Below are 57,671 nucleotides of genomic sequence, written 5' to 3'. Positions count from 1 at the left end.
TGGAGCGTCCACTTCCTCTACGGCTGGTACGGCAGCGGCCCGCTGGTCAAGGAGACCACATTCTCCGTGCCCGATGGTGCGACGCTGGCCGGCGTGGCGGAGAAGCTGGAGGCCGAAGGCATCGTCGCCTCGGCCAGCACGTTCCGCCTGCGGGCGCGTCTGCTGGGCGGGAGCGAGCCACTGAAGGCGGGTGAGTACTCGATCCCGGCGCATGCCAGCGGCTCGGCCGTGCTGGCGATCCTGCAGGGCGAGGGCGGCGAGGTACGGCGCATGGTCACCGTGCCCGAAGGCATGCCTTCGATCATGGTGCAGGAGCGCCTCGCCAAGGTCACGCTGCTGACTGGCGCGGTGCCGACGCTGGCGGAAGGCTCGGTCCTCCCGGATACCTACGCTTTCCAGCGCGGCGAGAGCCGCACCGCGGTCGCCATGCGCATGCAGCAGGCGATGGCGCGCGTGCTGGAGAAGCTCTGGGCCGAGCGCGCGAGCGATACCGTGGCGCGCAGCCCGGAAGAAGCCGTGATCCTCGCCTCGATCGTCGAGAAGGAGACGGGCAAGCCGTCCGAGCGGCGGATGGTGGCGGGGCTCTATTCCAACCGGTTGCGGCAGGGGATGATGCTCCAGGCCGATCCGACGATCATCTACCCGATCACCAAGGGCAAGCCGCTGGGGCGCCGCATCCGCCAGTCGGAGATCCAGGCGGTCAACGCCTACAATACCTACACGATGGTCGGCCTGCCCAAGGCGCCGATCACCAATCCGGGCAAGGCCTCGATCGAGGCAGTGCTGCACCCGGCAAAGACTAACGTGCTCTTCATGGTGGCCGACGGGAAGGGCGGCCACGTGTTCTCCGCGACGCTGCAAGAGCACAATGCCAACGTCGCCCGCTGGTTCGCGCTGCGCCGTGCGCGCGGGGAGCTATAGGGCGCGATGATGCGGGCGCCGCTGGTCGTGACGGCGGTGCTGCCCGCAGCGCTTCAGGGCAGGGCCGAGGGCCTGCGCCGCGCGCACTATCCGGCGGAGCGCAATCAGGTGCCGGCGCACGTCACGCTGCTGCGCGCGCTGCCGCCTTCGCTGGAGGCCGAGGCGCGCGGCCTGCTGGCGAGCCTTGCCGCCGAGATGCCGCCGGTACCGGCGACACTTGCCGGGGTTATGGACCTCGGAACGGGGACCGCCCTTGCCATCGACAGCCCCGCCATGCTCGACTTGCGCGCGCTGATCGCGGAACGCTTTCACGGCATGCTGACGCTGCAGGATCAAGGCGAACCGCGCCTCCACGTGACCGTGCAGAACAAGGTCCTGCGGGCGGAGGCCAAGGCGCTGCAAGCGGCGCTTGCCGTCACGTTCCGCGCGGAACGTTTCACCTTCGCAGGCCTTGCGATGCACCGCTGGCTGGGCGGGCCATGGGAGGATGCAGGCCGCTGGGCCTTCCGCGGCCGGGCGCGCTGAAATGACCCTGCAAAAGGCCTATTTCCCCGGTTGACCCCGCGCCAAGCCGCGCCTAATAGGCGCCCTCACGCCGCCCGGCCAGCCTGCCTGACCCCGCGCGGCAATCCCTTCGGGGCGGAGTAGCTCAGCCGGTTAGAGCAGCGGAATCATAATCCGCGTGTCGGGGGTTCGAGTCCCTCCTCCGCTACCATCCATATACGGCCGCATGGTTCTGCATGGCGCCGCAGACGTCCGGTCGATCGGCAGGAATGCTTGAGAATCCAGCGGATTTGGATGAGTTACCCGTCTGCAACGCACTGCATTCGTCCGCATGCAGCCAGCGGGCCATGGGGGTATTCTGGGGGTACTTTTCGCTACCCTCGTCCTTGTACGATACCCCCAACTCCAGAGCCCGGAAGTTTGTGCAATTATCGCGCAAAATCAGATGCCTGATCCGAGCGGACTTTGTCGGCATAGCGGCAGGCAGCGTTCGAAAAGTCCTTGTCTCCTGCGCTAATGTGGGTCCCGCAGTGGGAACCACTCAGCTGTAGCAAGCTCCAAATGCAATTCGACCTCCGGCCCATATTTGTAGTCATGCGAGGGCGCTTTCGACAACCATGGCATCCGACGACCAGATCAAGCCATTCAGCAGTTGCGGCGTGAAGACCCGTTCATGCTACGCCGTGGCGCTATCTGAAATTGCCGAAACGGCATAGGTGTGAGATGCAGCCTGCCCCCGGCAATTGGTAGGATGGCGAAGCAATGGCGAGGATTCTCAAGGCCATCATGGGCGGTGGCGCCGCAACGCTTGCAGCAGCCGCAGGGCTGGCTGCGTTCACCGCATGGAACGGCAAGCGCGCCGAAGAGCTGGTGCCACCCGATGGGCAGTTCGCCGATGTGAAGGGCGCTCGTCTGCACTACCTCGCCGTTGGGGAAGGACCACCGATCGTGCTGGTACACGGTCTTGGCGGCCAGCTGCGCAACTTCACGTATGCCTTGAGCGAACTTCTCTCGCCGCACCATCGGCTCATCCTGGTCGATCGGCCGGGATCGGGATATTCGACCTACCTTGATGACGGCCAGCGTGGTCTTGCTGCGCAGGCGAGGATGATTGTCGAGCTGATGGACCAGCTCGGGCTGGATCGGCCATTGGTGGTCGGACATTCGCTTGGTGGTGCGATTGCTCTGGCGATGGCGCTTGATAATCCCGGCAAGATTGGCGGCCTTGCGCTGCTCGCACCGCTCACCCAGCCCATTGAGACTATCCCGCAAGTGTTCAAGGCGCTTGATCTCAAGTCGCCCATTGCACGCTCGGTGCTGGCCTGGACGCTGGCAGCGCCCGGAGGGCGCCTCGGCGCAGATGCGGCGAATGCCCAGGTTTTCGGCCCCGAACCTTTCCCTGTCGATTTCGAAACGCGGGGCGGCGCGGCGCTGACCCTGCGCCCCGAGGCATTCGTCGCGGCTTGCGGCGATGTCGAGGCGGCGCGCGGAGAGATGGCGGGCATTGCCGCACGCTATGGCGAGCTGTCGATCCCGGTCGGGGTCATGTTCGCGAAAGGCGACCTCCTGCTGGATCCTTCCGTACACGGCCAGCCGACCGTTGCCGCGATTGAGGGTGCCGAACTCAAGCTGATCGAAGGTGGGCATATGTTTCCGCTCACACAGCCCCTGATCACTGCTGACTGGATCATGGAACGCGCCAAGACCTGACTTTGCATCACCCCAGGAACACCGGGGAGTGCGAAGTACATGTTGCCGATGTAAATTGCAGTAGCCGGCTCGACGCGGCCTATGCCGTTTTCAGGGCTGGTGTTGAAAGAGTGCTCGCCGACATTGCATGAAAAAGGCCCCCATTGCGCGCCTTTCGCCGTGCAACGGGAGCCATTCTTTGGCAGTTCTCAGTCAAGCTTGAGCCGCTTGGCTTGCTTTTCGAGCGTCTCTATTCCTTGCCGGAACGCTTCAGGTCATAAGCGCCGAGGCCGGGCTTGAAGGTCTTCTCGTCGATGAACTGCCGGGTGGCTTCCTTGCGGCCTTCGTTGTCGAACGAGTTGGCCGCCTCCTGGGTGCGGATCAGGTAGTCCTGTGCGTTGTCGTAGGTCATTTCGCGCACGCGGCTGATTGCCCACTTGGTGGCCCGCAGGGCCTGCGGGTTCTTGCCAAGCAGCACATTGGCGATTTCCGTAACGCGCGCCTTGAGCTGGTCCGCCGGCACCGCCTCGTTGACTAGGCCCCATTCGGCAGCCTTCTTCCCGTCGACGTTCTCCCCCATCATGCCGTGGTACATGGCGTTCCGGAAACCGGTGAGCTCTGCAATGACCTTGCTCGCGCCGCCACCGGGCAGAATGCCCCAGTTGATCTCCGAAAGCCCGAATTGGGCATCCTCTGCCGCGACCGCCAGATCGCAGGCAAAGAGCGGACCGTAGGCACCGCCGAAGCACCAGCCATTGATCATCGCGATGGTCGGCTTTTCGAACCAGCGAAGGCGCTCCCACCAGCTGTAGGCTTCCCGCTGGGCGCCCCGGATCGCACCGAGACCCTTCTCCTCGTTCTCGCGGAAGTATTCCTTCAGGTCCATGCCAGCGGACCATGACGTGCCTTCGCCGGTCAGCACCAGGACGCCGACATCGTCGCGGAATTCCAGATCTTCGATCACGCGCTTCATCTGGCGGTTGAGCTTGGGGCCCATGCAGTTCCGCTTCCCGGGACGCGCAAACGAAACCCATGCAATGCGATTTTCGACAACGCAGGTCACGGTATCTGCTTCGGCACGTTCCGACATGGCATTCCCTTTCATTTCTGTGTACGATGTTTATGATAAATCTAGGAAAAAATGCTATTAAACATAGCAATAAAGGTGCAGATGAAGCCCTCTCAAGCCATACTTGCCAGTCACGTGGGACTTACCGGATTACCGGGCTACGCGCTGCGCCGCGCGGCCAATGCCATGATGGCCGATCTCGCGGGACGCCTGGCCGACCTTGATCTGCGCATCTCGGACTCGGCGGTATTGCAGGTCGTCGGCGAAAAGACCGGCATGACATCAAGCGAAATCGGGACGATCCTCGAAATCCAGCGGGCCAACATGGTGCCGATCCTGGATCGGCTCGATGCCGCCGGATTGATTCGACGCGAGCCGATCGACCGCAAATCGCAGGCCATCGTGCTCACCGCGCGCGGGCGCGACATGCTGGCGGAAATTCGCTGCGTGGTGCAGAAGTTCGAGGACGACCTGATGGCACGCATTCCCGCGCGCCACCGGCCCCATTTTCTCCCGGCACTCCGCGCCCTGATGGACTGAGAAGCGTCCGAGCAGTTTGGATATGGCGACAGCATCGACCGGTCAGATCGGGAAGTGGCCAGGCTGGGTCTCGATCGTGACCCAGCGGGTTTCCGTGAAGCTGTCGATGCCCTGCTTGCTGCCGAAGCGGCCATAGCCCGAAGCACCGACGCCGCCGAAGGGCATCTGTGCTTCATCGTGAACCGTCGGCCCGTTGATGTGGCAGATGCCCGAGTGGATGCGCCGGGCAATGGTCAGGCCCTTGGCGATGTCCTTCGTGAACACGGCGGCAGACAGGCCGTACTGGGTGTCGTTGGCGAGTTCGACCGCATGATTGGCATCACGCGCCCGGATCACCGCCACCACCGGACCAAAGCTCTCGTCGCGGTAGAGGTTCATGGCGGACGTCACCCCGTCGACGACGGTTGCAGACATCACCACGCTGGTGCCCTTGCCGCCAGCGATCACGCGGGCACCCTTGGCTACGGCATCGTCGATCAGGCTGTTGACATGATCGATGGTCTTCCGATCGACCACGGCGCCAAGCGGCGTATTGCCTTCGCGCGGATCGCCGGCAAGCAGCGTTGCCGCCTTTGCCGCAAAGCGCTCTGCAAAGGCATCGGCCACCGCGTCGACCACGATGATCTGCTCCGTGCTCATGCAGATCTGGCCCTGGTTCATGAAGGCGCCGAACGCGGCCGCCTTCACCGCCTCGTCGAGATCGGCATCGTCGAGGACCAGCAGCGGTGCCTTGCCCCCCCATTTCGAGCGTGAACCGCTTGAGGCTCTCGACAGCAGTATGGCCGATTGCCTTCCCGGTTGCGGTCGATGCCGTGAACGAGACTTTGGCGATCAAGGGATGGGCCGCAAGCGCCTGCTGGTCACGACGGAACAGGGCCGCCTAGACGTTTCGCCCGGGCAGATCCTGCTGTTGCATCGGGGCATGCGTTTCCGCGTCGAGCTGCCAGACGGCGCCGCGCGCGGATACGTTTGCGAAAACCACGGGGCGTTGTTCCGACTTCCTGATCTCGGCCCGATCGGCGCGAATGAGGGGGCGCTGGAGACCCTGCCCAGATCATCGCTTGCCTCGATTACGGCGACCGAGAAGCCAGCCGCTCGGATTGAATGGAGGGCGCGTAGCCCGGCGAGACCGGCGCCTGCGATCAGAATATCAACAGCGGTGTGTATCTGGTTTTCGGGCGTCTACAATCAGATACCGATGCGGCGAAAAAAGTATCAACATATACGTTGATATTGCTCTTTCAGGGTTTGGTTCAGGGCCAGATTCCTGGGCGTTTCTGGTTAATTCAACACTTATGTTGACTAACGCGTCCTTGACCGATAGCCATGCTCCCCGCAGATCAGACCAATCGAGGATGTCGGCGATGCAATTTGAGGCCCGGAACGACGAAAGAGCTGAACGGCATCGCGACTGTCACCTTGAACCGGCCGCGCACCGGCAATGCTATCACGGTTCAGCTTCGCGACGAGTTTGATCGGGTGATAGTCAATCTCGATCATGACGAGAAGGCGCGTCTGCTCGTGATTAAGGCCGACGGTGCCTATTTTGGAACCGGTTATGCTCTCAAGGAATTCTGCGACAGCGCGATCAACGCGGTGCATCGCCGCCCGCAACGCCGCCCGCATCGCCGCCATCCATTCTTGTGGCGGCGCGATTTTCAGCTTTCACGCGAGCGGTGGATGCGCTTGTTTCGCCTGCGCCAGTGCACATTCGCTGTCGTTCATCGACGCTGCGCAGCGGGCTTTATGACAGGGCAGGTGCTTTATGTGGCCGGAGGGCCGCGCGGATGAAGGCTGCAACTGGAACTTCCGCGAGTGATCGCGTAGTCGGCGGTGCATGATGAAAGATGGCAAGCCGATGATGGCACACTCCGAAAGTGGTATTGGCAAGCGGCGCACGGCGGCGCGCGAGGATTCCAGCGTCTCGCATCAGCAACGCCGCAAGGAAATCAGCGAGGCGGCGATCCGGGTGTTCAACCGGATGGGCTTCCAGCGGGCGAGCATGACTGCCGTCGCAGCCGAACTCAATATCGACCGCGCTTCGCTCTATTACTACATTTCGTCGAAGGAGGAGCTGTTCGACGAGATCGTCCGCACCGTGGTCGAGCGCAACGTGGCACTGGCGCTGAAAATCCAGGCAAGCGACATGCGCCCGCGGCGCAAGCTCAGCGACCTGATCATCGCGCTCATGTCGTCCTACGGCGAGCACTATCCGCTGATGTATATCTACATCCGCGAAAACCTCAGCAATGTCAGCGACAAGCGCTCCGAATGGTCGCTCTACATGCGCGATCTCAACCGGCAGATGTCCGATGCGGTGATCGCGATCATCGAGCAGGGTTATGCCGACAAGTCGTTCCGCAATGTCGGTTCGCCCAAGGTTGTGGCCTATGGCGTGCTTGGCATCGTCGGGTGGACGCACCGCTGGTTCCGACCCGCGGAAAGCGATGTCAGCGCCGAGGAAATCGGCAAGATCTACGCAGAGATGGTGCTGGCTGGGCTGGAATCGCCCTATTGACGGCTACCGGCGTCCTGCACGGCAAGACGGCGGTCGTCACCGGCGCCGGGCAGGGGATCGGCCGGGCCAGTGCCGAACGCTTTTCGCGCGAGGGAGCGCGTGTGCTGGCGGTCGATATCAATGCGGCTGCCCTCGCATCGCTTGAAGCGGCCTGCGGGTGCGAACCATTTGCCTTTGATCTGACGGATGGCACAGCGATCGGAACCTTCGCGCGGGCGGCGGGCGCGGTGGACATCACGTTCCTCTGCGCGGGGACTGTGCCGTATGGCACAGTGCTCGATTGCAGCGATGCGGATTGGGAACACGCGTTCGACCTCAATGTCACTGCCATGTTCCGCATGATCCGCGCGCTGCTCCCGGCAATGATCGCGCAGGGAGGCGGGGCGATCATCACGATGTCCTCGGTCGCCAGTTCGGTGCGCGGGGTGCCGGACCGGTTTGCCTATGCCGCAACCAAGGCGGCGATCATCGGCATGACCAAGGCGCTGGCGGCAGACCACGCCGCACAAGGCATCCGCGCCAACGCGATCTGCCCCGGCACGATCGAGACACCAGCGCTCGAAGCGCGGATGCAGGCAATCGGTAACTATGCAGCGACCCGCGCGGCCTTTGCCGCGCGCCAGCCGCTCGGCCGGTTCGGCCAGGCTGACGAGATCGCCAGCCTTGCGCTCTATCTGGCGAGCGATGCGGCCCGTTTCACCACCGGGCAGTGCCACATAATCGACGGCGGCTGGTCGAATTGATGGCGTTCATGCTTGCATAATACCCACCAGTATGGTTTCTATCCAATGAGAATCTTGAGAGAGCTGCGGGGGCTTGTCCCGCTGGGGTGAGCGCTTTGGGCGATGTCGGTTCCTTCCTGGCGGGTGTGAAAGTCCTCGATCTTTCGCACTACATTTCAGGGCCGATCGCGAGCCAGATTCTGGCGGACATGGGTGCCGAAGTGGTGAAGATCGAGCCGCCAGCGGGCGACGGGATGCGCGATCTGGGGCCGCGTGATGCCGCTGGCGAGCCGGTGTTCTATGCCAGCCTCAACGCAGGCAAATCGCTGCGTCAGCTTGATCTCAAGTCCGCATCCGGGCGCAGTGCGCTGGAGGGCCTGCTGGCCGATGCCGATGTGCTGATCGAGGGCTTCCGCCCCGGTGTCATGGCGCGGCTCGGGTTTGATTACGCCGTGCTGGCGGCGCGCCATCCGGGGCTGATCTATTGCTCGATCAGCGGGTACGGCACCGAGGGACCGCTGGCCGAAGCGGCGGGCCATGATGGCAACTATCTGGCGCAAAGCGGCATTCTGGACCGCAATGGCCGCGACGCGCCGGTGTTCTTCGACCCGCCGATAGCGGACACCGCGGGCGCGCTCTATGCGGCGATTGCCATCCTCGGTGCGCTCAACGCGCGGCAGCGGACGGGTGAGGGGGCGCATATCGAGCTTGGCCTTGCCGATACGCTGATGCCGCTGCAGGCGATGCAAGTGGCCGAATGGGGTGCCAACTGCACCGTGCCAAAGCGGGGATCGACCTACCTCAACGGAGCGGCGGCCTACTACAACATCTACCCGACAGCTGATGGGCGCCATGTGATGCTGGGGCCGGTCGAGCCCCGCTTCTGGCGCAACTTCTGCGCGGCGGCAGATCGGCCGGACTGGACAGCGCGGCAGGGTGATCCGCTGCCCCAGACGAACCTGATTGCAGACGTCACCGCGTTCTTTGCCGGCCGCACCCTGAGCGAGATCGAGGCACAGTTCGCCAGTGCGGATTGCTGCCTTTCGCCCGTTCTCGATCTCGGCGAAGCACTTTCATCAGAGCAGGTGCGTGCACGCGGCCTCGTCCAGCGCCGCGATGGCGCACTGCAGACCTTGTTCCCCGCCACCTTCAACGGCCAGCGCACCGCCCTGCGTGCGCCGCTGCGCCGGGAACCGGATGCATGACGCGCGAACTGGATGTGGTTGTGGTCGGCGCCGGGTTCGCCGGGCTCTATGCGCTGCACAAGCTGCGCGGGCTGGGGTTTGCCGTCCACGCATTCGAGGCCGCTGACGATGTTGGTGGGGTGTGGCACTGGAACCGCTATCCCGGCGCGCGCTGCGATGTTGAAAGCCTGCAATACAGCTATTCGTTCGATGATCCGCTCCAGCAGGAATGGGTCTGGTCGGAGCGCTATGCGCAGCAGGGCGAGATCCTTGCCTACCTCGACCATGTGGCCGACCGGTTCACCTTGCGACCGCTGATTGCGTTCGGAACGCGGGTCACCTCGGCGCATTTCGATCCGGCGGCGGACCGCTGGCATGTGCATACGGATCGCGGCGATACGGTCACCGCGCGCTTCTGCGTCATGGCAAGCGGATCGCTCTCAGCCTCGCGCCTCCCGGATATTCCGGGGATCGAGACGTTCGCAGGGCAGGTCCTGCACACCGGGGCATGGCCGCGTGACGGCGTGGACTTTGCCGGCAAGTCCGTCGCAGTCATCGGCACGGGATCGTCGGGCGTGCAGGCCATTCCGCAGATCGCCCGCTCGGCAGAGCGGCTGGTCGTCCTCCAGCGCACGCCCAACTTCGTGGTGCCAGCGCGCAACCAGCCGCTGAGCGATGAGAAACAGGGCGCATGGAAGGCAGCCTACGGCGAATACCGGGCGAAGGCGCGGCAGGTCGGCACGCTCTATGATTTCAGCCAGACCCCGGCGCTGTCCGTCAGTGCCGAGGCGCGCGAGGCGGAATATCGCAGCCGGTGGGAGCTGGGCGGGGTCAACTTCGTCCATGCCTTCAGCGATATCATGACCGATCCGGCAGCCAACCAGACCGCCGCAGACTTTGTCCATGCCCGCATCCGCGAACTGGTTGCTGATCCGGAGACAGCGGAAATGCTGTGCCCGCGCGGCTATCCGCTGGGGGCCAAGCGCATCTGCGTCGGCTCGGACTACTACGAGACCTTCAACCGGCCCCACGTCACGCTGATCGATCTGCAGGCGAGGCCCGTCACGGCGATCGGCGGGTATGCCATCCACCTTGCCGACGCCGCGCTGCCGGTCGATGTGATCGTCTGCGCCACGGGCTATGACGCGCTGACCGGTGCCTTGGCGCAGATCGACATTCGCGGCCGCAGTGGCGCGGCGCTGAGCGCCAGATGGGCCGATGGTCCGCGCAATTATCTCGGCCTGATGACGGCGGATTTCCCCAACATGTTCATCGTGACCGGCCCCGGCAGCCCCTCGGTGCTGGTCAATATGGTCGTCGGCATCGAACAGCACATCGATTGGATCGCGGCGTGCATCGCGCATCTGGACCGCGCCGGTGCCACGCGGATCGAGCCTGAACCCGAGGCCGAAGCGGCGTGGGTCCAGCAGGTCAACGATGCAGCGGCTGAGACGCTCTTCGTGCAGGCGAACTCCTGGTATCTCGGGGCCAATATTCCCGGAAAACCCCGTGTTTTCATGCCCTTTGTTGGCGGCATCGGCCGCTACCGGGCGATTTGCGACGAAGTTGCGGCCAGCGGCTACGCCGGCTTTCGGATAACGAGTGGAGACTGACATGGCTTTACACCCCCAGTTGCAGGCGATCCTCGACGCCTCAGCCGGCATGCCGCCGATGGAGAGCGTCGCGCCGGCCGTGCTGCGCGCCAGTTACGAGGCGCTGACCGCCAAGGCACCGCGCCCGGATGTGGCCCATGTCGAAGACCGCATGATCCCCGGCCCGCGCGGCGAAATCCGCGTGCGCATCTATCGGCCCGATCTGGCAGACGGCCACGCGGTGATCACCTACTTCCACGGCAGCGCCTTCGTGATCTGCAGCATCGATACGCACGACGTGCTGTGCCGCCACCTTTGCCTGCAATCAGGTGCGGTCGTGGTCTCGGTCGACTACGGCCTCGCGCCCGAAGCCCCGTTCCCTGCCGGACCGGACGACAGCTTCGCGGCCACGCGTTGGGTGGCCGAACACGCCGCCAGCTTTGGCGGCGATCCGGCGCGTATTATCGTGGCGGGCGACAGCGCGGGGGCGACGATGGCAATCGTGACCGCGCTGCGCGCGCGCGATGCGGGCGGCCCCGCGATTGCCGCGCAGTTCCTGATCTACCCGGTGACCGACTATCCCGACGCACTGCCCGTTTCCTATGTCGAGCGCGGCGAGGACTGCGGGCTGACCGCCAATGCCATGCGCTGGGGCTGGGACCTCTATATCACCAACCCGGCCGACCGCGCGCATCCCCATGCCTCGCCGCTGCGCGCACCGGACCTCGCCGGTCTGCCGCCCGCCTATGTCATCACCGCCGAATACGATCTGCTGCGCGATGAGGGCAAAGCCTTTGCCGAGCGGCTGACCGCCGCCGGGGTGGATACCACGCTGGTCCATTATGACGACATGAACCACGGTTTCATGGGCATGGCCGGTTCGCTGGACCGCGCGGATGAAGCCATGGCGGCGGCCGGTGCCTGGCTGGCGGTGCAGGCATGAGCCGCCATTTCGCCATTGTCGGCGCAGGCGCGGGCGGGCTCTGCGCGGCGCGCTATCTGACCGCGCAGGGCATCGAGGTGACCCTGTTCGAGGCAGGATCGCAGGTCGGCGGGCTGTGGGTCTACAACAACGACAGCGGGATGAGCCCGGCCTACAAGTCGCTGCACATCAATTCCGAAGCCAAGGTCAGCAATCTGGCTGATTTTCCGTTTCCCGATGGTGCGCCGCTCTATCCCGATCATGCGGAAATGAGCCGCTATTTCGCGCGCTATGCCGATCATTTCGATCTGGCCCGCCGCATCCGCTTCAAGGCGCGCGTGAAGCAGATCACGCCGGTGGAGGGCACGTTCCGCATCGAACTGGAAGACGGAACCACCGAGACCTTCGACGGGGTCGTGGTCGCAAGCGGCCACCAGAGCGTGCCGCGCCACCCGCCACAGATTGATGGCTTTACCGGGCACTACGCCCACGCCCATGCCTACCGCGTGCCGGATCCCTATGCCGACCAGCGCGTGCTGGTGATCGGGCCGGGCAACAGCGGGGTCGATATCGCGGCCGATATCTGCACGGTTACCGCACATACGGTCCTCTCCGCCCGCTCGCCGGTGCTGATCATGCCGCGCATGATGTTCGGAGTACCCAATTCGCGCACGCTGCTGAAGCTGGAGCGGCCGTTCCTGCCGTGGAAGGTGCGCGTCTGGATCCGCACCACGCTGACGCGGATGTTCCATGGCCGCATGGAACAGTGGGGCTTCCGCACGCCGAAGACGCGGACGCACCCGATCAGCCATCCCACGCTGATTTCGCAGATTGCCTGGGGCAGGATCACGGTGAAACCGGGGATCACGGCGGTCAGCGGCAAGACCGTGCGGTTCAGCGATGGCAGCGAGGACCAGTTCGATGCGATCATCGCTGCAACGGGGTACACCACCGCCATTCCGTTTCTGCCGGAAGCCATCTCGCCGGTCGAGGAAGCGACGACCCATGTCGCGCTCTACAACCGCGTGGCGCATCCTAGCGTGCCGGGGCTGTTCTTCATCGGCTACTTCGATGTGACCGGGGGCAGCAATATCCGCATGATGGACGATCAGGCCGCCTATATCGCCGCCATGGCATCCGGCGCGATCCGGCGGCCGAGCGAGCAGGACATGCTCGCGGCGATCGAGACCGAACGCGCCTGGGCGCAGACCCAGTTTCCCGATAGCCCGCGCTATGGGCTGGAACTCGATCCGCGCCGCTATCGCAAGCGGCTGGCTCTGGACTATGCCGCCAATGGCGTTAAGCGACCGGTTTGAGATGGCTGAATTCGCGACGATCCGGGATGAAGTGACAGCGCTGAAGCGCGAACGCACGGTCGAGGCGGCGGCGCAGCTGTTTTACGACCGTGGCTACGAGAAAACGACGCTCGAGGCTGTCGCGGAGTCCATGGGCGTCACCAAGCCGTTCATCTACAACCATTTCAAATCGAAGGCCGAACTGCTCGCCGATATCTGCACACGCGGGGTCAGCGCCTCGCTCGTCGCGATGGAGGCCGCGCTGGCGGCGAACGTGTCGCCGACCGAAAAGCTCAGGATGCTCTCGCGCGGCTTCCTCACCGCCGTGCTCAGCAACCAGCGCTATATCGCGATCCTCACGCGCGAGGAAAAGAGCCTGGAGCCCGCCGATTTCGAGCGGCTCAGTGTGCTTCGGCGGGATTTTGACCGCAAATTGGTGGCGCTGCTGCAAGCCGGGGTCGATGCGGGCGAGTTCCATCTGAACGACCCCGATGTCGCGGCGCTGTCGATCGGCGGGCTCGTGAGCTGGGCCTATGTCTGGTACCGCCCGCATGGCCGCCTTTCACTGGAAGCGCTGGCCGATGAGGTTGCAAGCCTGATCCTCGCGATGGCCGGCGTGGTTGTGCCAGCCGGTCAGCGCTGATCTTTCTCTTACAAAGTAGGCGGGAGCAGCCCGCTGCGCAGGCGCGGTTCGGCAATCTTCAAGATACGGCGGCTGCGCTCTTCGAAATCAGTGGCGCGGATATCGGCGATGCCATGTTCGGTGACGATCACATCCACATCGCTCTGCAAGGAGGTGACATAGCCGCTGGCGATGCGGGGAACGATGCGGCTCACGTCGCCGCGCTCATTGGCTGAAGGCAAGGCGAGGATCGCGAGGCCGCCGGCCGAACGGCGCGCGGCGCGGAAATAGTCCGGCTGGCCGCTGGACGCCCCGACATAGCGGTCGCCAAGAAACTCGGCGTTGACCTGTCCGCGCAGGTCTACCTCGATGCCGGAATTGATCGCCATGAACGGGGAACCGGGGATCGGCACAACCAGGCGTTCGGGCAGCGCGAAACCAAGCAGATCGCTGCGGCCCAGCCAATCGTAAAGCGCGCCGCTGCCCACGGCGAGCGAGGCGAGGCAGGCATCCGGCGCACTGGTGTCGATGGCTCCGGCATCGACCAATGCCGGGAACCAGTCCCCCACCATGCCCGAGCGGAGCTTGAGCCCGCGCCGGTCGCGCAGCGCATGGGTAATCGCATCGGAAAGCTTGCCGATGCCGATCTGCACGGTTGCGCCATCGGGCACGAGTTTGGCCACTTCGCGCGCGATGCGGGTCTGCACTTCGCCCGCAGGCTCGGGCTGCACTTGCGGCAGCGGACAATCGCTTTCCCGCGCGATCACGATCTGGCTGCGATGGACGCGGCAGGAATTGCGGGTGATGGGAACGCGCGCATTGACCTCGACCACCACGACCCGTGCCAGATGTACTGCTTCCCACACATAGTCTGCGGCAAAGCCGAGGCTGTGATAGCCATCGGCGTCGGCGGGGGAGACCTGCAGCAGTACCACATCCACCGGCAAGGTGCGCGCGGCCAGCGCGGCGCTCAGCTGCGACATCGCAAAGGGGATGATCTTCGCGCGCCCATGCCGGGTCAGCGCACCCATCGTGCCCAGCCCGCAATAGGTCGTGATCCGCAGCGCGTCAGGCACGGTGCCCGTCCATGCCGGGTTCAGCGAGAAACCGCAGAAGACCGACACGTCAGCGATGTGTGCCGCTGCGGCAAACATGTCCTCGATCAGCCCGATCGGCTCGCTTGTCGCCTGACCCACGACCACGCGGTCGCCGGGGCGCAGGACTTCGGCAAGCAAGGATGCGGACAAGCGGCTCTCCTGCGGTCTAGCTGGAAGCGGACTGGACTTGCAGATGCGCGGGCAACTGGCCTGCGATGGTCAGCGTCATGCTGCCGGTGCCCTCGCTGGTTTCCCCGTTCAGGCTGGCCGCGATGGAGACGGGCTGGATGCGGTGCCAGTGGACCTTCTCGGTGCCGTCCGGCAGGATCACCTTGGCCGGGTGCGAGACGTCCCACACATCGGTTTCGAGCCAGGTTTCGCCGCGCCACGCGCCAAGCCCGCGCCCGTCGTTGAAGCCGCCGCTGTAGCCAATGCCCTGCATCGCGATGGAGGCGCCTTGCGCATCGAGTTCCAGCCGCAGTTCCCCGGCACCTTCCAACTGGGCCACGACAGCCGCGCGGCGGAAGCGGCGCGTGCCTTCGTGCAGATCAACCTCAAGCGCGATATGAGTCACATCGTGCGCCGTCTCGGTCTCGCGCAAGGTGAGCACGCCGGTGGTGTAGGGCGTATCGTCACCGCGACCGGAGAACAGCAGGCTGCCGCTCATCGCTGTGGTCGAGAAGAACAGGAAGGCCATGACGTGGCCCTTCTCGGAGAGCGGCAGCTTGGGGCCGGTGACCGGTTCCGGCACACCCATGCCGCGCCGCACGCCCCACGAATGGTCACGACAGGACCACCACTTGTCGATCTCGATGCGCTGGCCGTCAACCTCCAGATAGCCGCTGGCCACGCCGATCTGGTCGAAGCGGCGGTAGTCCTCGACCGTGCGGCTCTGCAGGCGGGTGTAGTGGGGATGCTCCTCGTGCGCGGGCTCCACGCCGTCCCAGCGGATGCGGCCGTGGAGCACGCCCTCGCTGGGCTCGATCACGATGTCGAGCGTCTGCAGGGCCTCGATGGGCGTGATGCGGATCGGACCGCAGACGGTCTCGACGCTGCCATTGAGCGAGCGCGACACACGCAGGTTGTACTGCTTGCCATCGACTATCATCACCGCCCCGGCATCGAGCACGTTCATGTTGCGATAGGCGCCCATCGTGATCTGGATCGCGACCCGTCCGTCACCCGAATAGATCGCGAACCAGTAGCGGTCGAAGAACCGGGGGTCGCTGGTCCAGACGTGATCGAATGTGGTCGGCAACTGGTGCCAGAGCGTATCGTCGAGCGCGGTGAGCATGGGTTTACGGTCTCAAGGTGGGCGTGGGGGCAGGCGAAGGGGCGGTCGGCACATAGCGCATGGGCACGCGCGAGGCGCGGGCGATCATGTGGTCCTGAATGGCTCTGTGCAGTTCGGCGGCGAGGTCCGCCGTGCAGGCGGCCTCCGCGAACAGGGCGCGCAGCACCCCGTTGCGCACGGTCTGGGCGGCGCTGTCATCGCCGTCCGGATCGCGGGCGCTCACAGCGGCGTCGATGCGCCCGGCCAGCTCCGGCGGCACCGCGCCGCGCAGTTTGTGCAGCAGGTCCTGCGTCGCCGCGTTGTCCCAGCGCAGGAAGCCCGGCACGGCGGGCAGGGCCTCGGTCACCATGCGCAGGTTCGCGATCAGGTTGTCCAGAATGGTGCGCGCGAAAGGCTCGGCCACGGCGGGCGCGACGACGGTTTCGAGAATGCGGCACGTGCCGAGCAGCTGCTCTTCGACCGATGGCCTCATGCCGCGCGCTCCATCATCTGCAGCATGGGGCGAAACAGCCACGAAGGGGTCTGGAACACGCGGTTGTAGCGGCCCGAGACGAACTCGTTCACCGCCGTCAGCTGGATGACCGAAAGCTTCCAGCACGAGAACACGTTCCACCAGGTGAGCGCCGCGTCATCCACTGCGCGGCCGGTCAGGCGGGTATAGGCCTCGACGATCTGCGCCCGTTCCCAGTGGCCGGGGATCTGGTGCTCGCGCCGCCGCACGGGATTGGTGATCCAGCCGAGGTCTTCGAGCGGATCGCCCAGATGCGCGGTTTCCCAATCGAGCTTGGCGGTGATCCGCGTCCCTTCGATCAGCGCGTTGCCCGGCTTGAAATCGCCGTGGACGAGGACAATGGCTTGGGCCAGCGGGGCCGTGCGGCGCATCCACGCTAGCACGTAGTCCAGCTCCGGATGGGGTTCGATCTGCACACGGCGATACTCCGCCTCCCATTCATCGAGCGCGATCTCGGCTGGCGAGCCTTCCGGCACGCCCAGGCTTGGCCCAAGGCCGCGCGCCTGCCAATCGGCGGCCTGAATATCGACAAGCAACTGCAGGAAGGCGTGGGCAAGCTCCAGCCGCTCTTCCAGCGGCCGCGCGCCATTCAGCACCATGTAGTCGCAGCTGCCTGCAACGCGCTCCATCACCAGCGAGGGCGCGCCAAGGAACTGCCCATCGGGATCCATCCAGAACACTGCCGGTGCTGCCACAGCGCTGCCTTCAAGCGCCTTCAGCACATCGAATTCACGGCGGCGCTCGGTCTTGAGCAGCGTGCCGCTGGCATCGCGCATCAGCATGAGGCGGTGGGCGTGGGGTCCTTGGACATCGGTCCAGCTGGCGTCGAACGACCAGTTCTCGCGGCTGAGGCCGCCAGCGGAGCGGGTGAGCCCGGTGAAGGCGATATCGCGGGCCGACGGGATGGCATGCCGCACAAGCTGCGCCAGCCCATCGGCCACCTGCCTTGCAGTCGTGTCCGTCTCAGGAGCGTCCGATGCCATGGGTTCAATAGATCGCCAGCGGGGTGATCGGGCTGCCGGTGCCGCCGACGATCGGCAGCGGCGCGGCCACGAACAGGAACTCGGGCACGCCAAGCGCGGCGAAGTCCTGCAGCACCAGCCCCTCAAGCAGCGGGATGCCATAATCGCGGATGAGGCGCTGGTGGACGGGGAAGGTCGTGCCTGCGGGAAACGGCATTGCCTCGATCGCATAGTTGTCCGCGCCGACGAGCGCGACGCCGGCCTCGGCCAGCCACAGCGCGGCCGCGACGTCGATGCCCGGTTCCTCGTTGAAATCGACAGTATGTGCAGGCTTGCCTGCCTGATTTTCCAGCCAACCGGTGCGGACCAGCACGGCATCGCCGCTCGCGGGCTCCACCCCGGCGCGGCTGGCCGCGGCCTTCAGTTCATCCACGCCGATCGAATAGCCGAACGGCAGCGGCGCATCGTGCAGCGCCGCCACATCCAGCAGCAGCCCGCGCGTGACGATGGGCGGCAGCTTTTCGACGCCGCATTTCTTCGCGCCGTGCGTGCTGATGGTGCCCGAGCCGGGGTGGCCATTGTAGAGCTGGTCCTCGGTCCACACGTGGCAGAGCGCATCGATGTGCGTGCCGATGTGGAGCGGCATGACCACGCTGTCGTCGGCAAACTGGAAGCCGTTGGCAACGCGTGCGCCTGCCGCATAATCCCCGCCGTCGCGGTCCATGAAATGGAGGAGACCGGTGCGGTTGCTCGGGACCGGGGTCTTCTTCGACAGCGGCTGCGCAAGGCTGACGACCCGGCCCTGCCGGACAAGGCCGGTGGCCGCCAGCACTTGCCGCGTGCCGACGAGATTGAGCGCGCCGACTTCGTCGGCCTCGCCCCAGCGGCCCCAGGCATCACGCGACATGGGCTGTGTCCTTCATGGTCAATGCGGCAGCTTCTGCCTTGAGCGGCTGGCGCTGCAGCTTTCCGGTAGAGGTGGCGGGAAGATCGCGGCGGAACACGATCCGGTCGGGCACCTTGTAGGTGGAGGCAAGCGCGCGGGCGTGCGCGATGATTTCCGCTTCGGTTACGGGCTGGGCTGAAACCACGAATGCCACGATGATCTCGCCGCGCGCGGCGTCGGGCGCGCCGACCACGGAGACTTGCGCAACAGCCGGATGCTGCAGCAGCACGTCCTCGACTTCGGCGGGGGAGACATTGATCCCGGCGCGCTTGATCATCTCGGTCGCGCGGCCAAGGAAGACGAGGTCTCCGGTCTCGCTCAGCTGGCCAAGATCGCCGGTGCGGTACCACCCGTCGTCCGTGAAGGCCGCCGCGTTGTGGCTGGCGCTCTGGCCGCCATAGCCCGCCATCAGATAGCCGGTCACCTCGATCAGCCCGGGCTGGCCGGGCGCGGCCTCAACGCCGGTGTCGGCGTCGATGAAGCGCAGGCTGACACCGGGCAGCGGCGGGCCCTGGCAGGCAGCGCGGCGCTCCAGCGGCCAATCCCACGGCGTGACGCAGCAGTTGCCGCAGGTCTCGCTCGATCCGTAGACGTTGCAGATATGCGCCGCGCCCAGCGCCGCGGCCGCCGCGATCACATCTTGCGGGCTGCCGATGGTGAGCCCGGTCCTGAGGCTTGCGGTGCGGGCCGGGGCAAAGTCCGGGTGCGCGACCAGGGCGGTGGTCATGGTCGGCAAAGTGTAGATCGCCGTGCACTGGTGCTGCTCGATCAGCGCCAGCGCGCCGCCCGGCTCGAACCGGTCCTGCAGGATGATCGCCGCGCCGTGGCTCATGGCGGCGGGGAGCGCATTGGCCGAGCCATAGGCCCAGAACAGCGGGACCGGGACAAACACCCGGTCGTCCGGCCCGAGGCCCATGCGCTCGCCGATGTTGAAACCGTTTTCGATCAGCGCGCCGTGCGCGAGACGGACGGCCTTGGGTTTGCTGGTCGAGCCCGAGGTGTAGAGGATGAGCGCGTCGTCCGCCGGATCCGGCCCATCGCCGGGCGGCAGAGCGGACTTGGCGGTGCAGAACCCACCAAAGGTGCGCCATCCCGCGCCGGGCGCGGTGGGGGCCATGGCAACAAGCAGGCGCAGCGCGGGCAGGCGCGCGCTGACCCATTCCTCCTGCTCGAAAGCCTCCGGCACCAGCGTGTGGAGCGCCGCGAAGAAATCTTCCTTGCCGGACGATGGCATCGCGAACAGCACCGAGACACCGCCGTCGTTCAGAATGAACTCCAGTTCGGCCGGCTTGGACCACGTGCTGATCGGCACGGCGACTGCGCCCGCCGCGCTCGCGCCGAAAAAGATTTCCAGCCATTCGATCCGGTTCGACAGGAGCACACCGACTCGGTCGCCGCGCTGAACGCCTGCGGCCTTGAGTGCGTTCGTCACCGCAAGCGCGCGCTGCGCCAGCGCGGCATAAGTGACCGTCACGTCGCCATCGATGACCGCGCACCGCTGCGGCGCTGTGGCCGCCAGTTCGCGCAGGAGCTCCGGGAAAGTACGGCTGAGCGGCGGTTGCATGTCAGCCCGCGCGCGCCATGGCAAAGCCGCGATAGCCATCGGCTGCAATGTCGTTGCAGATGCCGGTGTAGACGCCCAGCCCGCCGACATAGGGCAGCATCACGCGCGGCTTGCCGGGGATGTTGGCGCCCATATACCAGCTGTTGGCCTGCACATGCAGCGTCGCCTCGGCCACCTCGCGCACGTGGTTCACCCAGTCTTCTTCGGCCTTGGGCTCGGCCTCGATGGTCGTGGCGGCGTTGCGGGCCATGTAGGTCAGGCAATCGCCGACCCATTCGACATGCTGCTCGATCGCCATGACCACATTGGTCAGGATCGAGGGGCTGCCGGGGCCGGTGATCGTGAACAGGTTGGGAAAACCCGCGACCATCAGGCCAAGATAGGTCTTGGGCCCGTCCTGCCACTTCTCGGCCAGCGAGACGCCGCCGCGCCCGCGAATGTCGATGCGGGTGAGCGCGCCGGTCACCGCATCATAGCCGGTTGCAAACACGATGCTGTCCACCGCGTAGTGGCCGCCGGAGGTTTCGATCCCCGCCTGAGTGATGCGGGTGATCGGGGTTTCGCGCGCATCGACCAGCGTCACGTTTTCGCGGTTGAACGTGGCGTAATAGTCGGTGTCGACGCAGATGCGCTTGGTGCCGATGGCATGGTCGGTGGGGGTGAGCTTCGCTGCGATGGCCGGGTCTTTCACGATCTCCCGGATTTTGCCGCGCACATAGTCCGCCGCGAGATCGTTGGCGGCCCGGTCCTTGAACAGGTCGTTGAAGGCATGAGTGAAATTGGCACCGCCGCGCGCCCAGCGCGCATCGAACTCGCGCTGGCGTTCCTCCTCGCTCACCTCAAACGCGCCGCGCTGGCCATATTCGTAGAGCGCGCCTGATTTGGTCGCCTTGGCCTTGGCCCGCAGCTGCGCTGCATCGCGCTTCCAGGCATCCTGCACGTGATCAGGCAGCGGGTGGTTCCAGGCCGGAATGCTGAAATTGGGCGTGCGCTGGAATACGAACAGGCGCTTGGCCTGCTGCGCGACCATCGGCGTGACCTGGATGCCCGAGGACCCCGTACCGATCACGGCAACGGTCTGGCCGGTGAAATCGACCGGCTCGTGCGGCCAGTGACCGGTGTGATACCAGGTGCCGGCAAAGTCATCGAGGCCCGCAAAGTCGGGCTTGCGCGGGGCGGAGAGCGCGCCTGAGGCCATGATGCAGAAGCGCGCGGTGACGGCCTCGCCGGCTTCCGTCTCGACGCGCCAGAGGTTTGCAGGCTCGTTGTAGTGCGCCGAGGCAACACGGGTGTTGAACCGGATGTCACGGCGCAGGTCGAACCGGTCGGCCACGTGCTCGATATAACGCAGGATCTCGGCCTGCGCGGGATAGCGCTCGGTCCAGACCCATTCGCGCTGCAGCGCCTCGTCGAACGAGTACGAATATTCGAGGCTGTAAACGTCGCAGCGCGCGCCGGGATAGCGGTTCCAGAACCATGTGCCGCCGACCCCGCTGCCCGCTTCGAAGGCAAGGACCGAAAGGCCGAGGCTGCGCAGCTTGTGGATCATGTAGAGCCCGGCAAAGCCCGCGCCCACCACGACGGCATCGTAGTCTGCCTTGATCGCGGCGCTGGCAGGCTCGGACATCAGTGAGATCCCTTTCATCAATTCTTCCGGCGCTGCTTGGGCCGCATTTTGCGCTCGACACAAGGTCGAATCAACACATATGTTGAAACATAGAAAACCCGTTGGATTAAATCAATACCAACTGGTAAGGTGATGGGCATGGATGATCTGAAAGACAAGGTGGCGCTGGTGACCGGGGCGGGTGCGGGCATTGGCCGGGCCATTGCGCTGCGGTTGGCGATGAACGGCGCGAATGTCGGCCTGTTCGATACGAATGCCGCAAGTGCCGCCGCCACGGCCGAGGTGATCACCGCACTTGGGCAGCGGGCCGTGGTCGCCGCCGGTGACGTCTCAAACCGCGCCGACGTGATTGACGGGCTTGAGGCAATCGTGAGCGAACTGGGTCCGGTCGATGTCCTTGTGAACAACGCCGGGATCCTGCGCACGGCTGCGTTCCTCGATGTGAGCGAGGAGGAGTGGCGGCGCATGTTCGCGATCAATCTCGACGGGGTGTTTCATTGCTCGCAGGCGGTGCTGCCCGCCATGGTGGCGCGCCGCAGCGGCGCCATCGTCAACGTCTCGTCGTGGACCGGCAAGAAAGGCGTGCCCAACCACGCGGCCTATGGCGCCACCAAGGCCGCGATCATCAACCTCACGCAAAGCCTTGCGGGCGAATTTGGCAGTTCGGGCATCCGCATCAACGCGGTGTGCCCGGGCATCATCGTCGATACCGAAATGCGCGCGGAAGCCGAGGAAATGAACCGCGCGCAGGGTCTGCCGGATGTCGCCACACGGGTTCAGGCGATCCCGCTGCGCCGCGCCGGAACCCCCGGTGAAATTGCCGAACTCGTCGCCTTCCTGGCTTCGGACCGCGCCGCCTACATGACCGGACAGGCGATCAACGTCACCGGTGGACACTGGATGAACTAAGGAACCCATGATGATCCTGATCAGCGCCACACCCAGCCCGTTTGCGCGCAAGGTGCGCATCGCCCTCATGGAAAAGGGCGTGCCCTTCACCCTGCAAAACGAGGTGCCCTGGCACGCCGACACCCAGACATCGCGCTACAACCCGCTGGAGCAGCTGCCGGTGCTGATCCCCGATGATGCGGACCCGGTGTTCGAATCCTCGCACATCATGGAATGGATCGAGTGGCGTTATCCCACGCCGCCGATGCTGCCCGATGCGCCCGAGGCGGCGTTGGAGGCCAAGCAGGTGCAGGTGATCGCCGAAGGCGTGCTCGATGCGACCGTGCTGCTGTTCTGGGAAATGCAGCGGCCCCAGCCCAGCGCGGAATGGGCCCAGCGGCAGTTGCGCAAGGTCAAGGGCGGGCTGACCGAACTCAATCGCCGGGTGGGCGCGCGCGACTACATTGTCGGAGACCGCTTCGGGCTGGCCGACATCGCGGTGATCGCGCTGCTCGGCAATCAGGATATCGTGATCGAGACCGGCATGATCCCGCTCTGGCAGGCCTACGCGCCGGACATGGCGCCCTGGCACGAGCTTTACCCCAATCTCGCGCGGTTCGAGGCCTTCCACCGCGACCGCCCCTCGGTGCGCGCGACGGCTCCGGTGATGTTCGCGCTGAAGGAGAAGATCGTCTGAACTAGTCCTCGAAGATCGCCACCGCCCTCGTCCACCCGGCCGAGGCGGCGCGGATCTTCATCGGGAAGCAGGCGATGGTGAAGCCGGTGGGGGGCAGCACTTCGAGATTGTGCAGCTTTTCGAGGTGGCAGTAGCCGATATCGCGGCCTGCCTTGTGGCCTTCCCAAATGAGCCCCGCGTTGCCTGTCGCCTCATAGGCCTCGCGCGTGTGGACGAACGGCGCGTCCCAGCTCCAGCCGTCGGTGCCGGTCAGCCGCACGCCGCGTTCGAGCAGGTACATCGTGGCATCGTAGCCCATGCCGCAGCCCGCTGTGACATAGTCGTCCTGCCCGTAGCGCTTGCCCGCAGCCGTGTTGACCACGACGATTTCGAGCGGCGACAGCGTGTGGCCGATGCGCGCCAGTTCGGCCTCGACATCGGCGGCCGTCACCACATAACCATCGGGCAGGGCGGTGAAATCCAGCTTCACGCCGGGCTGGAAGCACCAGTCGAGCGGCACTTCGTCGATGGTGATCGCGCGCTCGCCCCCATCCTTCAAATTGCCATTCATCGTGGAGGCGAAGTGGTAGGGCGCATCGAGGTGCGTGCCGTTGTGCGTGATGAGCTCGATCTTCTCGATCGCCCATGCCTCGCCATCGGGCAGGTCTTCGGGCTGCAGGCCGGGAAAGAAGCCGACCAGATCGGGGATCGAGGTCTTGTGGTCGATATAGTCGATCTTCGGCCGGTAGGGCGGCGGATCGGAAATCACGTCGTTTTCGAGGTAGATCGAGAGGTCTACAATCGTGCGTGCCATGCCCTAGAACTCCACCCTGTCGCCGCCCTTGAGGCCCAGCATCGCGCGGGCTTCGGAGGGCGTGGCCGGTTCATGGCCCATCTCGCGGATGATCCGCACGATCTTTTCCACCTGCTGCGCGTTCGAGGCGGCCAGTACTCCGCGTTCGATGAACAGACTGTCCTCCAGTCCTACCCGGACATTGCCGCCCATCAGCGCGGCCTGCGTCAGGAACGGCATCTGGTGGCGCCCGGCGGCGAGCACCGACCACTGGAAGTTGTCGCGGCCGAACAGCCGATCGGCGGTGGATTTCATGAACATCAGGTTTTCGAGATCGGGGCCGATGCCGCCCAGAATCCCGAAGATCATCTGGATGAAGAACGGCGGCTTCACCAGGCCCCGGTCCACGAAATGCGCGAGGTTGTAGAGGTGGCTGACATCATAGCACTCGTGCTCGAACTTGGTGCCAGCCTCGCCCATCACCTCAAGGATCGCGGCTATATCGCGGAAAGTGTTGCGGAAGATGAAGTCGTCGGAGCCGGTGATATAGGGCTCCTCCCAATCGTGCTTCCATTCGGAGATGCGCGCCGCCGCGCCGAAGAACGCGAAGTTCATCGAGCCCATGTTGAGCGAGCACATCTCGGGCTTGAACTGCACCGCTGCCTTCAGCCGCTCGGCCAGCGGCATCGTGGCGGAACCACCGGTGGTGATGTTCACCACGGCATCGGTCTGCTGCTTGATGACCGAGAGGAACTGCGCGTAGATCGCCGGGTCGCCGGTCGGCTGGCCATTGGCGGGATTGCGCGCGTGAAGGTGCAGGATGGCCGCGCCCGCCTCCGCCGCCGCGATGGACTGCTCGGCGATTTCGGACGGCGTGCAGGGCAGGGCGTCCGACATCGTCGGGGTGTGCGCGCCGCCGGTTACGGCGCACGTGATGATGACCTTGCTCATCGCGGCGGCATCAGTGCGCGGTTGAGACCGAGCCGGTCGGCGGTGACTTGAACGTGCACGATCTGGTCTCCTTGCGTATCGAACAGGCCTGCCAGCGCGAGAGTCACCGGCTGGCCGATCTGCGCGGCATCGATATCGTCGAACCCGCCGCGATAGGTGCCGGTGCAGGTGAGGTGAAAGGCCCCGCGCGGCCCGGCGGAGAAGAGCTGGTCGACAGTGATGGCTTCGATGGCGACGAGATCGGCAAAGCGCGGGCCTTCGGCGCTGATCTCGTCGATCATGGCGCTGCTCGCCCAGCTGGCGGGGTTCGTCAGCCATGCCTCGGCAAGGGCTTCCACCGCCGCATCAGGAGCCTCGCAAGGCGCGTCCCACGGGGCGGGGTGCGGCGCGCGGATTTGATCGCACGTGCTGTCGGCGAGCTGGCGCTTGCGGGCGTAGTAGTCCTCTTCGGCCCAGCCCCGGTGCAGCCGCCCGTTCTTGATGCGGAACAGCGTGACCCCGCCCCAGGTCGAAAGCCGCCCGCCATGGCGGATCGACGCGCCATGCTCGGTAAAGCGCATCGCGATCGCATCGGGGCCGATCACCGTATCGTGGACGGTGACGCAGAGCCCGGGAAACTGGTCGAGCTGCGCGGCCGTCGCCGGCAAGTAGGTGTCATCGCGGCCAGCGAGCAGGAAGCCGCCGATGCTCAGCGCATAGTCAGGCTCCATGATCGTCTCGACCGCCGCGACATTGTGGCAGGTGAGGAAATCGACGGCAAAGCCGCGCAGCAGGCGCGCGGAGGGACTGAGGGTCATGCTTGTTCTTCCAGCCAGCGCGGATCGCGCATCTCTTTCTTGAGGATCTTGCCCGAGGCGTTCTGCGGCAGCGCGGCCACGAACGCGATGGCAGTCGGGCACTTGTAGTGCGCGAGGCGGGCGCGGGTGAACGCGATGAGCTCCACCTCGCTCGGCGTGGTGCCCGCCCGCGCGACGACGAAAGCCTTGGGCGTCTCGCCCCAGCGTTCATGCGGCACGCCGATGACAGCGACCGCCGCCACCGCCGGGTGATCGTAAAGCACGTTCTCGATCTCGGTCGGGTAGATGTTCTCTCCGCCGGAGACGATCATGTCCTTGAAGCGGTCGTGGATGTAGATGTAGCCGTCGGCATCCTGCCAGGCGGCGTCGCCGGTGCACATCCAGCCATCTGTCGTGATCGTCTTCGCGGTTTCCGCAGGCTTGTTCCAGTAGCCGAGCATGATCGCCTCGGATCGGATGCGGATCTCGCCAACCTCGCCTGTCGCCACCGGCTCGCCTGTCGCCGGATTGACCAGCGCAAACTCGTTCCACGGCATCGGCCGCCCGCAGGACCGCAGCCGGTGCGCAAGCGGCCCGCCCGGATCATGGTCCTCAGGGGGCATCATGATCACCGTACCGGCGGTTTCGGTCATGCCGTAGGTGTTCATGAAGCCGCAGCCGAGCACCGCGATCGCGCGCTTGAGCACGGCCTCGCCAATCGGCGCGCCGCCATAGACGATGCGGTTGATGCTCGATATGTCCATCCCGGCCACGCCCGGCACTTCGAGCAGCATCTGGATCACGGTGGGCACAAAGAAGCCGTGGGTGACGCGGTAGGTTGCTATCGCCGCGACGATTTCGGTCGGCACGACCTGCTGCATCAGCACGGTGTGGCCGCCCTGGCTCAGCGCGGTCAGGCCATAGCCGATCCCCCCGATATGGAAGAGCGGGCTGGCCACCAGATTGACGCTGCCGCCCGTCATGTCCCACAATTCGTGGGCCATCCGCGCCAGAAACGAGAGGTTGCGGTGGCTGAGCACCACGCCCTTGGGCAGGCCGGTCGTGCCGGAGGTATAGAGGATCAGCAGCGGGCTATCTGTCGTCGGCAGGGTGCCCGGATCCGCGCTGCTGGCGGCATCGCGCCATGTGGGATAGTCTGCAAGCAGGATCGTGGCGGGCGGCGATGGCGTTTCAGCCAGCAGGCCCTGCAAGGTTTCCTCGACGATCAGCAGCGAAGGCGTGCTGTCGCCCAGAATGCCCGCAATCTCGCGCGGGGCCAGCCGCCAGTTGATCGGCAGGCAGATCGCCCCCGCCTTGGCGCAGCCGAAGAACAGCTCGAACTGCGCCGTCCCGTTGCGCGCGATGATCGCGACGCGGTCGCCAGCCTGCACGCCCTGCGCCGCCAGCGCGTTTGCCACCCGGCTGGCCCGCGCGTCAAATGTGGCGAATCCCTGCGTCTCGTCCCCGCATGTCAGGCACGGGGCATCGGGGGCTTGCGCGGCATGCCGGCGCAGCAGGGTCAGCAGGTTGGTTTCCACGGGGATCGGCAGCTTTTCGTCAGTAGCTCTTCGGCAAGCCCAGGCTGTGCGTCGAGACATAGTTGAGGATCATCTCGCGGCTCACCGGCGCGGTGCGGTGCAGGCGCGCGATGAACCACAGATCCGACAGACCATACTCGTTCGAAAGGCCGTTGCCACCGTGGACCTGGATGGCCTGATCGAGCGCCTTGAGCGAGGCTTCGGCGGCAGCGAACTTGGCCATGTTGGCGGTTTCGGCGGCGTCTTCCCCGCCGTCGCAAAGCTGCGCGGCGCGGGCATTGAGCAGGCGCGCGGCCTGCACGTTGATATAGGCCTCGGCCAGCGGGTGCGCCACGCCCTGATGCGCGCCGATCGGCGTGCTCCACACAGAGCGGTCCTTGGCATATTGCGCGGCCTGCGAAATGGCGAAGCGCGAGATGCCGTTGTTGATCGCGGCAGCCGCGATGCGTTCAGGATTGAGGCCGGAGAACACCTGCTTGAGGCCAGCGCCCGGCTGTCCGATCAAGGCATCGCCGGGGATCTCGACATTGTCGAAGAATACCGAGAACTGCTTTTCGGACGTGCGCAGCGCGGCGTCGATGCGGGTCATCGAAATGCCCGGCGTGCTGGTGGGCACGATGAACAGCGAAAGGCCCTGCTTCGAGCCATCGGTCACCGGCACGCCGTCACGCGCCACGACCATGACGGCATCGGACTGGTCGATGTCCGAGGTCCAGTACTTGGCGCCGTTGATCACCCAGCCGTTGCCTTTGCGCACGGCATGGGTCGTCACCTTGTGCGTGTTCGAACCGGCGTTGGGTTCGGTGATCGCGAAGCACATCTTGCGCTTGCCGCTGGCGATGCCGGGCAGCCATTCCTGCTTCAGTGCCTCACTTCCGCAGCCCGCGATGATCGGCGCGGTGATCGAGGAGATGACCATCGACAGGATCGGGCAGCCGTGCGCCGCGGTTTCCTCGATGCAGATGTTCAGTTCGGCAAGACCGCCGCCGCCGCCGCCGTAGGCTTCGGACACGTGGACCCCAAGAAACCCGGCCTCGCCCAGCGCCGACCACAGTGCTTCAGGCTGCTCGCCCTTGTTGACGACGTCCTGGAAATACTTCCGGCCAAACTTGCCGACGAGTTTGCTGACGCTGTCGCGCAGATCGCGATGATGGTCTGCGGTATCGCACAAGGTTGTTTGGAAAAGATCAGACGACATTGGAAATGCTCCAGGTACTAGAATGGTTTACTGCGGCCAGGTGAAGAAGCCCTGGCCCGATTTGGCGCCGAGTTTGCCTGCGGCGACCATGTCGATGAGGATCTGCGGCGGCGCGAAGCGCGGCCCGTGCGCGGCCTCCAGCGTGCGCGCGATATCGAGCCGGACGTCGATGCCGACGATGTCGCTGAGCCGCAGCGGGCCGACCGGGTGGCGATAGGCAACCACGGCTGCCCGATCGATATCCTCGGCTGAAGCGACACCCGATTCGAGCATGCGCATGGCCTCGAGGCTGGCGATCAGATCGAGCCGGCTGGTGGCAAAACCGGGCACATCGCGCACGGTCAGCGATTGCTTGCCGATGGCGGTCACATAGGCACGGGCCGCTTCCAGCGTCTCGGGCAGGGTCTTCGCGCCTTCGACCAGTTCGACCAGATGGATCGACCAGACCGGATTGAAGAAATGCATGCCGAGGAAGATGCCCGGATCGGGCAGGGCCTGCGCCAGCCGGTCGATCGACATCGCGCTGGTGTTGCTGCCGATGAGCCTGGGCGCGCGGCGAGCAATCCGCGCCAGAATGTCGAGCTTCAGCTCCAGCCGTTCGGGCACGGTCTCGATCACGAGATCGAGGCCCTCCGGCAGCGCATCCACATTGGCAATCCGCGTGATCCGGCTTTCGAGCGCGGCCGCGCCTGCCGGATCGAGCTTGCCGCGCGTGATGGCGGAAGCGGCGGTCTTGCTGATCGTGTCGCGCAGTCCCGCCGCGCGCGCATCATCGGGTTCGACGACCGTGACATGCGCGCCGGCCATGGCGCTGACATAGACGATCCCGACGCCCATCGTGCCGCCGCCGACCACGGCGATCTGCTGGTTTGCCAAAGCTTCGTTCATCGTCCGGTCCATTGTGCGGGGCGTTTTTCGGCAAAGGCGCGCGCGCCCTCGGCTGCGTCGTCAGAGGCCAGCACGCCGTCGACGAGCGGGCGCTGGCGGTCCCAGATCTCGGCTTCGGGCCACTCGCGCGATTCGCGGATGATGCGCTTGGTCATCGCCGTGCTGAGCGGCGCGTTGGCGGTGATGGCTTCTGCGAGCGCCAGTGCGCCATCGAGCGCGCCGCCTTCGGGGGTGATCCGATTGACGAGGCCCCAGCGGTGCGCCGTGGCAGCATCCATGCGCGCGCCGGTCAGCGCATATTCCAGCGCAATCGCCTCGGGAATGCGGCGCGGCAGCCGCACCAGCCCGCCCGAACCCGCGACAAGGCCGCGCGCCACTTCGGGGAGGCCGAACCACGCGGTTTCAGCGGCCACGATCATGTCGCAGGCCAGCGCCAGTTCGCACCCGCCCGCCAGTGCAAAGCCTTCGACGGCGGCGATGACAGGCTTTTTCGGCGGCGCTTCGGTGATCCCGGCAAAGCCCCGGCCTTCCAGCTCGGGCCGTTCGCCATCGGCAAAGGCCTTGAGATCCATGCCCGCGCAAAACGAGCTGCCGCGCCCGGTGATCACGCCCACGCGCAAGTCCGGATCGGCATCGAGCTGGTCGAGCGCGCCCGCGATGGCGAGCGAGACCGCATGGGTCACCGCATTGCGCTGCTGCGGGCGGTTGATCGCGATAACGAGGACCGCGCCGTGCTGCTCGATCTGAACGGGGCTGTCCATGGCTCAGGCCGCCCCTGTTGCTGCGGGCAGGGCTGCTTTGGCCTTGCCGAGGCGGTATTCGCCAAGGTCGGCGGCAGCGGTCATGGACCAGAAGTCGATGATCCGGAACGGGTTGTTGACGACGACCCGGCCTTTCGAGTTCTTGTAGTAGGTTTCGACGCCCGGATAAGTCCACACCATCCCGGCGTGCGTCGCATCGACCTTCACGTTGTAGGCGTCGTGCACCTCCTCGCGCACTTCGACCTGCGTGGCGCCTTCGCTGAGCATCTGGCGAATGAGCGACATCACATAGTGCATCTGACGCTCGAGCACGGTGATCAGACTGCCGCCGTGGCCAAACTGGGTGTTGGGCCCATAAAGGCAGAAGAAGTTGGGATATCCGGGGACGACGGTGCCGAGATAGGCGCGCGCATCGTCGCCCTTCCAGTCCTTGTGCAGTTCGCGCCCGCCTGTGCCGACGACCTTCATCGGCGCGAGCAGGTTGACCACATCGAAGCCCGTCGCCCAGATCAGCACATCCGCCTTGTGCACGGCGCCGTCCTGCGTGCGGACCCCGTCCGGCAGGGCCTCGACGACCGAGCCGGTGACGAGCGTGACATTGTCCTTCGCCAGGGTGCGGAACCAGCCGTTGTCGAGCAGCATGCGCTTGCCGAAGGGCGGGTAGTCCGGCAGCACTTGCGGCAGCAGATCGGTGGCGGTGCCGAGTTCGACGGTGATATAGGCTTCAAGCCCCTTGCGGTGGGCATCGTTGATCGGATTGATCGAACGGCCATGACCCTCCCACGACGGGTCTTGCTGCAAGGCTTCGTAGAGCTTGTCGTTGAACGCCCAGCTCAGGCGGATGCGATACCAGCGCCGGTAGAGCGGCACGGCATCGAGCAGGCGGCGCAGCGGCTCTGGAATGCTCTTGCCGAACTTGGGGAAGGGCGCGGCCCATTGCGGGGTGCGCTGCACGATGGTGAGCGAGGCAACCGTGTCCGCAATCGCGGGAGCGACCTGCATCGCGCTCGCCCCGTTGCCGATCAGGACCACGTTGCGTCCTTCGAGCGGCACGCCTTCGTCGGGATAAGTTGCGGTGTGGAAGCTGGGGCCCTTGAAGGTGTCCAGCCCCGGAATATTGGGGAGGCGCGGCTTGTTGAACGCGCCGACACCGCTGATCAGGATCGCGGCACGCAAGGTTTCGGGCTCGCCCGCCTCGTTGGAGACAAGCGCGGTCCATTCGCCCGCACCCTCGTCGAAGCGCGCTTCGGTGACTTCCACGCCGAAGCGGATATGCCGCAGGATATCGTGATCGCGCGCGACCTTTTCGAGATAGGCGTGAATCTCGCGGCTGCCGGCGAAGTAGCGCGACCAGTCGTAAGGCGCGAACGAGAACGAATAGAGGTGGCTCGGCACGTCGCAGGCCGCACCGGGGTAGCGGTTTTCGAGCCAGACGCCGCCGGGCCGGTCGTGGCGCTCGACGATGGTATAGGGAATGCCTGCCTCGGCCAGCTGGATCGCGGCGCACAGGCCCGAAATGCCCGCGCCGATGATCAGTGCGCGGAAGCCTTCCGGAACGGGCGCCTTGGCAATCTCGGCGCCATCGGCTGCAGGCAGATCGAGATCGGCGCGGATCATGGCCGCGTAGGAGGCGGGGATCGTCTCGCCGAGCGAAACGCTCATCAGCTCGACCAGCAGCGCATCGGAGGGATTGGCGAGGCGGGCCGGTTCGCCCGCGAAGTGCGCGGTGAGCGCCGCGTGGGCCGCTTCGCGGATTTCGCGCTGCACATCATCGGGCAGGCCGCCGCTGTCATTGTCGTCCATACCGCGCGTGCGGGTGGGGATGAACTTTCCTTCGATCCAGCGCCGCTCGCCCGTCAGCTGCACCAGCAGGCAGGCCAGGGTTGGCACATTCGCGGCCGCCAGCGCGTCGGTCAGCCAATCAGGATGTTCGGTGTTCTGCACAGCTACCTGCCACTGCTTGTGATTGCCTGTCGCGCTCCGGTTGCGGAGCTGACTTGGCCTCTCTCTCCGCAACCACGCGGGAAATGTCAACATCTATGTTGATGAAAGGCGCGTTCGGTCGAAAAGGCGGGCTTCTCGGGCAGGGGGTGGCAGCCGGAAGACTCGGGAAAACAGATCAAATATATGAAAAAATGAGGGTAATTCCCCTCTGATGCAACCATGTCGGTAGGTGCAGCCGAAAAATTTTACACTACTGTTGACGAGGCCCGTCACCGTAATCTACGGATGTGTTGATCAATGAGAGGCGACTCAATGCCGGCTGCAAAGTCGTGCCAACGCCAAGGGGAGAGATGTCCATGTCGAGACCTACCATTCTTCGTGCTGCGCTCGTTTCGGCCAGCGTCCTGTCGCTCGCCGCGACCGCGCACGCTCAGGCGGCGCCCCCGGCTGAGCAGGCCGCGCCCACCGAGGGCCTTGGCGAAATCATCGTGACGGCAACCAAGCGCAGCGAAAACCTGCAGAACGTGCCGGTGGCGATCACCGCGGTGAATGCGGCGCAGCTCACCAAGCAGGGCGTGTTCTCGACGACGGACCTCAACAACTCGATCCCGAACCTGCAGGTCAGCTCGGCCTATGGTGAAACGCAGCCGAACTTCACGGTTCGCGGCATCGGCGTCGGCACCGAGTACAACTCCAACGCAGCATCGCCGGTCGGCATCTATGTCGACGAAGTGTACCAGTCGTTCCGCGCCAGCCACGGCCAGCAGCTGTTCGATCTGGAGCAGCTGGAAGTCGTGCGCGGCCCGCAGGGTACGCTCTATGGCCGCAACACCACCGGCGGCGCGATCAACTTCATCACCCGTAAGCCCAAGCTGCAGGGTGCAAACGGCGCGATCACGCTGGGCTACGGCTCGTTCAACCGCGTCAGCGCGCAGGGCGCCATCGAAGTGACCCCGGTCGAAGACAAGCTCGGCATTCGTATCGCCGGCAGCTATGTCGATTCCGATCCGTTCGTGCGCAACGTGCAGCCGGTCGGCCTGATCAAGTCCAACCCGAACGTTCCCGACAACGTCGCGTTTGGCGACAAGAACGCCGGCATCTCGCCGGGCGGACATGAATCGTTCGGCGTTCGCGGGCAGATCCGCTTCAAGCCTACCGAGACGATCGATCTCAACCTCAAGGCCTATGTGGCGCAGTCGGTCGGCGGGCAGGATTCGCCGCAGAACCATGGCCCCTCGCTCACCAATGACACGATCAGCCTTGCAGATTCGGCGTTCGGCTTCTTTTATACGCCGCTCGCCAGCCAGCTGTTCGGCAATGGCAAGGACCTCACCGATTTCCTGCCGCCCGCCTATAGCGCCAAGGGCCGCGGCCTGACCGATCGCGAGATCGAGGGCAACTCGATCGGTACGGCCGAGACCAAGACCTTCGGCGCCGTGCTCAATGCCAAGTTCGAACTGGGCGACAAGCTCAACCTGACCTCGATCACCGGCTTCGACCGGACCCGCAATGGCCTGCTGCCCCGCATCGATTGCGACGGCACGCCCTATAACGTGTGCTCGATCGGCTATGCTTCGACCTCGCGCAGCTTCAACCAGGATCTGCGCCTCGATTATGCGAGCGGCCGGTTCAAGGCGATCGCGGGCGTCTATTACGGCTGGGACAAGATCGTCACCAACAACACGCCCGACTTCTATGGCTTCCTCAGCGACGTGAACGCCGCGATCGGCAACCCCAAGACCTACTTCAACCCCGCCGGACTTGGCCGCGAGGCTGGCATGGCGACCGCGCTCAAGGCCACCCAGAACTACACCCAGGAGCGCAAGTCCTACGCGATCTACGGTGAGGCCAGCTACGAGCTGACCGACACGGTCAAGATCACCGCCGGTCTCCGCTACACCAAGGACAAGTTCGCCTACCTCGATGCGCTCACCACGTTCTACGACGACACCGGCGCGCCGCGTCTCTACACCGTGTCCGACTATGCGCCCGGCGGCGTGCTGTCGAAGTACTTCATCGGTGACAATCCGGCGCTCGACAAGAGCATCAAGCCGCTCAACCGCCGCGACGCATCGAACGCGCTGACTGGTCGCGCGATCATCGACTGGAAGCCGGCCGACAACATGCTGGTCTATGCCAGCTACAGCCGCGGTTATCGCGGCGGCACCTACAATGGCCTCGCGTTCCAGTCCGCCGCGCAGGTCTACTTCGTGCAGCCCGAAAAGGTCGATGCCTTCGAAGTCGGCCTGAAGAGCCGCTTCTTCGACAACCGCGTGCAGTTCAACCTCTCCGCGTTCCACTACAAGTACAAGGCGCAGCAGCAGCAGCTGCTCGATCCGAGCTCGGTGACCTTCCTGATCAATCTCGACGGGAAGCTGACCGGTCTGGATGCCGAACTCATCGTTGCCGTCACCGACAACATCCGTCTGAACGCGGGTCTTGGCGTGCTCGACAGCAAGTTCGACAATGGCGCCTGCCCGGCGGCCCCGATCAGCGGCACGCCCCCTCAGGTCGGCAACTGCATTTCGACCGGCGGCGGCAAGATCGACGTGGGCGGGAATCCGTTCCCCTATGCCAGCAAGGTTTCCGGCAACGTCGGGCTGGACTGGGATGCCGTGAAGACCGATGCCGGCACGCTGACGCTGCACGCCGATACCAGCTACACCGGCCGCTTCTACTACGACGTGTTCGGTTCGTATGACTATGTCGGGCCGCAGGGCAGCTCGGTCAATTCGGCGCGCGGCCCGCTGGGCGAAGGCCAGGCCCCGTACTGGCTGATCAACGGCCGCATCTCCTACACCACGCAGCACTTCAGCATTGCCGGCTACGTGAAGAACCTGACCAACAAGCTCTACTACCCCAACGCAATCAACGTCGAGGGCAGCTACGGCAGCGATTACCGGATCCGCGCGGCACCGCGCCAGTTCGGCATCGAGGTTGGCGCCAAGTTCTGATGACATGACCAAGAGGGCATCTGCGGCGCAGGTGCCCTCATTTTTTCAGCGTTTCCCATCCGCACATAGGCTGCATTCATGCGCACGTTTCATCCGGTTGTTCTTTCGGTTTTGCTCGCGGGCTGCGCGCAGGCCATCGCCGATCCCGTCACGTCGGTATCGGTGGGCGATTGGCGAACCTACGGCGGGACCGCCGAAGAGCAGCGCTTCAGCCCGCTGACGGCGATCGATGCCAGCACGGTCGGCAACCTCGGCCTCGCCTGGAGCCACGAATTCGATACTGCGCGCGGGCTCGAGGCTACGCCGCTGGTGGCGGACGGGGTCATCTACACGACAACCGCGTGGTCCAAGGTCTATGCGCTCGATGCAGTGAGCGGGAAGCTCCTGTGGGAATATGATCCCAAGGTGCCGGGCGAGACCGGGTTCAAGGCCTGCTGCGATGTCGTCAATCGTGGCGCAGCGCTGTACGACGGCAAGGTCTATGTCGGCACGCTCGATGGCCGATTGATCGCGCTCGATGCCAAGACCGGCAAGCTGGTCTGGTCGACGCTGACCGTCGATCAGAGCAAGCCCTACACGATCACCGGCGCGCCGCGCGTGGTGAAGGGGCGCGTGCTTATTGGCAATGGCGGCGCTGAATATGGCGTGCGCGGCTATGTCAGTGCCTATGACGCACAGACCGGCAAGATGGCATGGCGGTTCTATACGGTGCCGCCCGCCAAGGGGGCCGGCCCCGATGGCGCGGCTTCGGACAAGATCATCGAGAAGATGCAGGCCACATGGGACGGTGACTGGTCCAAGTTCGGCGGCGGCGGTACTGTCTGGGATTCAATTGTTTATGACAAGGAATTCAATCAGATCCTGATTGGTGTCGGCAATGGCTCGCCGTGGGATCGCCGCATTCGTTCAAACGGCAAGGGCGATAATCTGTTCGTATCTTCGGTCGTTGCACTTGATGCCGATACCGGTGAGTACAAGTGGCACTATCAGGGCGTTCCGGGCGAAAGCTGGGATTTCACCCAGACCCAGTCGATCATTCTCGCCACGCTCAAGATTGGCGGGGCAGACCGCAAGGTCATGATGCAGGCCCCCAAGAACGGCCTGTTCTACGTAATCGACCGCAGCAACGGAAAGCTCATTTCCGCCAAGAATTTCGTGCCGGTCAACTGGACCAGCGGCGTGGACATGGCGACCGGCCGCCCGGTTGAGAACCCCGATGCCCGCTACGAAAAGGGCGTGTTCGTCGCCACGCCTTCGGGCCACGGTGCGCACAACTGGCAGCCGATGGCCTATAACCCGCAGGCAGGCCTCGCCTATATTCCGGCGCAGGAAGTGCCGCTCGCCTATGTCAGCGACAAGCCCTTCGTGGCGCGCCCCGGCGGCTGGAACCTCGGCGTCAATCTCGCGATCAACTCGCTGCCCGATGACAAGGCGGCGCTGAAGGCGATCCGCGCCACGCTGCGCGGTTATCTCATCGCTTGGAACCCTGTGGAGCAGAAAGAGGCCTGGCGCGTCGATCTTGGCGGCCCCGGCAACGGCGGTGTGCTGACCAGTGCGGGCGGGCTTGTCTTCGCGGGCAATGCCAAGGGCAAGCTGGTTGCCTATGCAGCGACCAGCGGCAAGGAACTATGGTCCTATGACGCAGGCATCGGCATCATTGCCCCGCCGATCACCTATTCGGTGAAGGGTGTTCAGTATGTGGCTGTGATGGCAGGCTATGGCGGCGGATATGGCCTGCCGACTGCGTTTGCAGAGCTGCAGGGCCCCCGACCCAATGGCCGCCTGCTGGTCTTCGCGCTAGGCGGCAAAGCCTCGTACAAGATCGAGCGCGCGCTGCAGGCTCCCCCGGTCATTGTCCAGAATGAATGGACGCCTGAAACGGTGGCGAGGGGCGCCGAGCTTTACGGCAACACCTGTTCGGTCTGCCATGGCGGCGGCGTGCGCTCCTCGGGCGTGCTGCCCGATCTGCGCCGCTCTGGCGTGCTGGGCGACAAGGCGACGTGGCAGGCGGTCGTCCATGACGGGGCGCTCAAGGAAAACGGCATGGTCGGCTTCGCCAAATGGATGACGCCCGAGGATATCGAGTCCGTGCGGGCCTATGTTGCTGATCGTGCGCGGTTGCTGGCGAAGGAGCCGGACCAGTGAGCCTGCAAATGCTGATCGGCGGCAAACTCGTCGCCGGAAACCGCACACTGAACGTGGTTGATCCTGCAACCGGCCAGATCTTCTCCAGCTGCGCCAGCGGTTCACGCGAGGACTTCGAGGATGCGGTGACGGCGGCGGCTGCCGCGTTCCCGGCATGGTCGCAGACCACCGCCGAAGAACGCAGCGCGTTGCTGATAAAAATGGCCGAAGTGATCGAAGCCAACCTGGAATCGCTCGCCCGCACGCTCACCAGCGAGCAGGGCAAGCCGATCCCCGATGCACAGGCAGAAGTGGGCGGGGCAGCCTACTTCCTACGCTACTATGCCGGGCAGACCATCCCGGTCGAAGTGATTGAGGACAGCGAAGCCCGCCTCATCGAGCTGCACCGCCGCCCGCTCGGCGTGGTTGCCGCCATCGTGCCTTGGAACTTCCCGGTCCTCACCGCGGTAAATAAGGTCGGTGCGGCGCTCTTGACCGGCAACACCGTGGTCGTGAAGCCAGCGGCCACTACCCCGCTCGCCACGCTGGAAATCGCGGCGCTGTGGAAGGATCTAGTGCCGGCGGGCGTGGTCAATGTCGTCACCGACAACAACGATCTGGGCGATGCGCTGACCGGCCATCCGCTTGTACGCAAAGTCAGCTTCACCGGCTCGACCACCACGGGCAGCAAGGTCATGGCGGCCGGTTCCGCCTCGCTCAAGCGCATGACGCTGGAATTGGGCGGCAACGATTCCGGCATTGTCCTCGATGATTGCGATCCTGAGGTTGTTTCCCAGCAACTGTTCGATGCAGCGTTCGTCAACAACGGTCAGGTCTGCATCGCGCTCAAGCGGCTCTACGTGCACGAAAGCCAGTATGATGCGGTCTGCGCCAAGCTGGCCGAGATCGCGAAGGCGGCTGTCATTGGCCCCGGATCGCAGCAGGGTACCCAGCTCGGCCCGGTGCAGAACCGTGTGCAGTTCGAAAAACTGACGGCCCTGATCGAGGAGACGCGCGCTGAGGGCACGATCATCGCTGGTGGTGATAGTCCGGAGGGTGAGGGGTACTTCATCAATCCGACCATCGTGCGCGATATTTCCGATGACGCGCGCCTTGTTGCCGAAGAGCAGTTCGGCCCGGTGCTGCCGGTCCTGCGCTTTGCCGATATCGACGATGTCGTGGCGCGAGCCAACAACACCAGCTTCGGCCTCGGCAATTCGGTATGGTCGGCGGACCCGGCGCGCGCCGGTGCGGTTGCGGCGCGGCTCGATTCCGGTTCGGTGTGGATCAACAAGCATGGCGATATCGGGCCGGACACGCCGTTTGCCGGGGCCAAGATGTCGGGCGTCGGGGTCGAGATGGGCATGCACGGCCTGCTGGAGTTCACGCAGGCGAAGGTCATGAACTACGCCAAGGCGGCGAGGGTCTAGGGGCCATGATGAGCCCGGATGTGATCCTCAACGATGGCCACCGCATGCCGCAATTGGGGCTGGGCCTCATGCGGTTCGGTTCGGAAGCGGAAACGGCAGCGGTGCTCGCCAGTGCGGCGGATGCCGGATATCGCCTGTTCGACAGTGCTGCCGTCTATGGCAACGAGCAGCAGGTGGGCGAAGGGCTGCGCCAATCAGGCTTGGCGCGGGACGAAGTGTTCGTCACCACCAAGCTCTGGAACACCGAACATGGCCGCGAGAAGCCGCGTGCCGCGCTCGCAGGCAGCTTGCAGCGGCTGGGGCTCGATCACGTCGACCTCTACCTGATCCATTGGCCGCTGCCGATGGACGATCTCTATGTCGAAACATGGCGCGCGCTGATCGCCTTGCGGGATGAGGGCTTGGTCCGCTCGATTGGTGTCTCCAACTTCACGGCGGCGCATCTTGGGCGGCTGATCGCGGAAACCGGGATCGCACCGGCGGTCAACCAGATCGAGATGCACCCGCGTTTCCAGCAGCGGGCGCTCCATGCCTTCCACGGCGAACATGGCATCATCTCGCAGGCATGGTCGCCGTTTGGCGGCGGCGGGACGGGCGGCGTCCCCCTGCTAGGCGAGCCGGTGCTGGCGCAGATTGCCGCCAAGCACGGCCGCACGCCCTCGCAAGTCGTGCTGCGCTGGCTCACCCAATCCGGCGCATCCGCCATTCCCAAGGCAACGTCAGCGCAGCATCTGGCCGATAACATGGCTTCGCTGGCGTTCGATCTCGATGAGGGCGACCTTGCCGCGATTGCGACGCTGGACAGCCCGGAAGGTCGCACCGGCCCCGATCCGCTTACTTTCGCGGTAAAGCACTTCGCCTAGGGCTGCCAATCCGCCTTGGGCAGATCCTCGGGCCGCAGTTCAAAGCCCAGCGGGATGCACCACGAGCGGTCCCCCAGCAGGATCGCCTCGCTGTGCTCCAGAACCAGCGCATCGAGGGCGCTTTCCTGCGGCGTATCCTTCGCGGCTTCAACCAGTGCCGCAATCCCGGCCCGCAAGGCTGCGGTCGCGGCGCGCAGATCGGCATCCGCGGCGGCGGGATCATCCAGCACCGCTTTGCTGTGCGCAGCCTCGTCCGCGAGGCCCTTCGCGCTGGTGCCAAGCAGATCGGACACCGCACCTGCCATGGCCAGATAGCGCTGGAGCGTGCCGCGATAGTAGCTGCGCGCCAGCGGCAGGCGCTGCTGCATGAAACCGATGGCTGCGAGCGAGAGGTGGAGCTGTTCGATCACATGCTTGTCCGCGCCCGCCAGCGCCGGGAGGACAACCTCGCGCAGCGCGCGCTGGACAACCTGCAGCTGGGTTTCGAAATCCTGGTTCATGCCGTCGCACTCCGGAAAAAGCCGAGCAGATCGGAGAGGGCGAGGTAGCCCATTCCGGCAACATGGTTGAGCAGCACATCCTGATGGGTAGCCGCGCCGCGTGCCGCGCGCGTCGAGGCCGCCAGCAGCAGCACCGAGACGAGGTAGCGGTTGAACACGCCGAAATAGCGGATGCGCGCCGGATCGACTGGCAGGCCCGAAGCCTGTTCATAGGCCGCATAGAGCTCGGCCTCCGGCATCATGCCAGAGACCAGGATCGTCTCGCCATCCTCGGCGTAGTGCTGGAAGATCGGCAGGGCGGCGTAAGTCAGGTCCTGATGCCGGTCGCCCACCACCGCGCCTTCCCAATCGAGCCATGCGGTGATTTCGCCCTTTGCCTCATCGAACAGGAAATTGCCGCTGCGATAGTCGGCATGGACGATGGAGACATGATCGATCGGCGGGGCGTTGCGGATGAGCCACTTGTAGACCACCGCCATGACCGGCTCTTCCTCGATCCGGTCTTCTTCCCAGATTCGCCGCGCCGCATTGACCTGCCGGATGACCGAAGCGTTAGAGCCCACCTCAGGCCGGTCGAAGCTGGCCAGCATTGGCGGTGCGCCGATGGGCAGATTGTGGATGCGTGCGAGGTAATCGATGAACTGCGGTGCCAGCTTGGCCCGCAGCTCCGGCCCATAGTTCTGGCCCAGCCCGGTGACCTTGCCGGCATCGTGCGAAGGCTTGGCCGAGCCGGCGGCAAAGCCATAGATCATCGCCGGATAAGGCAAGAACTGCGCATCCGGGTCCATCCAGTAGGCATGGGGGACGGGCACAGTGCCTTCGACCGCGCGGATCACTTCGAACTCGCGGCGGCGGCTTGATTCGGTGACCGACGCTGCCGGTTCCATGCGCAGCACCATCGGTGTGGCAACGTGCGCCTGACCATCGGCGTTCTCGCCGCGCCAGTGCAGGTTGAACAGCATCTGCAACTTCGATGCGCCGCCCGAGAGCCAGCGCGCATCGGCGATGCGGACAGGATACCCCACCTGATTGGTGATCAGGCGCTCCGTGCCCTCCGCAAGCGTTTCCAGTGCGACTGCCTGAAATCCCGGACCATTGCGGCGGCGCATCTTGCGCGTAAGCACGGCGTCCACTTCGCGCTCGGTGGGAAACCGCGCGCGGATCGCTTCGATGAACTGATCGCTGGGATGCTGCCGGATGGAGTCGTCGGTCATGGCTTTGGTCCGTCGTCCTGCGCTTCAGGTGTCGTGCCTGTCGGCCATGCCGCGCGAAAGGTGCGCGAGGCCGGCGAAATCGGCGATATGGCTGTGTCCGACGCGGGTGCCGCTTTCCCAGCGCATCAGGGTCTGGAAGGCAGCGCTCGAAGGGTTGAAGTTGTACCACGGCGCCGCCGCAACGGTGGTTCCCACCGCCTCCCAGCAATTGCCGCGCTCGTCCTCGAACTCGACCACGGCGCGGGTGACAAGCATGTCGAACCGCTGCGCGCGCATGGCGGCCCGCACGAGCGGGCGGCGCTCTCCATCGACCACCACGTAGCCGAACTTGAAGGGGCCGTAGACGACCTCCTTGTTCTCGAACTCCAGACCGAGGACGAGGAACGCGCCGAGATCGGGGCCGAGGTTGACATGGACCCAGGTGCCACCCTTGCTGCCCCAGTCCTTGCGCGGGCCCCAGCTCTTGTTCATGCCCTCGGTACAATCGACTTCGTACTCGCGGCCATGAAGCGAAAGCGTGCCGGTAACGCGGCCCTTGCTTTCCATATGGCCGGTGTTCCACCCGTCATAACCGGCGAGTTTGGACGATGCGATCAGCGGGTTTTCCGCCGGATCATGCGGATCGAACGGATCGCACACCGCCCTGTAGGTGATGTCGAGCGCGCAGTTGCCATCGAGCGACTGGTACTGGAAAGCGCAATCGCGTGCGCTGTGGGCCTGAAACGAGAGGCCATTGGCGAGCGTGAAATTGTCGAACCGCTCGGGGCAGGGCAAGTGCATCTGCGCATCGTTGTGCTCGATCTGCCAGGGGTGCAGGCTGAGCCCTTTGTGGATTTCGATCGAGCTGTGGCAAACGCCGAGATTGGGGCGGGCGAGGTTGTAGAGATTGCCGCTGATCCCCGCTTCGGGCACCGAGAAAATCAGGAACAGCGTCTCGGTCCAATGCTCATCCGCCGGGTCGCGGGGATGGAACGCGAAATCCTGTGCCGTGATCATCTCAGGGCCTCCGAAGCCAACCGGCTCAGCACGCGATCATGCCGCCATCGATGACGTGTTCGGTGCCGGTGATGAACCATGATTCGTCCGAGGCCAGGAACACCACCAGCGGCGAGATTTCCGAGGGTTCGGCAAAGCGGCCGAGCGGGATCGCCGCCGCTGCGCCGCCGCCATCCTCGTCGGTTGCGGCCACCATCATCGGGGTTTTGACGTATCCCGGGTGGACCGAATTGGCGCGAATGTTCTGGCCGCCATATTCCACCGCGACCTGCTTGGTCATGCCGCGCACCGCAAACTTGCTGCCGGCATAGGCGAGGTTGGGCGTGCCAAGATTGGCCAGCATGCCCGAGATCGACGAGATGTTCACGATCGAGCCGCCGCCCGCAGCAATCATCGAAGGCAGGACGGCGCGCATGCCAAGAAACACGCCGGTCTGGTTGACTGCGCAGACATGGGCGAAATCGGCTTCCGAAAGATCTGCGGCCTTGGCGATCGGACCAATGATTCCGGCATTGTTGACCAGCACGGTGACCGGGCCGAAGCGGGCTTCTCCGGCGGCGACGACTTCGGCCCAGCCGGCTTCGCTAGCGACATCGTGCTTCACGAATAGGGCCTTGCTGCCCAGCGCCTCAGCCAGCGCCTCGCCCGCCGCCGCATTGATGTCGGTGAGGATCACGCTGGCGCCTTCGGCCACGAAGGCCTTGGCATGCGCTTCGCCCATGCCTTGCGACGCACCCGTGATGATGGCGACCTTGCCGGACAATCTGCTCACCTGTTCTCTCCCAACTTGTATGCCGGACCTCGCATGCGTTGCGTTGGCGGCGCGAACCTTTGCCACGAGCTTTAAACCGGAGTCCTGGAATCTACGCCTTTGTTGACTACGACGAAAAAACTAGCTTGGCAACGTTGGCGTTGATAAAATCCGACTTGTAGGTGGGCGTGGTTCGTGGTGTTGAGGGGCAGGTGGGGCCAAAAAGCCGCCATCGATCCATTCTCAAGAGGGCAGGCATCTTTGAAGAAAATCAGCGGGATTGGCTCACGGCGCCTTGCTGCCAGCGAGGATTCAAGCAAAGCCTACGCGGAGCGCAGGATTGAAATTGCGCAGGCAGCAGTCCGCGTATTCAACCGGGTTGGCTTGCAGCGTGCCACACTCAAGGCCGTAGCTGATGAGATGGGGGTCGATAGGGCATCGCTCTATTACTATGTCCCGTCAAAAGAAGCCCTATTTGACGAAGTGGTTCGATCGGTAGTTGAAGAAAATCTTAAAATCACCAAATCCATATGCGAAAGCAACATGACCCCAAGGCGAAAGCTGAGGGAGTTCATCATGGCGATCATGACGTCTTACGGCGAAAAATATCCGATGTTTTACATCTACATCCGTGAGAATCTGAGTCATGTCGAACAATCACGCGCCGCCTGGTCGCGAGAAATGCGCGAGATGAACCGCGAGACGACTGAGGCTGTGATCTCGATCATCGAAGAAGGTTATGCCGACAAGAGCTTTCGCAACATCGGATCTCCACGTGTTGTCGCCTATGGCATTTTCGGAGTGCTTGGTTGGACCCATCGCTGGTTCAGGCCCGATAAGAGCGAATCGAGCGCGCAGGAGATCGGCAAGATCTATGCGGAAATGATCCTGTCGGGTCTTGAGTCGCCTTACTGACATCAAGTATTTGTTTTTGATGATTTTTTAGCTCCCTCCACGGCGTGTGGGGCGGGGCCTGAGGGCGGTCGGCAGGCGCATCCTGACCGGATCGCTAGGCTGGATAGCAGCGCGCTTTCCCTGCCCGACTCGCTGTCCACAGCGCACCGCACCAATTGTTCCGGCCAAGCACCTGACGGGGCTCGCCGAGGGCTGGCTCAATTCCAGCCTTTCGCCGGCATTTGCGATAGTTTTCAACTAGTGTGTTGACAGAATGGTGATTGGACCATATTCAGTGAATTGGTTCACCAAAAACCGTTCGGGCGGAAGAGATCCCCGACGTCCTTGCCAGGCCGGCCATGTCCGGCGGGCAACGGCGCAAAGGCAAAATCCAAGACATACAAGGGAAGGGGATTTCCATGACCAAGCACAAGATTGGCATTGCATCCGCATTGACTGCACTGACCCTCGCCAATGCAACTGCCGCACATGCACAGGCTGCGCAGGACGGGGCTGCTGCCAGCGATCCTGCAGGCGAGATCATCGTCACCGCGCAGCGCCGCGCCGAAGCTCTCGAGCGCACGCCGGTGGCCATCTCGGTGGTCAGCGGCGATGCCCTTGCCAAGCGGGCCATCGTGACCGAGGCGGATTTGCAGGCGGCCAGCCCCGGTCTGATCATCCGCGCGGGCTACAATTCCAACCAGCTGAACTACGCCCTGCGCGGCCAGTCGCTTGATGCCTTCAGCGATACGCGCCCCGGCGTTCTGCCCTATTTCAACGAAATCCAGCTCGATGGTGTCGGCGGCGGTTCCTCGGCGTTCTACGATCTGCAGTCGGTGCAGGTGCTCAAGGGGCCGCAAGGCACGCTGTTCGGCCGCAATTCGACCGGCGGCGCTGTTCTGTTCACGTCGGTCAAGCCGGACGAGAACTTCGGCGGGTACTTCAGCGGACGCGTTGGCAACTACAAGTCCTACCAGCTCGAAGGCGCGCTCAACGTGCCGCTGGCGGGCGAGAATGTGCTGGCCCGCGTGGCCGGCTTCTATGAAAAGCGCGATGGCTATCAGCGCAACCTGTTCAACAACACGCGCGCCGGCAATGTCGATCGCTATGGCCTGCGCGGTAGCCTGACCTTCAAGCTTTCGGATACCATCAAGAACGAACTCGTGGTCGACTACCTGCATTCGGGCGGCAACAGCCTGAGCGGATTGATCGACAGCCTTGAGCCGACCGGGCTCATCCCGCTGATTGCGCTGACCAATTTCGGCAATCAGGCGCAGTACAATTTCCTGATCAATGCCTTCACCGGCGGTGCCGCTGGTTGCAACGACACGACGAACAACTGCGCTGCCGCCTATGCTGCGGCCAACCCGAAGCTCGATCCCGGCGGTCTTGCGTCCTATCTGGCGACCCAGAAGGCGCGCGGTCCGTATCAGATCGAATCGGATGGCCCGGCGGAGTATCGCGGCCGCAACATCATCATCTCCAACATCACCTCGTTCGAGGTCGGGCCGGACACCAAGATCCGCAACATCTTCGGCTATACCTATCTCCAGAACGGCATCCGGGGCGACATCGACGGCACGCCGTTCGGCATCGATGACAACGGCGATGGCGGCAAGAACGACAACACGCGCCAGTATTCCGAGGAGCTTCAGCTGGTCGGCAAGGCGTTCGACGGAAACCTCGACTACGTGATCGGCGGCTTCCTCAGCCATGAAACCAACGAGAACGTCACGACCAGCCTGCTGCTGCAGTTCCCCCCGCTCACGTCGCGGACGAACTACAACAAGCTGACCACGCGCGACATGATCGCGGGCTATGCGCAGGGCACCTATGATCTCAGCGAGGCGACCGGTCTCGAAGGTCTCGGTATCACGATCGGTGCGCGCTACACGCATGAGAAGATCAAGTTCGACACGCTCCCGGCGGACACGGCCTACAACGAGCCCCCCGCAGTCCGAGCGACCTTTGATTTCAATCAGCGCAAGTCCTTCGGCAACCTCAGCTGGACGCTGGGTCTCCAGTATCAGGTCAATCCGAACCTGCTGGTCTATCTCGCCTCGCGTCGCAGCTACAAGAACGGTGGCTACAACGGGATCCAGAACCCCAAGCCCGGCCTCGGTTCAACGGGCGGCAACGAATATGGGCTCGAAACCCTGACCGACGCGGAAATCGGCATCAAGTATCGCGGGCAGATGGGCGGTGTTCCGGTCCAGTTCAATCTGGCCGGATACCAGAACTGGATCAAGGACGGGCAGCGCGTGGCCTACACGCTGCTGGGTTCGACCCCTGCCGCCGTGACCGTCAACGTACCCTTCTCGAAGATCACCGGTTTTGAATTCGATGGTTCCATCCGGCCGGCTTCGTGGCTGAACCTTGGCGGCTCGCTCAACTACACCAATGCGCGGTTCACCGACAATCTGGTCTCGATTGGCGGCGGCACTCCGGTTCCTTTCGGCACTTATCCCGATACGCCGGAATGGTCGGGTTCGGCCTTCGGTGAAGTCACCGTCCCGGTTCGCGATTCGATTGATCTCAGCCTGCGGTCAGACCTCTATGCGCAGTCGCTGTTCTGGTTCGCATCGACCGGCAACCGCAGCCCTGGCGCCAACATTAAGGGGTATACGCTGGTGAACTTCCGCCTCGGCCTGGCGGACAACAAGGCGGGCTGGTCGCTGGCGGCCAACCTCAAGAACGCCTTCAACCGGGTCTACTACGTGGGCGGTATCGCCACTGGCGAGCTGTTCCAGTTCAACACCGTGGTTCCGGGCGCACCGCGCACCTTCATGGCTGAACTGCGCTACAAGTTCTGAAGTCAGGGCCGGGCGGGTTCCCTCATCCGCCCGGTTCACAGCACCCCGGACGTCACGGGGCACAGTCAAACGACTACTAGTCTGGAGAACACGGATGTCTGGCAAGCTTCGCTTTGGCGCTTTTTGCGGTCCTCACCATCCCCTGAACGAAAACCCGACGCTGACGTTGCAGCGCGATCTCGAGCTTGCGGAGCACCTCGATTACCTCGGTTTCGACGAGCTGTGGTATGGTGAGCACCATTCGGCCGGTTGGGAGCTGATCGCCAGCCCGGAAATCATGATCGCGGCAGCGGCTGAGCGCACCAAGCGCATCAAGCTGGGTTCGGCGGTGACCTCGGTGCCCTATCATCATCCGCTGATGATCGCCGAACGCTACAGCCAGCTCGATCACATGACCCGCGGCCGCGTCATGCTCGGCATGGGGCCGGGCTCGCTCGCCTCCGATGCCAAGATGATGGGCATTCCAGTTTCCAAGCAGCGCGACATGATGGACGAAGGCATCGACGTGCTCGTCCGCCTGATGCGCGGCGAGACGGTGACGGCCAAGACCGACTGGTTCACGCTTGATAACGCGCGCATCCACATGACCCCCTATTCGCGGCCCGGGATCGAGATGATCGCGGCCAGCACGGTGTCTCCCACCGGTTCGCGCGCGGCGGGGCGCAACGGGATCGGCATGCTTTCTTTCGGTGCCACCTCCGGCGGCGCGTTCGATGCGCTCTCGGCCAACTGGAACATTGCCGAGGACGTGGCCAAGGCCAGCGGCCAGACGGTGGATCGCAAGAACTGGCGCCTCGTCGCGCCGATGCATATCGCACCGACGCGCGAGCAGGCGCGCAAGGAAGTCGAGTTCGGTGTCGAGGGCTGGGCCGACTATCTTCGCAACGTCGCGGCCTTGCCGATCGTTCCCGGCGGCGGCGATGTGATTGATGCGCTGATGAGCTCGCACATGGCCGTTATCGGCACACCGGATGATGCGGTGGCGCAGATCAAACGGCTTCAGGCACAATCGGGCGGCTTCGGCACGCTGGTGCTGTTTGCGCACAACTGGGCAGACTGGGCCGAGACCAAGCGGTCTTACGAGATGTTTGCCCGCTTCGTGATCCCGCAGGTCGATGACATGATCGACAACCGCGCTGTTTCGGAAGCCGAATGCCGCGCCAACCGGCCGGAACTGGCCGGGCAGATCGGTGCCGCGATCCAGGAGCGCATCCAGCGCCATATCGACGAACACGGCAAGAAGGACATTGCGCCCGAGCTGATCGCGGCGCTGCCTCCGAAAGCCTGAACCCTCATGAAGGACGCGGGCCGAGCCGGTGGCTCTGCCCGCGTCTTCGCAGCACGAGCGGGACGCGGCCATGGACCTGTTGATCAAGCATTATGTGCTGCGGGCAAAGGAAGGCGCGGCTGAGGCCTTGCTGGCTGAACTTGGCAGACTGTCAGAGCTGCTATCCGCTCTCGACGGAGTTGTCGGGGTCGATATCTGGCAGGATGAGGCAGATGCAAATCGCTGCATTTTCATCGAGCGTTGGCAATCGGCGGCGCACTATGCCGAGGGTAGCCAGCGGATCGACAAGGCTGCCTTCAAGGCCTTGATTGCCCACCTTGGCGCACCGCCCGAAGTTTCAACACTGAACGCGCGTGGCGTTGGCGAGGGCTAAGCCGCTCGCTCAAGCACGCCGCTGACCCCGCCCAGATAGGCCGGGATTGCACCGCTCAAGGTGACGGCGTGGTCCAGCTGGAGCATCTCGGCTGCGGAAACCTTCGCCACGGTCCTGCCCATTTCGGACGCCAATGAGGCAAGCGCTGCGGTCAGATCCGCATGCTCGGACATGGCCGGGCCAACCAGCCGGGTAATCGCCTCGCTCGCCGCGATCACCGCCGGTGAAAGTGTGCCGTCCCGGCTGGCCTTGTCATAGGCCTGCTTGCCCAGGAACATCGTGCGGATCATGTTGCGTGGCTCGGGCCGCTGGATCAGGCGCGCGAAGACCGACATTTCCGCGCGGATTGCGCCGTCCAGCGGTTGCATGAGGCCAAGCTCGACGCAATCGAGGATCGCGAGCGGGGCGGGTTCGTGGCCTGACATGCGCGCCATTTCGCGCGCGCGGTGCGCGGCGATGGCATCGGCATAGGCCGCATGGGCGAGCGGATCGGCATCGGCGCGGTCCCACGGCTGCACGGCGTGCGCGTTCCCGGAAAGCAGCCACGCCTCAGCCGCAGCGATTTCCTCGCCCTCGTCTACCACGGCATGGACGAGGCCCGCTTCCTGCGCCTCTGTGCCAGCGAGCGTGCGTCCGAGCAGCAGCACTTCAAGGCCGAGCTCCACGCCAACCAGACGGGGCATCCGCTGGGTTCCCCCAGCACCGGGAAGCAGCCCCACCGCGCATTCGGGCAGGCCGAGCATGGCCCGGCGATTGCGGGTGACGACGCGGTAGTGCGCGCCCAGCGCCAGCTCGCAGCCACCGCCGAGCGCAACGCCCGCAATTGCGGCGGCTATGGGCTTGCCCGCAGTTTCCAGCCGCCGGATGGCATGACTGAGCGGGAAGAAATGGTTGAAGGCGATATCGAAGCGATCAGCGGCGGGCGCGGCGACGATCATGTCGTAGGCAACGCCAAGTTCGGTGAGATCAGCGCCCGCGCAGAACCCCGTGGCCTTGCCCGATCGCACCAGCACGCCCTTCACATCGGCCCGGTGCAGCCATTCGGCGAATTCGCCAAGTTCGTGGATCGCCTTGTTGGAGAACACGTTCATCGACCGGTCGGGGCAATCGAAGACGAGGTGGACGAGGCCATTTTCTTGGAGTTCGACGCGGAACTGGGTGAGGGCGGGCAGGGTCATGCGGGCATCTCCGTGGTCGTCATGCGCGGCTTGCGGAATTTGCCCGCATCGTCGCGCACGGTCTGGCGGGTAACGTCGATCGAGCGCGGATGCTTGGGGCGCGCGAGGTGATCGGCGAGGAAGGCACAGAGGCTTTCAAGGGTCAGCGCCGCGTCGCTTTCGATCACGGCGTGGACCACGGCCCCCAGATCCGGGTCGGGTTTGCCGAAGACGGCGCAGCTGCGCACCTCCGGGTGTCGAAGAATGGCGGCTTCGACTTCGGCGGGCCAGATATTGATGCCGCCGCTGATGATGAGGTCATCCCGGCGGTCGGCGAGGAAGAGAAAGCCGTCCGCATCGAGCCAGCCGATATCACCGACGCTTTCCCAACCATCTGCCGTGGCGCGGCGCTCGGCCCCGATATAGCGGTAGGTCGATCCGGGGCCGCCCGGCGGCATGGCAAAGACTTCACCCTGCTCGCCCGGTTTGGCGTCGGTGCCATCGGGGCGCAGGATGCGGATGCGGGCATTGCCGATGGGCCTTCCGACCGAGCCGGGCCGCTCCAGCCACTCGCGCCCGCCAATCCAGCAGCGGACGAGGCCTTCGGTTGCGCCGTAGACTTCCCAGATGTGATCAGGGCCAAGCCAGTCGATCCACGCCTGCTTCAGCCAGGGCGCCATGGGGGCGGCAGTGTGGACGACCTGCTTCCACGCGGCGAAGCGATGGGTGGAGCGGACGGCTGCGGGCAGGGCCATGATCCGGTGCATCATGGTGGGCACCATCAGCGCCCAGCTGATGCAGTTCCGGGCTATCAGGTCCAGTGCTTGCGCCGCATCGAACCGGTCCATGGTGTGGACGGTAGAGCCGTTCCACAGCGCGAAGACCGCCGCGCTGAAAGGCGCGTTGTGATAGAGCGGGCCGGGAACCACGACGCGGCCCTCGGCGGGGATGCCGATGAAGCTCGTGCCGGCCGGAAACCCGGCGGGGCGGCCATCGACGATGACCTTGGGCGTGCCGGTGCTGCCCCCGCTGGTGCAGGCCTTCCAGGATTTGGCGACCGGGCGCGGTGCTATCGGCGCTGTGGTCGCGTACGACGCAGGCAGCATCGCCGCATCGACCGCGCAGCGCGGCTGCATGATGGACAGGATCGCATCGCGCTCGGCAGGCGGCAGGCGATGCGACAGCGGGGCAGGTGTCGCGCCGCAGCGGTAGATCGCGAAGGTGAGAGCGAGGAAATCCGGCCCGTTGGGCAGCTGGAAGGCGACCAGATCGTCCGGCTCTACGCCTTTGCCGAGAAGCCATGCCGCAAGGCTCGCGCTGCGCGCATCGAGCTCGCCGAAAGTCCACCGCTCGCTGCCGTGAAGCAGCGCTTCGCGTTCGGGCGGAACCCGCGCGAAAACGTCAGCCAGGGGCAGGAAGGGATCAGAAGCCGACGGCATCGGCGCCTTTCAGCGACAAGATTGCGCGGGCATCGTCGGGCGTGGCGACCTCGAGCCCCAGCCCCTCGATGATCTGGCGGACGCGCGTCACCTGTTCGGCATTGCTTTTCGCCAGCTGGCCGCGCCCGATCCACAGGCTGTCTTCCAGCCCCACGCGCACGTGGCCGCCCATGCTGGCCGCCATGGCCGCAACCTTCATCTGGTTCGCACCCGCTGCCAGCACCGACCAGCGGTAGTTGTCGCCAAACAGCCGGTCCGCCGTGCGTTTCATGTGCATCACGTCATCCGGATGCGCGCCGATGCCGCCAAGCAGGCCGAAGCAGGTCTGGATGAACAGCGGCGCCTGCACGAGGCCCTCGCTCCAGAAGTAGTGCAGGTTGTAGAGGTGGCTCGTGTCGTAGCACTCGAACTCGTAGCGCGTGCCGGTGGCGTTCAGCGTGTCGAGCGCGTAGCGGATGTCCTTGAAGCTGTTGCGGAACACGAGATCGTGGCTCCCCTCCAGCATTTCCGGTTCCCACGCGTGCTTGAAGTCCTTGAACCGCTTCAGCATCGGGAACAGGCCGAAGTTCATTGAGCCCATGTTGAGGCTGGCGACTTCGGGCTTCCACACTTCGGCGGGCTTCACGCGGTATTCGACCGGCATGTAGGGCGAGGCGCCCGTAGTAAGGTTCACCACCACATCGCTGCTCTGCTTGATCACGCGCAGGAAGGGTTCGAAGTCCTCTGGCGTATGGACCGGGTGGCCATCGTGTGGATCGCGCGCGTGGAGATGGACGATCGCGGCCCCGGCCTCGGCCGCGCCCAGCGCGGCTTCGGCAATCTCCTGCGGCGTTACCGGCAGGTGCGGCGACATCGACGGGGTGTGGATCGAGCCGGTGACGGCGCAGCTGATGATGACCTTGCCTTGCGACATCCTAGTTCTCCTGAAGCGCGTTCATGCTGTCACGCCAACTGCGGGCGAGGGCCTCGCGCTGATCGGGTGCTGCAATGGCGATGAGCGCCCGCGCGCGGGCCTCGTGGCCCAGTTCGCGCAAGTCCGCCACGCCGTGTTCGGTAACAACGAGATCGACGTCGAAGCGCGACAGCGAAACCGGGCCGTGGCCGTGCCCCGCTGGCACGATGCGGCTGGCGCCACCCGCCGCAGAGGGCAGGGCAATCACGCGGAGTCCGCCCCGACTGGCGCGTGCGCCGCGCGCATAGTCACCCGCGCCGCCGGGGCCGGATAGGAACCCGCGCGACGACGCCTCGGCGTGGACTTGGCCGTAGAGATCGACTTCCATTGCCGAATTGATCGTCACCAGCCGCTCGATCCCGGCCAGCGTTGCCGGATCGTGGGTCACCGAGACGGGCTGGAACTGGAAGTGCTCGTGATCGAGCCCGGCATAGAGTTCTGCGCTGCCGATCGCGACACCGGCCAGCGCCGAGCGGCCCGGGGCCATTGCGCCCGAGCGGACGAGCGCGAGCGCGCCATCGCCGATGAGGCCGCTGTGGAGCCGCAGGTTGCGGTGCCCTGACAGGGCGCGCAGCACCGCATCGGGGATCTTGCCGAGGCCGGTCTGCAAGGTCGCCCCATCGGGGATCAGCGGCGCGATGGCGGCGGCAATCGCCTCGCTGACGGCGTCGCTGCCCCCTGCCATGGTCCGCAGCGGCTGGTCCTGTTCGTAGCAGGCGGTGATGGCGGAAAGGGGAACGCCGGGATCGCCAGGCGTGCGCGGCATCGAGGGGTTGATGTGCGCAATGCGGACCGGGATTTCGCGCCAGAGCGCGGCGATGAAGCCCGTCTCGGCACCAAAGCTGCAATGGCCCTCGTCATCCGGCGGACTGCACATGAACAGGGCCGCGGCGGGCCGTTCGCGCCGGTAGAGCCGCAGTATATCCTGATAGCAAAGCGGGCGAAAATCGCAGCGCGCGCCTTCGCGGCGCAGTTCGGGCGTCTGGAAGAAGGTCAGCACCCGCGCTTCCGGGCCAGCGCTCCAGACCGCCTTGTTGAGGCCAGGCACGAACACGCCGGAGAAGGTCATCGCGCCGAGTGCGGACCCTGCTGCGGCCACTTCGCTGACGAGCAGATCGGACTCGGCCGGGCTCGACGAGACCAGCGTGAGACCGCCCGGCGGGAGGACGCCGGGCAGGTCTCCGGGGCGCAGATGGCGCGTGGTCATGTGCTGCGCCCCGGTGAGACTACTTGACGTACTTGTGGAATTCCGGCGCGCGCCGTTCCTGGAATGCGCGCATGCCTTCCTTCGATTCCTCGGTGTCGTAGAACAGCTTCACCGAATTCAGCGCCATCATCGAGATGCCGCGAATGTTGTCGCTGTCGGCATTGAAGCTGCGCTTGGCAAGCGCGAGCGCGGTGGGGGAGCGCTGGCCGAGCATCTCGGTCCATTCATCGACCGCCGCATCGAGCTCGGCCGCCGGGACGACCTTGTTGACGAGGCCCATCTCCATCGCTTCCTGCGCGGAATACTGGAGGTTGAGGAACCAGATCTCGCGCGCCTTCTTGTCACCCACGTGGCGGGCAAGGAAAGCCGTGCCCCAGCCGGCATCGACCGAGCCGACTTTGGGGCCGACCTGGCCGAACTTGGCCGTGTCCGCGGCGATGGTGAGATCGCACAGCGTGGCGAACACATTGCCGCCGCCGATGGCAAAGCCGTTGACGCGGGCGATGACGGGCTTGGGGATGTCGCGGATGATCGACTGGAACTCGTCGATCGGCAGGCCCACGATGCCGCGTCCGTCGTACTGGCCGTCCTTCGCGCTCTGGTCGCCGCCGGTGCAGAAGGCCTTGTCGCCCGCGCCAGTCAGCACGACGGAGGAGACATTCCTGTCATCCGCCGCCAGCTTGAACGCCGCGATCAGCTCCTCGATCGTCTTCGCGCGGAAGGCGTTGTAGAGCTTGGGGCGGTTGATCGTGACCCATGCGGCCCGGCCGCGCACTTCATAGAGAATGTCTTCGAATTCGGGAGTGCTCATGGCGCATCCTTTCGTGAGATTTCGAGGCTGAGAGAGCTGCGCCTCAGACCATGTTCATGCCGCCGGAGACCGAGATGGCCTGCCCGGTGATGTAGGCGCCGTCTTCCGAGGCGAGCAGCGCGACGATGCCGGCATAGTCCTCGGGCTCGCCCATGCGGCCGAGCGGGATGCCGCGTTCAAGCGCAGCCTTCCACTTCTCCGCCTCCGGGCCGGTCCCGGCGACTTCGGCCATCATCGGCGTGTTGGTCGGCCCCGGGCAGACCGCGTTGCACAGCACGTTCTTGCGCGCGAGTTCGCGCGCGATCGACTTGGTGAAGCTGATGAGGCCGCCCTTGCACGCCGAATAGACCGCTTCCATCGCGGTGCCGACCTTGGCGGCATCGGAGGCGATGTTGATGATGCGCCCGCCGCCATGTTCGACCATCCGGCCCGCCACGGCGTAGTGCGTGTTGAGGTTGCCGGTGAGATTGATCGAGATGACCTTGTCCCAGAACTCGGGCGTGGTCTTGAGGAACGGGGCAGGGCGGTCCCACCCGGCGTTGTTTACCAGCGCCCAGATCGGGCCAAGTTCCGCCTCGACCGCCTCGACCGCTGCCTGAACCGCAGGCAGGTCGCTCACATCGAGCTGCCAGGTGCGGACCGTGGCGCCGGGGCCTGCCAGCTTGGCGGTCTCCTCACCGGCTGCCGTGCTCAGGTCGAAGATGGCGACCTTGCAGCCCTCTGCCGCGAGCCGCAGCGACAGGGCACGACCAATGCCCTGGCCACCGCCAGTGACAATCGCGACTTTTCCGTCCAGTCCTCTCAAGCAATCCTCCATTCGGGTACGGCGGTCAGAGATCTAAGTCCTGCCCGCCTTCAGCTTCACCGCCAGCCAGTTCGAGCAGGCGGTTCTTGATTTTCACGAGCACCAGCGCGGCTGCGTCGAGTTCGTCCTCGCTGACGGTCGCCAGAATGTCGGCTTCGACAGCGTCCACGCTTTCGCGGATCGTCGAGACCAGCCGCTGGCCTGCACGGGTCAGGTAAACCCGGCGGGCGCGGGCATCGCGTTCGTCGGAGCGCCGTTCGACGAAGCCGGCGGCTTCCATCCGGTCGACCAGGCCGCCAATGGCAACCTTGGTGAGGTCGAGATCGGCAGCAAGCGCTGTCTGGGTCATGCCATCACGGCGCGAGAGGAAGGCGAGCACCCACCACTGCGAGCGCGTCAGCCCCAGCGGCTTGAGCGCGCGGTCGACGACAATGCGGCGCAGGCGCGAGACGTCGTGGATGAGGAAGCCGAAACGCAGGCTGGAATCGAGGTTTTTCTGAATCATGCGGGCATCTCCGGGAGTGGATGCTCCCGGACTAGCCGTCGCCGCGCCGGGCGCAAGAGGCTGCGTAAGCCAGTTCACTTTCTGCGCGCCAGCTTGCCCTTGAACATGTCGCGCGAGATGATCGTCTTCATCACCTCGATCGAGCCGCCCGCGATCTTGACTATGCGCGCATCGGCATAGGCGCGGGCGATAGGGTATTCCCACATGTAGCCCCAGCCGCCGAACAATTGCAGGCACTTGTCGACGGTTTCGCAGTGCAGCTCGGAGGTCACCATCTTGGCCATGGCAGCGTCTACCGGATCAAGTTCCCCGCGCATGAACAGCTCGATGCACTTGTCGGTAAACACACGTGCCATCACGCTGCGGGCCTTGAGGTCGGCGAGCACAAACTGGGTGTTCTGAAAATCGGCGATGGTCTGGTCGAAGGCCTTGCGCTCGCTGGTGTACTGGGCGGTGTAGTCGATCACCGTCTCGACCACGGTGGCCGAGCGGATGGCCTGCGCCAGCCGCTCTTGCGCCAGTTTGGTCATCATCAGGGAAAAGCCCTGGCCTTCCTCGCCCAGCATGGCATCGGCATCGACGCGCAGGTTGTCGAAGAACAGCTCCGAAGTGTCCTGTGCCTTCATCCCCAGCTTGTCGAGGTTCTTGCCCCGGTTGAAGCCGGGCAGCGATGCATCGACGAGGAACAGCGTGACGCCCTTGGCCCCTGCGGCGGTGTCGGTCTTGGTGGCGAGCACCAGCACGTCGCACATCTGGCCGTTGGAAATGAACACCTTCTGGCCGTTGATCACGAAGTGATTGCCATCGCGTTCGGCCTTGGTGCGGATCGCCTTCAGGTCGCTGCCAGCGTGCGGTTCGGTCATGCCGAGCGAGCCGATCGCCTCGCCGCGCACCATCTTCGGCAGCCATTGCCGCTTCTGCGCTTCGCTGCCGAAGGTGAGGATATAGGTGGCGACGAGATCGGTATGGATCAGGAAGCCTGGACCGCTGGCCCCGACGCGCCACAGTTCCTCGAACACAACCACATCGAAGAGATAGTCAAGTCCAAGGCCGCCGTATTCTTCCGGCACGGTGCAGCACAGCAGGCCGGCCTCGCCCGCCTTGAGCCACAGCTCGCGCGGGACGATGCCGTCCTTCTCCCATTGCTCGTGGTAGGGGACGATTTCCTTCTCGACGAAGTGGCGCACGGTCTGGCGCCACATCTCGTGCTCGGGCTGGAAGAGGGAACGTTCGATCATTTTGCAGCCTTCAAGCGTGCGGTGAACGGTCGGATTGTGTGCCTTCAGTCGAAAAGGTCATGGTAGTCTCCGTGCTGGCTCCACATGGCTCAGCGGCCAATTGCCCTTGCCAGATAATGTTAAGCTGTTTACTACATGATTCGAGGCTGTCAAGCGCGAGTGGAGGGAAACCGCCACATTTGAGCGATAAGGCAGGATATCGGATCGAGGAGATGGGGATGTCAGGAGCAGCGCAATCGTTCGGCATTGCCGCGCTCGGCGGCTATGTCCCGCTGCTGCGGCTGGACCGTAAGACGGCGGCGCGCGAGCTGGCCTGGTCGGGCCTCCCCATGCCGCGCAGCGGCACACGCGCGGTTGCCGATTGGGATGAAGATGCCTTCACGATGGCCGTGGAAGCGGCGCGGCCCCTATGCGGCATGAGCGCGCCCGATGCGCTGCGGTTTGCCTCGACCTCGGCGTATTTCACGGACCGGGCGCAAAGCGGAATGGCGCTGGATGCGCTGGCGCTCCCCCGCACGGTGCGCACCAGCGATGCCGCAAATTCGCGCCGTGCCGCGACGTCCGCGCTGCTTGAGGCCCTGCTTGGCGACCGCGACGAGATCGTGACGGCTGGCGAGAGGCGGCCCACGCAGGCAGGCAGCGCGGCGCAATTGGCCTTCGGAGATGGTGCTGCTGCCGTGCGCACCGGAGCCGGGGCCCCGGTGCGCCTTGCCGGCTACGCCAGCCTCTCGCACGATCTGGTGGACCGCTACGCCTCGCGCGAGCACGAGGTCTCCTACGCCTACGAGGAGCGCTTCGTGCGCGATACCGCGGTCGCCGAAGTGCTGCTGCCGGTCGTGCGTGCAGCCTGCGAGAACGCCGGGATTGCCTCGGCGCAGCTCGCCCATGTCGCCGTCCACGAACCGGTTGGCGGCTGCTGGCGCGCGATGGGCAAGCCCCTGGGGTGCAAGGCTGCCAATCATTGTGAAGTGGTTTCCGAAAAGGTCGGCAATCTGGGGGCCGCCCATGCGCTCTTCGGGCTCGGCCTTGCGCTCGATGCGGCGCAGGCTGGCGAGTTCGTGCTGCTCGTCGGCTTCGGCAGCGGTGCGGATGCGCTTATCTTCGAAGTAACCGGCCCGGTACCGGGCGCTTCAGCCATGCGCAGCGCGCTTGACGAGGGCCAGATCCTTGCGAGCTATTCCCGCTTCCTCAGCTTGACCGGCTCGGTCGAACTCGACTGGGGCATGCGCGCCGAGTTCGAGCAGAAGGCGCAGGCGACCGTGCTTGAGCGGGTTGGGCGCGACATGATCGGCTTCATCGGCGGGCGTGACAGCACCGGCAACGTGCAGTTTCCCAAGAGCGCCTTTCCGGTCAATCCTGCGCTCA

The 57,671-nt window shown here is 64.8% G+C and carries 51 protein-coding genes, 1 tRNA gene and 3 pseudogenes (2 of these 55 cut by a window edge); 25 read left to right on the top strand and 30 right to left on the bottom strand.

The genetic code is table 11. The features are described from left to right. From mltG to IP83_RS06250, 4 genes are all read left to right on the top strand, one after another. Positions 1-921: the 3' portion of an endolytic transglycosylase MltG gene (mltG, locus tag IP83_RS06265; RefSeq protein ID WP_054121349.1), read on the top strand. Its footprint begins 60 nt before the window's first position; 921 of the gene's 981 nt are visible here — the last part of the coding sequence; its start codon lies off the left edge, out of view; it ends in the stop codon at positions 919-921. Positions 922-927: 6 nt separating this feature from the next. Next, complete coding sequence (locus tag IP83_RS06260) at positions 928-1,446, top strand: 2'-5' RNA ligase family protein (protein ID WP_054121348.1); 519 nt, start codon at positions 928-930, stop codon at positions 1,444-1,446. A gap of 113 nt (positions 1,447-1,559) precedes the next feature. Next, a tRNA-Met gene (locus tag IP83_RS06255) sits at positions 1,560-1,636 on the top strand. A 551-nt stretch (positions 1,637-2,187) separates the two neighbouring features. Further along, positions 2,188-3,135, top strand: coding sequence for an alpha/beta fold hydrolase (locus IP83_RS06250; RefSeq protein WP_231624930.1), 948 nt, complete (start codon positions 2,188-2,190; stop codon positions 3,133-3,135). Positions 3,136-3,364: 229 nt separating this feature from the next. Here IP83_RS06250 and IP83_RS06245 read toward each other — a convergent pair whose 3' ends face one another. After that, the gene (locus IP83_RS06245) at positions 3,365-4,204 is read right to left on the bottom strand and encodes a p-hydroxycinnamoyl CoA hydratase/lyase (protein WP_054121347.1); all 840 of its coding nucleotides are present in this window, start codon (positions 4,202-4,204) and stop codon (positions 3,365-3,367) included. Positions 4,205-4,285: 81 nt separating this feature from the next. On the opposite strand from IP83_RS06245, the gene IP83_RS06240 reads away from it, so the two are divergent. Then, positions 4,286-4,723 (top strand): MarR family winged helix-turn-helix transcriptional regulator, encoded by a 438-nt coding sequence (locus IP83_RS06240; RefSeq protein WP_231624932.1) that lies wholly within the window; start codon positions 4,286-4,288, stop codon positions 4,721-4,723. 42 nt (positions 4,724-4,765) lie between these two features. On the opposite strand, the pseudogene IP83_RS06235 reads toward IP83_RS06240, so the two are convergent. Beyond that, positions 4,766-5,573, bottom strand: a pseudogene (locus IP83_RS06235) (aldehyde dehydrogenase family protein); the annotation flags it as partial. Between IP83_RS06235 and IP83_RS19530 the strand changes: the two are divergent. Next, positions 5,574-5,750, top strand: a pseudogene (locus IP83_RS19530) (homogentisate 1,2-dioxygenase); the annotation flags it as partial. It abuts the pseudogene before it with no gap. A gap of 59 nt (positions 5,751-5,809) precedes the next feature. Here the strand turns inward: IP83_RS19530 and IP83_RS21105 are convergent. After that, positions 5,810-5,866 (bottom strand): annotated as a pseudogene (locus IP83_RS21105) (hypothetical protein); the annotation flags it as partial. 228 nt (positions 5,867-6,094) lie between these two features. Here IP83_RS21105 and IP83_RS06230 point away from each other — a divergent pair. From IP83_RS06230 to IP83_RS06195, 8 genes are all read left to right on the top strand, one after another. After that, on the top strand, positions 6,095-6,514 hold the full coding sequence (locus tag IP83_RS06230) for an enoyl-CoA hydratase-related protein (protein ID WP_197274296.1): 420 nt from the start codon (positions 6,095-6,097) through the stop codon (positions 6,512-6,514). 46 nt (positions 6,515-6,560) lie between these two features. After that, positions 6,561-7,241 carry a TetR/AcrR family transcriptional regulator gene (locus tag IP83_RS06225; protein WP_156309605.1) on the top strand — a complete coding sequence of 227 codons (681 nt, stop codon included), beginning with the start codon at positions 6,561-6,563 and terminating at the stop codon, positions 7,239-7,241. After that, positions 7,238-7,984, top strand: a complete 747-nt coding sequence (locus IP83_RS06220) for an SDR family oxidoreductase (protein ID WP_054121344.1) — start codon at positions 7,238-7,240, stop codon at positions 7,982-7,984. The genes IP83_RS06225 and IP83_RS06220 overlap by 4 nt, the downstream gene beginning before the upstream one ends. Before the next feature lie 86 nt (positions 7,985-8,070). After that, a complete protein-coding gene (locus tag IP83_RS06215) occupies positions 8,071-9,168 on the top strand; it encodes a CaiB/BaiF CoA-transferase family protein (protein ID WP_082364531.1) in 1,098 nt (365 codons plus the stop codon). Next, on the top strand, positions 9,165-10,760 hold the full coding sequence (locus tag IP83_RS06210) for an NAD(P)/FAD-dependent oxidoreductase (RefSeq protein WP_054121342.1): 1,596 nt from the start codon (positions 9,165-9,167) through the stop codon (positions 10,758-10,760). The genes IP83_RS06215 and IP83_RS06210 overlap by 4 nt, the downstream gene beginning before the upstream one ends. 1 nt (position 10,761) lies before the next feature. Continuing rightward, a complete protein-coding gene (locus IP83_RS06205) occupies positions 10,762-11,682 on the top strand; it encodes an alpha/beta hydrolase (protein ID WP_054121341.1) in 921 nt (306 codons plus the stop codon). Further along, positions 11,679-12,977, top strand: a complete 1,299-nt coding sequence (locus tag IP83_RS06200) for an NAD(P)/FAD-dependent oxidoreductase (protein WP_054121340.1) — start codon at positions 11,679-11,681, stop codon at positions 12,975-12,977. The genes IP83_RS06205 and IP83_RS06200 overlap by 4 nt, the downstream gene beginning before the upstream one ends. 1 nt (position 12,978) lies before the next feature. Then, positions 12,979-13,599 (top strand): TetR/AcrR family transcriptional regulator, encoded by a 621-nt coding sequence (locus IP83_RS06195; RefSeq protein WP_054121339.1) that lies wholly within the window; start codon positions 12,979-12,981, stop codon positions 13,597-13,599. An 8-nt stretch (positions 13,600-13,607) separates the two neighbouring features. Here the strand turns inward: IP83_RS06195 and IP83_RS06190 are convergent, their stop codons facing one another. Genes IP83_RS06190 through IP83_RS06160 form a run of 7 tightly spaced genes read right to left on the bottom strand, consistent with a single transcriptional unit; the run spans position 13,608 to position 21,579 of the window. Continuing rightward, positions 13,608-14,825, bottom strand: coding sequence for an acetyl-CoA hydrolase/transferase C-terminal domain-containing protein (locus IP83_RS06190; RefSeq protein WP_156309603.1), 1,218 nt, complete (start codon positions 14,823-14,825; stop codon positions 13,608-13,610). 16 nt (positions 14,826-14,841) lie between these two features. Continuing rightward, entirely contained in the window at positions 14,842-15,969 is a 1,128-nt protein-coding gene (locus IP83_RS06185) for a hypothetical protein (RefSeq protein WP_054121337.1), read from the bottom strand. A gap of 4 nt (positions 15,970-15,973) precedes the next feature. Beyond that, complete coding sequence (locus IP83_RS06180) at positions 15,974-16,441, bottom strand: hypothetical protein (RefSeq protein WP_054121336.1); 468 nt, start codon at positions 16,439-16,441, stop codon at positions 15,974-15,976. Further along, on the bottom strand, positions 16,438-17,463 hold the full coding sequence (locus IP83_RS06175) for a phosphotransferase family protein (protein ID WP_082364529.1): 1,026 nt from the start codon (positions 17,461-17,463) through the stop codon (positions 16,438-16,440). Before IP83_RS06175 ends, IP83_RS06180 begins: the two co-directional genes overlap by 4 nt. Before the next feature lie 4 nt (positions 17,464-17,467). After that, on the bottom strand, positions 17,468-18,349 hold the full coding sequence (locus IP83_RS06170) for a cyclase family protein (protein WP_054121334.1): 882 nt from the start codon (positions 18,347-18,349) through the stop codon (positions 17,468-17,470). Further along, complete coding sequence (locus IP83_RS06165; RefSeq protein WP_054121333.1) at positions 18,339-19,952, bottom strand: class I adenylate-forming enzyme family protein; 1,614 nt, start codon at positions 19,950-19,952, stop codon at positions 18,339-18,341. The genes IP83_RS06170 and IP83_RS06165 overlap by 11 nt, the downstream gene beginning before the upstream one ends. 1 nt (position 19,953) lies before the next feature. Beyond that, positions 19,954-21,579, bottom strand: a complete 1,626-nt coding sequence (locus IP83_RS06160; protein WP_054121332.1) for an NAD(P)/FAD-dependent oxidoreductase — start codon at positions 21,577-21,579, stop codon at positions 19,954-19,956. Positions 21,580-21,717: 138 nt separating this feature from the next. Here IP83_RS06160 and IP83_RS06155 point away from each other — a divergent pair, with 138 nt between their 5' ends. Further along, on the top strand, positions 21,718-22,488 hold the full coding sequence (locus IP83_RS06155) for an SDR family NAD(P)-dependent oxidoreductase (RefSeq protein ID WP_054121362.1): 771 nt from the start codon (positions 21,718-21,720) through the stop codon (positions 22,486-22,488). A gap of 10 nt (positions 22,489-22,498) precedes the next feature. Next, on the top strand, positions 22,499-23,164 hold the full coding sequence (locus tag IP83_RS06150) for a glutathione S-transferase family protein (RefSeq protein WP_197274295.1): 666 nt from the start codon (positions 22,499-22,501) through the stop codon (positions 23,162-23,164). A 1-nt stretch (position 23,165) separates the two neighbouring features. Here IP83_RS06150 and IP83_RS06145 read toward each other — a convergent pair whose 3' ends face one another. From IP83_RS06145 to IP83_RS06110, 8 genes are read right to left on the bottom strand one after another with little or no spacing between them, the layout of a single operon-like run. After that, positions 23,166-23,957 (bottom strand): cyclase family protein, encoded by a 792-nt coding sequence (locus tag IP83_RS06145; protein WP_054121330.1) that lies wholly within the window; start codon positions 23,955-23,957, stop codon positions 23,166-23,168. A 3-nt stretch (positions 23,958-23,960) separates the two neighbouring features. Further along, positions 23,961-24,887, bottom strand: a complete 927-nt coding sequence (locus tag IP83_RS06140) for a 3-keto-5-aminohexanoate cleavage protein (RefSeq protein ID WP_054121329.1) — start codon at positions 24,885-24,887, stop codon at positions 23,961-23,963. Continuing rightward, positions 24,884-25,684 carry an ester cyclase gene (locus tag IP83_RS06135; RefSeq protein WP_054121328.1) on the bottom strand — a complete coding sequence of 267 codons (801 nt, stop codon included), beginning with the start codon at positions 25,682-25,684 and terminating at the stop codon, positions 24,884-24,886. Before IP83_RS06135 ends, IP83_RS06140 begins: the two co-directional genes overlap by 4 nt. Beyond that, complete coding sequence (locus IP83_RS06130; RefSeq protein ID WP_054121327.1) at positions 25,681-27,201, bottom strand: long-chain-fatty-acid--CoA ligase; 1,521 nt, start codon at positions 27,199-27,201, stop codon at positions 25,681-25,683. Before IP83_RS06130 ends, IP83_RS06135 begins: the two co-directional genes overlap by 4 nt. A gap of 19 nt (positions 27,202-27,220) precedes the next feature. Beyond that, on the bottom strand, positions 27,221-28,372 hold the full coding sequence (locus IP83_RS06125; protein ID WP_231624929.1) for an acyl-CoA dehydrogenase family protein: 1,152 nt from the start codon (positions 28,370-28,372) through the stop codon (positions 27,221-27,223). A 54-nt stretch (positions 28,373-28,426) separates the two neighbouring features. Beyond that, on the bottom strand, positions 28,427-29,287 hold the full coding sequence (locus tag IP83_RS06120) for a 3-hydroxyacyl-CoA dehydrogenase family protein (protein WP_156309601.1): 861 nt from the start codon (positions 29,285-29,287) through the stop codon (positions 28,427-28,429). Beyond that, positions 29,284-30,048 carry a crotonase/enoyl-CoA hydratase family protein gene (locus IP83_RS06115; RefSeq protein ID WP_054121324.1) on the bottom strand — a complete coding sequence of 255 codons (765 nt, stop codon included), beginning with the start codon at positions 30,046-30,048 and terminating at the stop codon, positions 29,284-29,286. Before IP83_RS06115 ends, IP83_RS06120 begins: the two co-directional genes overlap by 4 nt. Positions 30,049-30,051: 3 nt before the next feature. Further along, positions 30,052-31,992, bottom strand: coding sequence for an NAD(P)/FAD-dependent oxidoreductase (locus IP83_RS06110; protein WP_054121323.1), 1,941 nt, complete (start codon positions 31,990-31,992; stop codon positions 30,052-30,054). 356 nt (positions 31,993-32,348) lie between these two features. Between IP83_RS06110 and IP83_RS06105 the strand changes: the two genes are divergently transcribed. The 4 genes from IP83_RS06105 to IP83_RS06090 all read left to right on the top strand — a co-directional run bounded on the left by IP83_RS06105 (position 32,349) and on the right by IP83_RS06090 (position 39,363). After that, positions 32,349-34,946: a TonB-dependent receptor gene (locus tag IP83_RS06105; protein ID WP_197274294.1), complete on the top strand. Its 2,598-nt coding sequence runs from the start codon at positions 32,349-32,351 to the stop codon at positions 34,944-34,946. A 78-nt stretch (positions 34,947-35,024) separates the two neighbouring features. Then, on the top strand, positions 35,025-37,091 hold the full coding sequence (locus IP83_RS06100) for a PQQ-dependent dehydrogenase, methanol/ethanol family (RefSeq protein WP_054121321.1): 2,067 nt from the start codon (positions 35,025-35,027) through the stop codon (positions 37,089-37,091). Further along, positions 37,088-38,500: an aldehyde dehydrogenase family protein gene (locus IP83_RS06095; protein ID WP_231624928.1), complete on the top strand. Its 1,413-nt coding sequence runs from the start codon at positions 37,088-37,090 to the stop codon at positions 38,498-38,500. Before IP83_RS06100 ends, IP83_RS06095 begins: the two co-directional genes overlap by 4 nt. Before the next feature lie 5 nt (positions 38,501-38,505). After that, complete coding sequence (locus tag IP83_RS06090) at positions 38,506-39,363, top strand: aldo/keto reductase (protein ID WP_054121319.1); 858 nt, start codon at positions 38,506-38,508, stop codon at positions 39,361-39,363. On the opposite strand, the gene IP83_RS06085 is transcribed toward IP83_RS06090, so the two are convergent. Genes IP83_RS06085 through IP83_RS06070 form a run of 4 tightly spaced genes read right to left on the bottom strand, consistent with a single transcriptional unit; the run spans position 39,360 to position 42,845 of the window. After that, positions 39,360-39,863: a hypothetical protein gene (locus IP83_RS06085; RefSeq protein WP_054121318.1), complete on the bottom strand. Its 504-nt coding sequence runs from the start codon at positions 39,861-39,863 to the stop codon at positions 39,360-39,362. The genes IP83_RS06090 and IP83_RS06085 overlap by 4 nt on opposite strands. Further along, positions 39,860-41,077 carry a phosphotransferase family protein gene (locus tag IP83_RS06080; RefSeq protein ID WP_054121317.1) on the bottom strand — a complete coding sequence of 406 codons (1,218 nt, stop codon included), beginning with the start codon at positions 41,075-41,077 and terminating at the stop codon, positions 39,860-39,862. Before IP83_RS06080 ends, IP83_RS06085 begins: the two co-directional genes overlap by 4 nt. Before the next feature lie 24 nt (positions 41,078-41,101). Next, entirely contained in the window at positions 41,102-42,073 is a 972-nt protein-coding gene (locus IP83_RS06075; protein WP_054121316.1) for a hypothetical protein, read from the bottom strand. A gap of 25 nt (positions 42,074-42,098) precedes the next feature. Next, complete coding sequence (locus IP83_RS06070; protein ID WP_054121315.1) at positions 42,099-42,845, bottom strand: SDR family NAD(P)-dependent oxidoreductase; 747 nt, start codon at positions 42,843-42,845, stop codon at positions 42,099-42,101. A gap of 240 nt (positions 42,846-43,085) precedes the next feature. Between IP83_RS06070 and IP83_RS06065 the strand changes: the two genes are divergently transcribed. The 4 genes from IP83_RS06065 (at position 43,086) to IP83_RS06050 (ending at position 48,192) form a co-directional block, all read left to right on the top strand. Further along, entirely contained in the window at positions 43,086-43,739 is a 654-nt protein-coding gene (locus tag IP83_RS06065) for a TetR/AcrR family transcriptional regulator (protein ID WP_054121314.1), read from the top strand. 398 nt (positions 43,740-44,137) lie between these two features. Beyond that, entirely contained in the window at positions 44,138-46,531 is a 2,394-nt protein-coding gene (locus tag IP83_RS06060; RefSeq protein ID WP_054121313.1) for a TonB-dependent receptor, read from the top strand. Between the two features lie 94 nt (positions 46,532-46,625). Then, positions 46,626-47,819, top strand: coding sequence for an LLM class flavin-dependent oxidoreductase (locus IP83_RS06055; protein ID WP_054121312.1), 1,194 nt, complete (start codon positions 46,626-46,628; stop codon positions 47,817-47,819). A gap of 70 nt (positions 47,820-47,889) precedes the next feature. Then, on the top strand, positions 47,890-48,192 hold the full coding sequence (locus IP83_RS06050) for a putative quinol monooxygenase (RefSeq protein WP_054121311.1): 303 nt from the start codon (positions 47,890-47,892) through the stop codon (positions 48,190-48,192). On the opposite strand, the gene IP83_RS06045 is transcribed toward IP83_RS06050, so the two are convergent. The 8 genes from IP83_RS06045 to IP83_RS06010 all read right to left on the bottom strand — a co-directional run bounded on the left by IP83_RS06045 (position 48,189) and on the right by IP83_RS06010 (position 56,306). Continuing rightward, entirely contained in the window at positions 48,189-49,370 is a 1,182-nt protein-coding gene (locus IP83_RS06045) for an enoyl-CoA hydratase-related protein (RefSeq protein ID WP_054121310.1), read from the bottom strand. The genes IP83_RS06050 and IP83_RS06045 overlap by 4 nt on opposite strands. Continuing rightward, positions 49,367-50,788, bottom strand: coding sequence for an AMP-binding protein (locus IP83_RS06040; protein ID WP_054121309.1), 1,422 nt, complete (start codon positions 50,786-50,788; stop codon positions 49,367-49,369). The genes IP83_RS06045 and IP83_RS06040 overlap by 4 nt, the downstream gene beginning before the upstream one ends. Beyond that, positions 50,772-51,701 (bottom strand): 3-keto-5-aminohexanoate cleavage protein, encoded by a 930-nt coding sequence (locus IP83_RS06035; protein ID WP_054121308.1) that lies wholly within the window; start codon positions 51,699-51,701, stop codon positions 50,772-50,774. Before IP83_RS06035 ends, IP83_RS06040 begins: the two co-directional genes overlap by 17 nt. Position 51,702: 1 nt before the next feature. After that, positions 51,703-52,947 carry an acetyl-CoA hydrolase/transferase C-terminal domain-containing protein gene (locus IP83_RS06030; RefSeq protein WP_054121307.1) on the bottom strand — a complete coding sequence of 415 codons (1,245 nt, stop codon included), beginning with the start codon at positions 52,945-52,947 and terminating at the stop codon, positions 51,703-51,705. Between the two features lie 19 nt (positions 52,948-52,966). Further along, entirely contained in the window at positions 52,967-53,758 is a 792-nt protein-coding gene (locus tag IP83_RS06025) for an enoyl-CoA hydratase-related protein (RefSeq protein ID WP_054121306.1), read from the bottom strand. Positions 53,759-53,801: 43 nt separating this feature from the next. Next, positions 53,802-54,563 (bottom strand): SDR family NAD(P)-dependent oxidoreductase, encoded by a 762-nt coding sequence (locus IP83_RS06020; protein WP_054121361.1) that lies wholly within the window; start codon positions 54,561-54,563, stop codon positions 53,802-53,804. Between the two features lie 25 nt (positions 54,564-54,588). Next, on the bottom strand, positions 54,589-55,068 hold the full coding sequence (locus tag IP83_RS06015) for a MarR family winged helix-turn-helix transcriptional regulator (protein ID WP_054121305.1): 480 nt from the start codon (positions 55,066-55,068) through the stop codon (positions 54,589-54,591). Between the two features lie 74 nt (positions 55,069-55,142). Next, the gene (locus IP83_RS06010) at positions 55,143-56,306 is read right to left on the bottom strand and encodes an acyl-CoA dehydrogenase family protein (RefSeq protein ID WP_054121304.1); all 1,164 of its coding nucleotides are present in this window, start codon (positions 56,304-56,306) and stop codon (positions 55,143-55,145) included. Between the two features lie 179 nt (positions 56,307-56,485). Here IP83_RS06010 and IP83_RS06005 point away from each other — a divergent pair, with 179 nt between their 5' ends. Further along, positions 56,486-57,671, top strand: partial view of an OB-fold domain-containing protein gene (locus tag IP83_RS06005; protein WP_197274293.1) — the 5' portion only. 296 nt of this gene lie beyond the right edge of the window; only the first 1,186 of its 1,482 coding nucleotides appear in the window; it begins with the start codon at positions 56,486-56,488; its stop codon lies beyond the right edge, outside the window.

The sequence above is a fragment of the Novosphingobium sp. AAP93 genome (assembly GCF_001296055.1).
Classification (GTDB): domain Bacteria; phylum Pseudomonadota; class Alphaproteobacteria; order Sphingomonadales; family Sphingomonadaceae; genus Novosphingobium.
This window is presented reverse-complemented; position numbering and strand designations above follow the sequence as displayed.

Coding starts and splice junctions, on each gene's coding strand:
- IP83_RS06160 (WP_054121332.1), bottom strand. CDS start 21,579: ATGTCCGAGCCTGCCAGCGCCGCGATCAAGGCAGACTACGATGCCGTC.
- IP83_RS06050 (WP_054121311.1), top strand. CDS start 47,890: ATGGACCTGTTGATCAAGCATTATGTGCTGCGGGCAAAGGAAGGCGCG.
- IP83_RS06035 (WP_054121308.1), bottom strand. CDS start 51,701: ATGTCGCAAGGCAAGGTCATCATCAGCTGCGCCGTCACCGGCTCGATC.
- IP83_RS06060 (WP_054121313.1), top strand. CDS start 44,138: ATGACCAAGCACAAGATTGGCATTGCATCCGCATTGACTGCACTGACC.
- IP83_RS06100 (WP_054121321.1), top strand. CDS start 35,025: ATGCGCACGTTTCATCCGGTTGTTCTTTCGGTTTTGCTCGCGGGCTGC.
- IP83_RS06140 (WP_054121329.1), bottom strand. CDS start 24,887: ATGAGCAAGGTCATCATCACGTGCGCCGTAACCGGCGGCGCGCACACC.
- IP83_RS06250 (WP_231624930.1), top strand. CDS start 2,188: ATGGCGAGGATTCTCAAGGCCATCATGGGCGGTGGCGCCGCAACGCTT.
- IP83_RS06120 (WP_156309601.1), bottom strand. CDS start 29,287: ATGAACGAAGCTTTGGCAAACCAGCAGATCGCCGTGGTCGGCGGCGGC.
- IP83_RS06170 (WP_054121334.1), bottom strand. CDS start 18,349: ATGTCGCGTGATGCCTGGGGCCGCTGGGGCGAGGCCGACGAAGTCGGC.
- IP83_RS06210 (WP_054121342.1), top strand. CDS start 9,165: ATGACGCGCGAACTGGATGTGGTTGTGGTCGGCGCCGGGTTCGCCGGG.
- IP83_RS06015 (WP_054121305.1), bottom strand. CDS start 55,068: ATGATTCAGAAAAACCTCGATTCCAGCCTGCGTTTCGGCTTCCTCATC.
- IP83_RS06225 (WP_156309605.1), top strand. CDS start 6,561: ATGATGAAAGATGGCAAGCCGATGATGGCACACTCCGAAAGTGGTATT.
- IP83_RS06260 (WP_054121348.1), top strand. CDS start 928: ATGATGCGGGCGCCGCTGGTCGTGACGGCGGTGCTGCCCGCAGCGCTT.
- IP83_RS06175 (WP_082364529.1), bottom strand. CDS start 17,463: ATGGCATCGGACGCTCCTGAGACGGACACGACTGCAAGGCAGGTGGCC.
- IP83_RS06010 (WP_054121304.1), bottom strand. CDS start 56,306: ATGATCGAACGTTCCCTCTTCCAGCCCGAGCACGAGATGTGGCGCCAG.
- IP83_RS06040 (WP_054121309.1), bottom strand. CDS start 50,788: ATGCCGTCGGCTTCTGATCCCTTCCTGCCCCTGGCTGACGTTTTCGCG.
- IP83_RS06080 (WP_054121317.1), bottom strand. CDS start 41,077: ATGACCGACGACTCCATCCGGCAGCATCCCAGCGATCAGTTCATCGAA.
- IP83_RS06155 (WP_054121362.1), top strand. CDS start 21,718: ATGGATGATCTGAAAGACAAGGTGGCGCTGGTGACCGGGGCGGGTGCG.
- IP83_RS06135 (WP_054121328.1), bottom strand. CDS start 25,684: ATGACCCTCAGTCCCTCCGCGCGCCTGCTGCGCGGCTTTGCCGTCGAT.
- IP83_RS06055 (WP_054121312.1), top strand. CDS start 46,626: ATGTCTGGCAAGCTTCGCTTTGGCGCTTTTTGCGGTCCTCACCATCCC.
- IP83_RS06115 (WP_054121324.1), bottom strand. CDS start 30,048: ATGGACAGCCCCGTTCAGATCGAGCAGCACGGCGCGGTCCTCGTTATC.
- IP83_RS06185 (WP_054121337.1), bottom strand. CDS start 15,969: ATGCTCACCGCGCTCGACGATACGCTCTGGCACCAGTTGCCGACCACA.
- IP83_RS06090 (WP_054121319.1), top strand. CDS start 38,506: ATGATGAGCCCGGATGTGATCCTCAACGATGGCCACCGCATGCCGCAA.
- IP83_RS06085 (WP_054121318.1), bottom strand. CDS start 39,863: ATGAACCAGGATTTCGAAACCCAGCTGCAGGTTGTCCAGCGCGCGCTG.
- IP83_RS06165 (WP_054121333.1), bottom strand. CDS start 19,952: ATGCAACCGCCGCTCAGCCGTACTTTCCCGGAGCTCCTGCGCGAACTG.
- IP83_RS06045 (WP_054121310.1), bottom strand. CDS start 49,370: ATGACCCTGCCCGCCCTCACCCAGTTCCGCGTCGAACTCCAAGAAAAT.
- IP83_RS06105 (WP_197274294.1), top strand. CDS start 32,349: ATGTCGAGACCTACCATTCTTCGTGCTGCGCTCGTTTCGGCCAGCGTC.
- IP83_RS06245 (WP_054121347.1), bottom strand. CDS start 4,204: ATGTCGGAACGTGCCGAAGCAGATACCGTGACCTGCGTTGTCGAAAAT.
- IP83_RS06075 (WP_054121316.1), bottom strand. CDS start 42,073: ATGATCACGGCACAGGATTTCGCGTTCCATCCCCGCGACCCGGCGGAT.
- IP83_RS06025 (WP_054121306.1), bottom strand. CDS start 53,758: ATGAGCACTCCCGAATTCGAAGACATTCTCTATGAAGTGCGCGGCCGG.
- IP83_RS06150 (WP_197274295.1), top strand. CDS start 22,499: ATGATCCTGATCAGCGCCACACCCAGCCCGTTTGCGCGCAAGGTGCGC.
- IP83_RS06195 (WP_054121339.1), top strand. CDS start 12,979: ATGGCTGAATTCGCGACGATCCGGGATGAAGTGACAGCGCTGAAGCGC.
- IP83_RS06030 (WP_054121307.1), bottom strand. CDS start 52,947: ATGACCACGCGCCATCTGCGCCCCGGAGACCTGCCCGGCGTCCTCCCG.
- IP83_RS06240 (WP_231624932.1), top strand. CDS start 4,286: ATGAAGCCCTCTCAAGCCATACTTGCCAGTCACGTGGGACTTACCGGA.
- IP83_RS06180 (WP_054121336.1), bottom strand. CDS start 16,441: ATGAGGCCATCGGTCGAAGAGCAGCTGCTCGGCACGTGCCGCATTCTC.
- IP83_RS06200 (WP_054121340.1), top strand. CDS start 11,679: ATGAGCCGCCATTTCGCCATTGTCGGCGCAGGCGCGGGCGGGCTCTGC.
- IP83_RS06145 (WP_054121330.1), bottom strand. CDS start 23,957: ATGGCACGCACGATTGTAGACCTCTCGATCTACCTCGAAAACGACGTG.
- IP83_RS06205 (WP_054121341.1), top strand. CDS start 10,762: ATGGCTTTACACCCCCAGTTGCAGGCGATCCTCGACGCCTCAGCCGGC.